The sequence below is a fragment of the Bradyrhizobium guangzhouense genome (assembly GCF_004114955.1).
Lineage (GTDB): Bacteria > Pseudomonadota > Alphaproteobacteria > Rhizobiales > Xanthobacteraceae > Bradyrhizobium > Bradyrhizobium guangzhouense.
The window spans coordinates 2999323-3055070 of the sequence record NZ_CP030053.1; the positions used below are offsets into that span (position 1 = coordinate 2999323).

General features: G+C 63.5%; 59 protein-coding genes (1 of these 59 running past the window's edge). 52 read left to right on the forward strand and 7 right to left on the reverse strand.

The features are described 5' to 3' along the window. Positions 1 to 16: 16 nt before the first annotated feature. The 9 genes from rplK (at position 17) to XH91_RS14470 (ending at position 17083) form a co-directional block, all read left to right on the forward strand. On the forward strand, positions 17 to 445 hold the full coding sequence (rplK, locus tag XH91_RS14425) for a 50S ribosomal protein L11 (RefSeq protein ID WP_011088164.1): 429 nt from the start codon (positions 17 to 19) through the stop codon (positions 443 to 445). 6 nt (positions 446 to 451) lie between these two features. Next, positions 452 to 1144 (forward strand): 50S ribosomal protein L1, encoded by a 693-nt coding sequence (rplA, locus tag XH91_RS14430; RefSeq protein ID WP_128951210.1) that lies wholly within the window; start codon positions 452 to 454, stop codon positions 1142 to 1144. Positions 1145 to 1233: 89 nt separating this feature from the next. After that, positions 1234 to 2187: a 2-hydroxyacid dehydrogenase gene (locus XH91_RS14435; protein ID WP_128951211.1), complete on the forward strand. Its 954-nt coding sequence runs from the start codon at positions 1234 to 1236 to the stop codon at positions 2185 to 2187. A 580-nt stretch (positions 2188 to 2767) separates the two neighbouring features. Further along, positions 2768 to 3286, forward strand: coding sequence for a 50S ribosomal protein L10 (gene rplJ / locus XH91_RS14445; protein WP_128951213.1), 519 nt, complete (start codon positions 2768 to 2770; stop codon positions 3284 to 3286). A gap of 54 nt (positions 3287 to 3340) precedes the next feature. Next, positions 3341 to 3718, forward strand: a complete 378-nt coding sequence (rplL, locus tag XH91_RS14450; RefSeq protein ID WP_128951214.1) for a 50S ribosomal protein L7/L12 — start codon at positions 3341 to 3343, stop codon at positions 3716 to 3718. Positions 3719 to 4205: 487 nt separating this feature from the next. Continuing rightward, complete coding sequence (gene rpoB / locus XH91_RS14455) at positions 4206 to 8330, forward strand: DNA-directed RNA polymerase subunit beta (RefSeq protein WP_128951215.1); 4125 nt, start codon at positions 4206 to 4208, stop codon at positions 8328 to 8330. A 129-nt stretch (positions 8331 to 8459) separates the two neighbouring features. Beyond that, positions 8460 to 12656 carry a DNA-directed RNA polymerase subunit beta' gene (rpoC, locus tag XH91_RS14460; protein WP_128951216.1) on the forward strand — a complete coding sequence of 1399 codons (4197 nt, stop codon included), beginning with the start codon at positions 8460 to 8462 and terminating at the stop codon, positions 12654 to 12656. A gap of 192 nt (positions 12657 to 12848) precedes the next feature. After that, complete coding sequence (locus tag XH91_RS14465; RefSeq protein WP_128951217.1) at positions 12849 to 14912, forward strand: FAD-dependent oxidoreductase; 2064 nt, start codon at positions 12849 to 12851, stop codon at positions 14910 to 14912. A gap of 134 nt (positions 14913 to 15046) precedes the next feature. Then, positions 15047 to 17083, forward strand: coding sequence for an ABC transporter ATP-binding protein (locus XH91_RS14470; RefSeq protein ID WP_128951218.1), 2037 nt, complete (start codon positions 15047 to 15049; stop codon positions 17081 to 17083). On the opposite strand, the gene XH91_RS14475 is transcribed toward XH91_RS14470, so the two are convergent. Next, positions 16996 to 18249, reverse strand: coding sequence for an FAD-dependent oxidoreductase (locus tag XH91_RS14475; RefSeq protein ID WP_128951219.1), 1254 nt, complete (start codon positions 18247 to 18249; stop codon positions 16996 to 16998). The genes XH91_RS14470 and XH91_RS14475 overlap by 88 nt on opposite strands. 673 nt (positions 18250 to 18922) lie before the next feature. On the opposite strand from XH91_RS14475, the gene rpsL reads away from it, so the two are divergent. The 35 genes from rpsL to hisC all read left to right on the forward strand — a co-directional run bounded on the left by rpsL (position 18923) and on the right by hisC (position 42490). Continuing rightward, the gene (gene rpsL, locus XH91_RS14480) at positions 18923 to 19294 is read left to right on the forward strand and encodes a 30S ribosomal protein S12 (RefSeq protein ID WP_007603006.1); all 372 of its coding nucleotides are present in this window, start codon (positions 18923 to 18925) and stop codon (positions 19292 to 19294) included. Between the two features lie 15 nt (positions 19295 to 19309). Beyond that, positions 19310 to 19780, forward strand: a complete 471-nt coding sequence (gene rpsG / locus XH91_RS14485) for a 30S ribosomal protein S7 (RefSeq protein ID WP_008136420.1) — start codon at positions 19310 to 19312, stop codon at positions 19778 to 19780. A 33-nt stretch (positions 19781 to 19813) separates the two neighbouring features. Next, positions 19814 to 21886: an elongation factor G gene (fusA, locus tag XH91_RS14490; RefSeq protein WP_128951220.1), complete on the forward strand. Its 2073-nt coding sequence runs from the start codon at positions 19814 to 19816 to the stop codon at positions 21884 to 21886. Between the two features lie 40 nt (positions 21887 to 21926). Beyond that, the gene (gene tuf / locus XH91_RS14495) at positions 21927 to 23117 is read left to right on the forward strand and encodes an elongation factor Tu (protein ID WP_057745503.1); all 1191 of its coding nucleotides are present in this window, start codon (positions 21927 to 21929) and stop codon (positions 23115 to 23117) included. 85 nt (positions 23118 to 23202) lie between these two features. Next, complete coding sequence (gene rpsJ / locus XH91_RS14500) at positions 23203 to 23511, forward strand: 30S ribosomal protein S10 (RefSeq protein ID WP_002712302.1); 309 nt, start codon at positions 23203 to 23205, stop codon at positions 23509 to 23511. Positions 23512 to 23564: 53 nt separating this feature from the next. Then, positions 23565 to 24281 (forward strand): 50S ribosomal protein L3, encoded by a 717-nt coding sequence (rplC, locus tag XH91_RS14505; protein ID WP_128951221.1) that lies wholly within the window; start codon positions 23565 to 23567, stop codon positions 24279 to 24281. Between the two features lies 1 nt (position 24282). After that, positions 24283 to 24903: a 50S ribosomal protein L4 gene (gene rplD / locus XH91_RS14510; RefSeq protein WP_011088150.1), complete on the forward strand. Its 621-nt coding sequence runs from the start codon at positions 24283 to 24285 to the stop codon at positions 24901 to 24903. After that, positions 24900 to 25202, forward strand: a complete 303-nt coding sequence (locus XH91_RS14515) for a 50S ribosomal protein L23 (protein WP_027535292.1) — start codon at positions 24900 to 24902, stop codon at positions 25200 to 25202. Before rplD ends, XH91_RS14515 begins: the two co-directional genes overlap by 4 nt. A 12-nt stretch (positions 25203 to 25214) precedes the next feature. Further along, positions 25215 to 26048 (forward strand): 50S ribosomal protein L2, encoded by an 834-nt coding sequence (rplB, locus tag XH91_RS14520; RefSeq protein WP_128951222.1) that lies wholly within the window; start codon positions 25215 to 25217, stop codon positions 26046 to 26048. Positions 26049 to 26060: 12 nt separating this feature from the next. Next, positions 26061 to 26339: a 30S ribosomal protein S19 gene (rpsS, locus tag XH91_RS14525; RefSeq protein ID WP_007603021.1), complete on the forward strand. Its 279-nt coding sequence runs from the start codon at positions 26061 to 26063 to the stop codon at positions 26337 to 26339. A gap of 10 nt (positions 26340 to 26349) precedes the next feature. Then, complete coding sequence (gene rplV, locus XH91_RS14530) at positions 26350 to 26739, forward strand: 50S ribosomal protein L22 (RefSeq protein WP_057745488.1); 390 nt, start codon at positions 26350 to 26352, stop codon at positions 26737 to 26739. A gap of 18 nt (positions 26740 to 26757) precedes the next feature. Continuing rightward, on the forward strand, positions 26758 to 27483 hold the full coding sequence (gene rpsC, locus XH91_RS14535) for a 30S ribosomal protein S3 (protein ID WP_128951223.1): 726 nt from the start codon (positions 26758 to 26760) through the stop codon (positions 27481 to 27483). Positions 27484 to 27512: 29 nt separating this feature from the next. Then, positions 27513 to 27926, forward strand: coding sequence for a 50S ribosomal protein L16 (gene rplP / locus XH91_RS14540; protein ID WP_008136349.1), 414 nt, complete (start codon positions 27513 to 27515; stop codon positions 27924 to 27926). Between the two features lie 5 nt (positions 27927 to 27931). Beyond that, entirely contained in the window at positions 27932 to 28138 is a 207-nt protein-coding gene (gene rpmC / locus XH91_RS14545; RefSeq protein WP_027535297.1) for a 50S ribosomal protein L29, read from the forward strand. 13 nt (positions 28139 to 28151) lie between these two features. Beyond that, the gene (rpsQ, locus tag XH91_RS14550) at positions 28152 to 28400 is read left to right on the forward strand and encodes a 30S ribosomal protein S17 (RefSeq protein ID WP_057745481.1); all 249 of its coding nucleotides are present in this window, start codon (positions 28152 to 28154) and stop codon (positions 28398 to 28400) included. A 96-nt stretch (positions 28401 to 28496) separates the two neighbouring features. Continuing rightward, positions 28497 to 28865 (forward strand): 50S ribosomal protein L14, encoded by a 369-nt coding sequence (gene rplN / locus XH91_RS14555; RefSeq protein WP_008549246.1) that lies wholly within the window; start codon positions 28497 to 28499, stop codon positions 28863 to 28865. Then, positions 28865 to 29179: a 50S ribosomal protein L24 gene (gene rplX / locus XH91_RS14560; protein ID WP_011088142.1), complete on the forward strand. Its 315-nt coding sequence runs from the start codon at positions 28865 to 28867 to the stop codon at positions 29177 to 29179. Before rplN ends, rplX begins: the two co-directional genes overlap by 1 nt. After that, positions 29172 to 29729 carry a 50S ribosomal protein L5 gene (gene rplE / locus XH91_RS14565; RefSeq protein ID WP_128951224.1) on the forward strand — a complete coding sequence of 186 codons (558 nt, stop codon included), beginning with the start codon at positions 29172 to 29174 and terminating at the stop codon, positions 29727 to 29729. Before rplX ends, rplE begins: the two co-directional genes overlap by 8 nt. 46 nt (positions 29730 to 29775) lie before the next feature. Beyond that, positions 29776 to 30081: a 30S ribosomal protein S14 gene (gene rpsN, locus XH91_RS14570; protein WP_057745473.1), complete on the forward strand. Its 306-nt coding sequence runs from the start codon at positions 29776 to 29778 to the stop codon at positions 30079 to 30081. Between the two features lie 14 nt (positions 30082 to 30095). Further along, positions 30096 to 30494: a 30S ribosomal protein S8 gene (rpsH, locus tag XH91_RS14575; RefSeq protein ID WP_057745471.1), complete on the forward strand. Its 399-nt coding sequence runs from the start codon at positions 30096 to 30098 to the stop codon at positions 30492 to 30494. A gap of 16 nt (positions 30495 to 30510) precedes the next feature. Further along, positions 30511 to 31044: a 50S ribosomal protein L6 gene (gene rplF / locus XH91_RS14580; RefSeq protein WP_128951225.1), complete on the forward strand. Its 534-nt coding sequence runs from the start codon at positions 30511 to 30513 to the stop codon at positions 31042 to 31044. An 11-nt stretch (positions 31045 to 31055) separates the two neighbouring features. Beyond that, positions 31056 to 31418, forward strand: a complete 363-nt coding sequence (rplR, locus tag XH91_RS14585) for a 50S ribosomal protein L18 (RefSeq protein ID WP_007603036.1) — start codon at positions 31056 to 31058, stop codon at positions 31416 to 31418. Positions 31419 to 31462: 44 nt separating this feature from the next. Further along, positions 31463 to 32056 (forward strand): 30S ribosomal protein S5, encoded by a 594-nt coding sequence (rpsE, locus tag XH91_RS14590; protein WP_057745465.1) that lies wholly within the window; start codon positions 31463 to 31465, stop codon positions 32054 to 32056. Between the two features lie 25 nt (positions 32057 to 32081). Beyond that, positions 32082 to 32288: a 50S ribosomal protein L30 gene (gene rpmD / locus XH91_RS14595; protein ID WP_092294155.1), complete on the forward strand. Its 207-nt coding sequence runs from the start codon at positions 32082 to 32084 to the stop codon at positions 32286 to 32288. 48 nt (positions 32289 to 32336) lie between these two features. Then, entirely contained in the window at positions 32337 to 32822 is a 486-nt protein-coding gene (rplO, locus tag XH91_RS14600) for a 50S ribosomal protein L15 (RefSeq protein ID WP_128951226.1), read from the forward strand. A 150-nt stretch (positions 32823 to 32972) separates the two neighbouring features. Further along, on the forward strand, positions 32973 to 34304 hold the full coding sequence (gene secY, locus XH91_RS14605) for a preprotein translocase subunit SecY (protein WP_092228451.1): 1332 nt from the start codon (positions 32973 to 32975) through the stop codon (positions 34302 to 34304). A gap of 278 nt (positions 34305 to 34582) precedes the next feature. Beyond that, positions 34583 to 35437, forward strand: a complete 855-nt coding sequence (locus XH91_RS14610) for an adenylate kinase (protein ID WP_128951227.1) — start codon at positions 34583 to 34585, stop codon at positions 35435 to 35437. 188 nt (positions 35438 to 35625) lie between these two features. Then, positions 35626 to 35994, forward strand: coding sequence for a 30S ribosomal protein S13 (gene rpsM, locus XH91_RS14615; protein ID WP_014494511.1), 369 nt, complete (start codon positions 35626 to 35628; stop codon positions 35992 to 35994). 121 nt (positions 35995 to 36115) lie between these two features. Next, complete coding sequence (gene rpsK / locus XH91_RS14620) at positions 36116 to 36505, forward strand: 30S ribosomal protein S11 (RefSeq protein ID WP_007603045.1); 390 nt, start codon at positions 36116 to 36118, stop codon at positions 36503 to 36505. A gap of 112 nt (positions 36506 to 36617) precedes the next feature. Continuing rightward, the gene (locus tag XH91_RS14625; RefSeq protein WP_128951228.1) at positions 36618 to 37649 is read left to right on the forward strand and encodes a DNA-directed RNA polymerase subunit alpha; all 1032 of its coding nucleotides are present in this window, start codon (positions 36618 to 36620) and stop codon (positions 37647 to 37649) included. A gap of 121 nt (positions 37650 to 37770) precedes the next feature. Continuing rightward, positions 37771 to 38187: a 50S ribosomal protein L17 gene (gene rplQ, locus XH91_RS14630; protein ID WP_057745449.1), complete on the forward strand. Its 417-nt coding sequence runs from the start codon at positions 37771 to 37773 to the stop codon at positions 38185 to 38187. Positions 38188 to 38303: 116 nt separating this feature from the next. Beyond that, positions 38304 to 39140 (forward strand): c-type cytochrome, encoded by an 837-nt coding sequence (locus XH91_RS14635; protein ID WP_128951229.1) that lies wholly within the window; start codon positions 38304 to 38306, stop codon positions 39138 to 39140. 81 nt (positions 39141 to 39221) lie between these two features. Next, the gene (locus tag XH91_RS14640) at positions 39222 to 40010 is read left to right on the forward strand and encodes an SDR family NAD(P)-dependent oxidoreductase (protein ID WP_128951230.1); all 789 of its coding nucleotides are present in this window, start codon (positions 39222 to 39224) and stop codon (positions 40008 to 40010) included. A 93-nt stretch (positions 40011 to 40103) separates the two neighbouring features. Continuing rightward, positions 40104 to 41420, forward strand: coding sequence for a chloride channel protein (locus XH91_RS14645; RefSeq protein ID WP_128951231.1), 1317 nt, complete (start codon positions 40104 to 40106; stop codon positions 41418 to 41420). After that, positions 41417 to 42490: a histidinol-phosphate transaminase gene (hisC, locus tag XH91_RS14650; RefSeq protein WP_128951232.1), complete on the forward strand. Its 1074-nt coding sequence runs from the start codon at positions 41417 to 41419 to the stop codon at positions 42488 to 42490. The genes XH91_RS14645 and hisC overlap by 4 nt, the downstream gene beginning before the upstream one ends. 121 nt (positions 42491 to 42611) lie before the next feature. Here the strand turns inward: hisC and XH91_RS14655 are convergent, their stop codons facing one another. Both XH91_RS14655 and XH91_RS14660 read right to left on the reverse strand, forming a co-directional pair. Further along, positions 42612 to 43625 carry a zinc-binding alcohol dehydrogenase family protein gene (locus XH91_RS14655; RefSeq protein WP_128951233.1) on the reverse strand — a complete coding sequence of 338 codons (1014 nt, stop codon included), beginning with the start codon at positions 43623 to 43625 and terminating at the stop codon, positions 42612 to 42614. A 161-nt stretch (positions 43626 to 43786) separates the two neighbouring features. Continuing rightward, positions 43787 to 45418: an OprO/OprP family phosphate-selective porin gene (locus XH91_RS14660; protein ID WP_164934077.1), complete on the reverse strand. Its 1632-nt coding sequence runs from the start codon at positions 45416 to 45418 to the stop codon at positions 43787 to 43789. A 316-nt stretch (positions 45419 to 45734) separates the two neighbouring features. On the opposite strand from XH91_RS14660, the gene XH91_RS14665 reads away from it, so the two are divergent. From XH91_RS14665 to XH91_RS14685, 5 genes are read left to right on the forward strand one after another with little or no spacing between them, the layout of a single operon-like run. Then, positions 45735 to 47141, forward strand: coding sequence for a DegQ family serine endoprotease (locus tag XH91_RS14665; RefSeq protein ID WP_164934076.1), 1407 nt, complete (start codon positions 45735 to 45737; stop codon positions 47139 to 47141). Further along, positions 47138 to 48472, forward strand: coding sequence for a replication-associated recombination protein A (locus XH91_RS14670; protein WP_128951235.1), 1335 nt, complete (start codon positions 47138 to 47140; stop codon positions 48470 to 48472). Before XH91_RS14665 ends, XH91_RS14670 begins: the two co-directional genes overlap by 4 nt. A 54-nt stretch (positions 48473 to 48526) precedes the next feature. Continuing rightward, the gene (locus XH91_RS14675) at positions 48527 to 48811 is read left to right on the forward strand and encodes a type II toxin-antitoxin system RelE/ParE family toxin (RefSeq protein WP_128951236.1); all 285 of its coding nucleotides are present in this window, start codon (positions 48527 to 48529) and stop codon (positions 48809 to 48811) included. 9 nt (positions 48812 to 48820) lie between these two features. Continuing rightward, the gene (locus tag XH91_RS14680; protein ID WP_128951237.1) at positions 48821 to 49138 is read left to right on the forward strand and encodes a HigA family addiction module antitoxin; all 318 of its coding nucleotides are present in this window, start codon (positions 48821 to 48823) and stop codon (positions 49136 to 49138) included. Continuing rightward, positions 49135 to 50349 (forward strand): RluA family pseudouridine synthase, encoded by a 1215-nt coding sequence (locus XH91_RS14685; protein WP_128951238.1) that lies wholly within the window; start codon positions 49135 to 49137, stop codon positions 50347 to 50349. The genes XH91_RS14680 and XH91_RS14685 overlap by 4 nt, the downstream gene beginning before the upstream one ends. Positions 50350 to 50474: 125 nt before the next feature. Here the strand turns inward: XH91_RS14685 and XH91_RS14690 are convergent, their stop codons facing one another. Continuing rightward, positions 50475 to 50921 carry a hypothetical protein gene (locus tag XH91_RS14690; protein WP_128951239.1) on the reverse strand — a complete coding sequence of 149 codons (447 nt, stop codon included), beginning with the start codon at positions 50919 to 50921 and terminating at the stop codon, positions 50475 to 50477. Positions 50922 to 50997: 76 nt separating this feature from the next. Between XH91_RS14690 and XH91_RS14695 the strand changes: the two genes are divergently transcribed. The 3 genes from XH91_RS14695 to XH91_RS14710 are packed head-to-tail and all read left to right on the forward strand — an operon-like array spanning position 50998 to position 53751. Next, entirely contained in the window at positions 50998 to 51792 is a 795-nt protein-coding gene (locus XH91_RS14695) for an ATP12 family chaperone protein (RefSeq protein WP_128951240.1), read from the forward strand. Positions 51793 to 51847: 55 nt separating this feature from the next. Next, positions 51848 to 53491 carry a flagellar hook-length control protein FliK gene (fliK, locus tag XH91_RS14705; protein ID WP_164934075.1) on the forward strand — a complete coding sequence of 548 codons (1644 nt, stop codon included), beginning with the start codon at positions 51848 to 51850 and terminating at the stop codon, positions 53489 to 53491. Next, complete coding sequence (locus XH91_RS14710) at positions 53488 to 53751, forward strand: EscU/YscU/HrcU family type III secretion system export apparatus switch protein (protein ID WP_074117543.1); 264 nt, start codon at positions 53488 to 53490, stop codon at positions 53749 to 53751. The genes fliK and XH91_RS14710 overlap by 4 nt, the downstream gene beginning before the upstream one ends. A 124-nt stretch (positions 53752 to 53875) precedes the next feature. Here the strand turns inward: XH91_RS14710 and XH91_RS14715 are convergent, their stop codons facing one another. The 3 genes from XH91_RS14715 to XH91_RS14725 all read right to left on the reverse strand — a co-directional run. Then, the gene (locus tag XH91_RS14715; protein ID WP_128951241.1) at positions 53876 to 54868 is read right to left on the reverse strand and encodes a dienelactone hydrolase family protein; all 993 of its coding nucleotides are present in this window, start codon (positions 54866 to 54868) and stop codon (positions 53876 to 53878) included. Between the two features lie 73 nt (positions 54869 to 54941). After that, positions 54942 to 55538 carry a hypothetical protein gene (locus XH91_RS14720; RefSeq protein ID WP_164934074.1) on the reverse strand — a complete coding sequence of 199 codons (597 nt, stop codon included), beginning with the start codon at positions 55536 to 55538 and terminating at the stop codon, positions 54942 to 54944. 155 nt (positions 55539 to 55693) lie between these two features. Beyond that, positions 55694 to 55748: the end of a DUF4260 domain-containing protein gene (locus XH91_RS14725; RefSeq protein WP_128951243.1), read on the reverse strand. The gene runs 350 nt beyond the window's last position; 55 of the gene's 405 nt are visible here — the last part of the coding sequence; the start codon falls outside the window, past its right edge; its stop codon occupies positions 55694 to 55696.

Consider the following 55748-nt stretch of genomic DNA (forward strand, 5'->3'; position numbering starts at 1 on the left):
ACAACAGGAGTGATACATGGCAAAGAAAGTGACCGGATACCTGAAGCTTCAGGTCCCGGCCGGTGCGGCGAATCCCTCGCCCCCGATCGGTCCCGCGCTTGGTCAGCGCGGTCTCAACATCATGGAGTTCTGCAAGGCGTTCAACGCCCAGACCCAGAAGGAAGAGAAGAACACCCCGATCCCGGTGATCATCACCATTTACGCGGACCGTTCCTTCACCTTCGAGATGAAGACGCCGCCGATGTCCTACTTCCTCAAGCAGGCCGCCAAGATCCAGTCCGGCTCGAAGGCGCCGGGCCGTGACAAGGCCGGCAAGGTGACCAAAGCGCAGGTGCGCGAGATCGCCGAGAAGAAGATGAAGGATCTCAATTGCGACACCATCGAATCGGCCATGAAAATGGTCGAGGGCTCTGCCCGTTCGATGGGTCTGGAAGTTGCGGGGTAAGCGGTCATGGCAATCGGAAAGCGTTTGAACAAAGCCCGCGAAGGTGTTGACCGCGAAAAGCTTTACCCGCTCGCGGACGCCATCAAGATGGTCAAGGAACGCGCCAAGGCGAAGTTCGACGAGACCATCGAGGTCGCGATCAATCTCGGCGTCGATCCGCGTCACGCCGACCAGATGGTTCGTGGTGTCGTGACCCTCCCGAACGGCACCGGCCGTACGCTCCGCGTCGGCGTGTTCGCCCGCGGCGCCAAGGCTGACGAAGCCAAGGCCGCCGGTGCCGACGTCGTCGGCGCCGAAGACCTGGTCGAGAAGGTGCAGAATGGCGCGATCGATTTCGATCGTTGTATTGCGACCCCCGACATGATGCCGCTGGTCGGCCGTCTCGGTAAGGTGCTCGGCCCGCGCGGCCTGATGCCGAACCCGAAGATCGGCACCGTGACCATGGACGTCACCGGTGCGGTGAAGGGTGCCAAAGGCGGCTCGGTCGAGTTCCGCGTCGAGAAGGCCGGCATCCTGCAGGCCGGCGTCGGCAAAGCCTCGTTCTCCGAGGAGAAGCTGGTCGAGAACATCAAGGCTCTCGCTGACGCGGTTGCGAAAGCGAAGCCGGCTGGCTCCAAGGGCACCTATATCCAGCGCGTTGCGGTGTCCTCGACGATGGGCCCGGGCGTGAAGGTCGAGCCGGGCACCATTCTCGGCTAAGTCTGGAAATTGCATGAGGCAAGGGGCGGAATCGGGCAACCGATTCCGCCCCTTGTCGTTTGTGGGCGCATTCACCGGAAACAAGAACGATGGCTGACAAGGTCCTGATCTTTTCGCGCTTTCCCAAGTCGATGATGGCGCGCTTCGCCGAACGGTTCGAGCTGCTCGACACCGGTGGCAAGCCCGCACGCGAGGTGTTTTCGGCCGGTGAACTCGGCGGCATCCGGGCGCTGCTGACCGCCGGCGGCTCACCGCTGGGCGCGGAGGCGATGGACCTGTTCCCAAAGCTCGGCGCGATCGTCTGCTACGGCACCGGCTATGATGGCGTCGACCTGAAGGCCGCCGCCGCGCGCAATATCGCGGTCGGCCACAGCCCCGGCGCCAACGCCGCCCCGGTCGCCGATATCGCGATGACCCTGATGCTGGCGACGACGCGGCGGATTTTGGTGGCCGACCAATACGTCCGTAGCGGTGACTGGGCGACGTCAAAGCCGTCGCCCATGATGCGCCCGCAGGCCGGCATGCCGGGGCGCCGCATCGGCGTCTATGGCATGGGCGAGATCGGCCGCAAGATCGCCTTGCGCTGTGCCGCCTTCGAGAGCGAGGTCGGCTATTTCAGCCGCACCAAATACGATCTGCCCTATCAATATTTTCCATCACTGGAGGCGCTGGCCGACTGGTGCAGCGTGCTGATGATCGCGGTTCGGGCCGGGGCCGAGACCCAGCACGTCGTCAACGCGGACATCCTGGGGCGCCTCGGCACGGATGGCTATGTCGTCAATATCTCCCGCGGCTCGGTCATCGACGAGCCGGCACTGGTCGCGGCGCTGACCGACAAGACCATCGCCGGCGCGGGCCTCGATGTCTTCGAGAAGGAGCCGCACGCCCCTGACGCGCTGACGGCGCTGCCGAACGTGGTGTTCGCCCCGCATATCGGCGGCCACACCCTCGAATCGCACGTCGCCATGCAGAGCTGCGTGCTGGCGAACCTCACCGCGTATTTCGAGGGCAAGCCGCTGCCTTATCGGGTCAAATCGGCCTGAATCGGCCCTTGCCGGCCCGGATCAAGCCGGGCCAGCAACGGATTGGAACTGGTGTGAATTTTGCTCTTGGCAATCGGGCAGAGAGCGGTTAAAGAACCGCCTCCGGACGTGCCGGCCTTGGCTGGCGCGTTCGTGCACGCATTCCGAAAACCCGACACGCAGGAGATCATTCCTTTTCAGGACGTCCGCAAGGATTTGCCCGAAAAGGAAGGAAAATCCATCGGCCGGTGGGAATGCGGGCAGAGGTCAGGCGGTTCGCCGGCTGGCCTTGTCCTGTCCAAGACTGCAGGCGCCAGCGAGAAATTTCGATTTTTCAACGGCTTAATCGTATGGCCTGCATAGACGGGTGAAGACCGGATTTCACTTCGCATCTTACCTTAGGGTGGCTGCGGAAGGAGTTTGGTTCGGACCTCGACACCCCGCGGACCTCACAAGGGTTCCGGGAGGGCAGGCTTTAATCGTTGTCTCGCCCCGGCGTGTCCAAAGGGTTTTTGGCCCAGAGGTTCAGGTTTGAGCGGGACAATGGGTGCAACCCGGCGGTCCCGCTTTCGCGATGACCGCCAACCGGAAAGAGCTTGCTGTGGAACGAGCGGCAAAAAAGGAAGCGGTCGAACAGCTCAATGGGGTCTTCAAGACCACGAGCGTCGCGGTCGTTGCCCAATATTCCGGCCTGACCGTCGCCCAGATGCAGAAGCTGCGCATGCAGATGAAGCAGGCTGGCGCCTCGGTGAAGGTCTCGAAGAACCGTCTCGCCAAAATTGCTCTTGAAGGCACTGACGTCGTTGCCATCGGCCCCATGCTGAAGGGACCGACCGTGATCGCCACTTCGAACGATCCGGTAGCGGCGCCAAAGGTCGCCATCGAATTCGCCAAGGCGAACGAAAAGTTCGTCATCGTCGGCGGCTCGATGGGAAAGACCGTCCTGAATGTCGACGGCGTGAAGGCGCTTGCCTCGCTGCCGTCGCTTGACGAACTGCGCGGCAAGATCGTCGGCCTGCTTGTGGCCCCGGCGACCAAGCTCGCTCAGCTCGCCAACGCGCCCGCGGGCAAGCTCGCGCGCGTCATCCAGGCTCATGCCTCAAAGGGCGAAGCGGCCTGACGCCCTTCGCAAAACTCAAACCCGAACCAGACTTACATCTAAGGAAACTGAACAATGGCTGACTTGCAGAAGATCGTTGACGACCTCTCGAGCCTCACCGTGCTCGAGGCCGCTGAACTGGCGAAGCTCCTCGAAGAGAAGTGGGGCGTTTCGGCTGCCGCGGCTGTCGCCGTGGCCGGCCCGGCTGCTGGCGGCGCTGCTGCCGCTCCGGCGGAAGAGAAGACCGAGTTCACGGTCGTTCTCGCCTCTGCCGGCGAGAAGAAGATCGAGGTCATCAAGGAAGTCCGCGCCATCACCGGTCTCGGCCTGAAGGAAGCAAAGGACCTCGTCGAGGGTGCTCCGAAGCCGCTGAAGGAAGGCGTGAACAAGGAAGAAGCCGAGAAGATCAAGGCCCAGATCGAGAAGGCTGGCGCCAAGGTCGAGCTCAAGTAAGCATCGCTTACGGACGGGGTCCCGGGCTGAGCCTGGGACTCCGGTCTGCCCTTCAAGAGGGTGGGCTCAAAAGAGCGGTCAGATGCAAAAGGCGTGCGACGGATCGTCCCGACGCAGGCCAGACACGAAAATGTGTGGGGATTTGAGGGTTTACCCCTCGAATCTGCACTATTGTCGCCCCATATCGGGTCGGCAGCACGAAAGCGCGGTGGGCAGGGATGCCGGATTTCCCTGTAAGCCGTTGGGAGAGCAGGCTATTTCGGGCTTTTGCAGTCCGTGAAGACGATCGTTGTGACGGGCGGGCGTGCCTATGCGCCCCGCGCGTCGTTTTGCGTTTTGAAGGTCTGAAGAACAGATTCAGGACATGACGGCCTGAAACTGGATTTTCGGTCCCCAAAAACGGGTTCGAAAAATTCAACCCGGGGAGCGGCGGCAGCTGCGTTCCGGACGGTTCGCCCAGAGCGGGCGACGAAAATGAGAGGCCACGATGGCGCAGCAGACATTCACCGGTCGCAAACGCGTTCGCAAGTTTTTCGGACACATCAAGGAAGTCGCCGAGATGCCGAACCTCATCGAGGTTCAGAAGGCGTCCTATGACCAGTTCCTGATGGTCGATGAACCCGCGGGCGGGCGCCTCGACGAGGGCCTGCAGGCTGTGTTCCGTTCCGTGTTCCCGATTTCCGACTTCTCGGGCACCTCGATGCTGGAGTTCGTCCGCTACGAGTTCGAGCAGCCCAAATATGACGTCGACGAGTGCCGCCAGCGCGGCATGACCTTCGCGGCCCCCCTCAAGGTGACGCTGCGCCTCATCGTGTTCGATATCGACGAGGAAACCGGTGCGAAGTCGGTCAAGGACATCAAGGAGCAGGACGTCTACATGGGCGACATTCCGCTCATGACGATGAACGGCACCTTCATCGTGAACGGCACCGAGCGCGTCATCGTCTCCCAGATGCACCGTTCGCCGGGCGTGTTCTTCGACCACGACAAAGGCAAGACCCACTCGTCGGGTAAGCTCCTGTTCGCTGCCCGCGTGATCCCGTATCGCGGCTCCTGGCTCGACATCGAGTTCGACGCCAAGGACATCGTCTATGCGCGTATCGACCGTCGCCGCAAGATTCCGGTGACGTCGCTGATGTTCGCCCTCGGCCTCGACGGCGAGGCGATCCTGTCCACGTTCTACAAGAAGATCCTCTACAAGCGGACCAAGGAAGGCTGGCGCGTTCCGTTCGACGCCAACCGTTTCCGCGGTTACTCGACCATCAACGACCTGATCGATGCCGACACCGGCAAGGTCGTGCTCGAGGCCGGCAAGAAGCTCACGGTCCGTGCCGCCCGCCAGCTCCAGGAGAAGGGGCTCAAGGCGCTGCGTCTGTCGGATGAGGAGCTCGTCGGTAACTACCTCGCCGAGGACCTCGTCAACCCCAAGACCGGCGAGATTCACGCCGAAGCCGGTGAGGAAATCACCGACAAGTCGATGAAGGCGCTCAACGAGCACGGCTACAAGGAACTGCCGCTGCTCGACATCGACCATGTCAATGTCGGCGCCTACATCCGCAATACGCTCTCGGCCGACAAGAACATGACGCGTGAAGACGCGCTGTTCGACATCTACCGCGTGATGCGTCCGGGCGAGCCGCCGACGCTGGATTCGGCGCAGGCGATGTTCCAGTCGCTGTTCTTCGACGCCGAGCGCTACGACCTTTCCGCGGTCGGCCGCGTCAAGATGAACATGCGCCTCGACCTCGATGCGCCCGACACCCAGCGCACGCTGCGCAAGGAAGACATCCTCTGCGTCATCAAGACGCTGGTGGACCTGCGCGACGGCAAGGGCGAGATCGACGACATCGACCATCTCGGCAACCGCCGTGTGCGTTCGGTCGGCGAGCTCATGGAGAACCAGTACCGCATCGGCCTCCTGCGCATGGAGCGCGCGATCAAGGAGCGCATGTCCTCGGTCGATATCGACACGGTCATGCCGCAGGACCTGATCAACGCCAAGCCGGCGGCTGCCGCCGTGCGCGAGTTCTTCGGCTCCTCGCAGCTCTCGCAGTTCATGGACCAGACCAACCCGCTCAGCGAGATCACCCACAAGCGCCGTCTCTCGGCGCTTGGACCGGGCGGTCTGACCCGCGAGCGCGCCGGCTTCGAAGTGCGCGACGTGCATCCGACGCATTACGGCCGTATCTGCCCGATCGAGACGCCGGAAGGTCCGAACATCGGTCTGATCAACTCGCTCGCCACCTTCGCGCGCGTCAACAAGTACGGCTTCGTCGAGACCCCGTATCGCAAGGTCAAGGACGGTCGCGTCACCGACGAGGTCGTGTACCTCTCGGCGATGGAGGAAGGCCGTTATTCGGTCGCGCAGGCCAACGTGCCTGTCGACGCCAAGGGCCGTTTCACCGAGGACCTCGTGGTCTGCCGCGCCAGCGGCACCCGCGACGTCGTGCCGATGACGCCCGACAAGGTCGACTACATGGACGTGTCACCGAAGCAGCTCGTTTCGGTCGCGGCGGCGCTGATCCCGTTCCTCGAGAACGACGACGCCAACCGCGCGCTCATGGGCTCGAACATGCAGCGCCAGGCGGTGCCGCTGGTTCGCGCCGAGGCGCCGTTCGTCGGCACCGGCATGGAAGGCGTGGTTGCGCGTGACTCGGGTGCTGCGATCGCGGCGCGCCGTTCGGGCGTGATCGACCAGATCGACGCCACCCGCGTCGTTATCCGCGCCACCGAAGATCTCGATCCGACCAAGTCGGGCGTCGATATCTACCGGCTGATGAAGTACCAGCGCTCCAACCAGTCGACCTGCATCAACCAGCGTCCGCTGGTGAAGGTCGGCGACATCGTCAAGAAGGGCGACATCATCGCCGACGGTCCCTCGACCGATCTCGGGGAGCTCGCGCTCGGCCGGAACGTGCTCGTCGCGTTCATGCCGTGGAACGGCTACAACTTCGAAGACTCGATCCTGCTTTCCGAGCGGATCGTGAAGGAAGACGTCTTCACCTCGATCCACATCGAGGAGTTCGAGGTGATGGCCCGCGACACCAAGCTCGGGCCCGAGGAAATCACCCGCGACATTCCGAACGTCTCGGAAGAAGCGCTGAAGAACCTCGACGAAGCCGGTATTGTCTACATCGGCGCCGAAGTGCGCGCCGGCGACATCCTGGTCGGCAAGATCACGCCGAAGGGCGAAAGCCCGATGACGCCGGAAGAAAAGCTCCTGCGCGCCATCTTCGGCGAAAAGGCCTCCGACGTTCGCGACACCTCGCTGCGCGTTCCCCCGGGCGTGCAGGGCACGATCGTGGAAGTCCGCGTGTTCAACCGCCACGGCGTCGACAAGGACGAGCGTGCGCTGGCGATCGAGCGGGAAGAGATCGAGCGTCTGGCCAAGGACCGCGACGACGAGCAGGCGATCCTGGACCGCAACGTCTACAACCGTCTTGCCGAGCTCCTCGAGGGGCGGCAGGGCATTGCCGGTCCCAAGGGCTTCAAGAAGGACACCAAGATCACCCGCGCGGTGCTCGAGGAGTATCCGAAGTCGCAGTGGTGGCTGTTCGCTTCGCCGAACGACAAGCTGATGGCCGAGATCGAGGCCATGCGGAAGCAGTACGACGAGTCGAAGAAGGGGCTCGAGCAGCGCTTCCTCGACAAGGTCGAGAAGCTTCAGCGCGGCGACGAATTGCCGCCCGGCGTGATGAAGATGGTCAAGGTCTTCGTCGCGGTGAAGCGTAAGATCCAGCCCGGCGACAAGATGGCCGGCCGCCACGGCAACAAGGGCGTGGTGTCGAAGATCGTGCCGATCGAGGACATGCCGTTCCTCGAAGACGGTACGCACGCCGACATCGTGCTCAATCCGCTTGGCGTGCCCTCGCGCATGAACGTCGGACAGATCCTCGAGACGCATCTCGGCTGGGCTTGCGCCGGCCTCGGCAAGCGTATCGGCCAGACGGTCGATGCCTATTTGTCGAAGCAGGACATCAAGCCGCTGAAGGAAACCTTGAAGAAGGTCTACGGCGAGGACGAGACGATCAAGACGCTCAACGACAACGAGCTGCTTGAACTCGGCCACAATTTGAGCCGCGGCGTGCCGATTGCGACGCCGGTGTTCGATGGTGCCAAGGAGACCGACATCGAGGAGATGCTGAAGCTCGCGGGTCTGGATGCCTCGGGCCAGTCGACCGTCTATGACGGCCGCACCGGCGACGCGTTCGATCGCAAGGTGACGGTGGGCTACATCTACATGCTCAAGCTGCACCACCTCGTGGACGACAAGATCCACGCGCGTTCGATCGGCCCGTACTCGCTCGTCACCCAGCAGCCGCTGGGCGGCAAGGCGCAGTTCGGCGGCCAGCGTTTCGGCGAAATGGAGGTGTGGGCGCTCGAAGCTTACGGCGCGGCCTACACGCTCCAGGAAATGCTGACCGTGAAGTCGGACGACGTCGCCGGCCGTACCAAGGTGTACGAGGCGATCGTGCGTGGCGACGACACCTTCGAGGCCGGTATCCCGGAATCGTTCAACGTGCTGGTCAAGGAAATGCGCTCGCTCGGCCTCAACGTCGACCTGCACAATTCCAAGATGGGTCCGGCGCCGACGTCGGAAGCGGCCGAGTAACACGACCTTTCATGCCCGGCCTTTGCGGCCGGGCATTGGCGCCCCTCCCGATGCCTTGAGGGCAGGGCGCCCCGCTCGAGTGATTTTCGAATTTGCGGCCGGAGGCGACCGGTACGCGAGGAGAAGACGATGAACCAAGAAATTATGAATCTCTTTAACCCGACGACGCCGGCTCAGGTCTTCGACCAGATCCGGATCTCGATCGCGTCCCCGGAGAAGATTCTGTCCTGGTCCTACGGCGAGATCAAGAAGCCGGAGACCATCAACTACCGTACCTTCAAGCCCGAGCGCGACGGCCTGTTCTGCGCCCGCATCTTCGGGCCGATCAAGGACTACGAATGCTTGTGCGGCAAGTACAAGCGCATGAAGTACAAGGGCATCATCTGCGAGAAGTGCTCGGTCGAAGTCACGCTGTCGCGCGTCCGGCGCGAGCGCATGGGCCATATCGAGCTCGCGGCGCCCGTCGCCCACATCTGGTTCCTGAAGTCGCTGCCCTCGCGCATCGGCCTTCTGCTCGACATGACGCTGAAGGATCTCGAGCGGATCCTCTACTTCGAATATTACGTCGTGCTGGAGCCGGGCCTCACCGCGCTGAAGGACCGCCAGCTGCTGTCGGAAGACGAGTATCTGAAGGCGCAGGACGAGTACGGCCAGGATTCCTTCACCGCCATGATCGGCGCCGAGGCGATCCGTGAACTGCTCAAGGGCATGGACCTCGAGAAGCTCGAGCTCAGCTTGCGTGCCGAGATGCAGGAGACCGACTCCGACATCAAGCACAAGAAGCTCGCCAAGCGCCTGAAGATCGTCGAGGCCTTCCGCCACTCCGGCAACAAGCCGGAATGGATGATCCTGACTGTCGTTCCCGTGATCCCGCCGGACCTGCGTCCGCTGGTGCCGCTGGACGGCGGCCGCTTCGCGACCTCGGACCTCAACGACCTCTATCGCCGCGTCATCAACCGCAACAACCGCTTGAAGCGGCTCATGGAGCTGCGCGCGCCCGACATCATCATCCGCAACGAGAAGCGCATGCTTCAGGAAGCGGTCGATGCGCTGTTCGACAACGGCCGCCGCGGCCGCGTCATCACGGGTGCCAACAAGCGCCCGCTGAAGTCGCTCGCCGACATGCTGAAGGGCAAGCAGGGTCGCTTCCGTCAGAACCTGCTCGGCAAGCGCGTCGACTATTCGGGCCGTTCGGTGATCGTGGTCGGTCCCGAGCTGCGCCTGCATCAGTGCGGCCTGCCGAAGAAGATGGCGCTCGAGCTGTTCAAGCCGTTCATCTATTCGCGGCTTGACGCCAAGGGCCTGTCCACCACCGTGAAGCAGGCGAAGAAGCTGGTCGAGAAGGAGCGGCCCGAGGTCTGGGACATCCTGGATGAGGTGATCCGCGAGCATCCGGTGCTGCTCAACCGCGCGCCGACGCTGCATCGTCTGGGCATCCAGGCGTTCGAGCCGGTGCTGATCGAAGGCAAGGCGATTCAGCTTCACCCGCTGGTCTGCTCGGCGTTCAACGCCGACTTCGACGGCGACCAGATGGCCGTGCACGTTCCGCTGTCGCTCGAAGCGCAGCTGGAAGCGCGCGTCTTGATGATGTCGACCAACAACATCCTGCATCCCGCGAACGGCCAGCCGATCATCGTGCCGTCGCAGGACATCGTGCTCGGTCTCTACTACGTCTCGATCATGCGCGAAGGTCTGCCCGGCGAGGGCAAGCTGTTCGGCGACATGGCCGAGCTCGAGCATGCCTTGCATGCGAAGGTCATCCACCTCCACACCAAGATCAAGTATCGGTGGGAAGGCATGGACGAGACCGGCAAGGTCTCCAAGCGTTGGATCGAAACCACCGCTGGCCGCGTCATGCTCGGCAATTTGCTGCCGAAGAACCCGCGCATCTCGTACGAGATCATCAACAAGCTGATGACCAAGCGCGAGATCTCGGGCGTCATCGACCAGGTCTACCGTCACTGCGGCCAGAAGGAGACTGTGATCTTCTGCGACCGCATCATGGCGCTCGGCTTCTACAATGCGTTCAAGGCCGGCATTTCGTTCGGCAAGGACGACATGGTCGTGCCGCACTCCAAGTGGAAGATCGTCGACACCACCCGCACGCTGGCGAAGGATTTCGAGCAGCAGTACAACGACGGCCTGATCACGCACGGCGAGAAGTACAACAAGGTCGTCGACGCCTGGTCGAAGGCCACGGAAGAAATCGCCAAGGCGATGATGAAGGAGATCTCCTCCACCAAGAAGACGGCGAGTGGAGCCGATGCCGACATCAACTCGATCTACATGATGGCTCACTCCGGTGCCCGTGGTTCGCCGGCGCAGATGCGCCAGCTCGCCGGCATGCGCGGCCTGATGGCCAAGCCGTCGGGCGAGATCATCGAGACGCCGATCATCTCGAACTTCAAGGAGGGCCTCTCGGTTCTCGAATACTTCAACTCGACCCACGGTGCCCGTAAGGGCCTCGCGGACACCGCGTTGAAGACCGCGAACTCCGGCTACCTGACCCGTCGTCTGGTCGACGTCGCGCAGGACTGCATCATCACGCAGTCCGATTGCGGTACCAAGCTCGGCATCAAGATGCGCGCCATCGTCGATGCCGGCACCGTGGTCGCTTCGCTCGGTTCGCGCATCCTCGGACGCACGGCCTGCGAAGACATCCGTGACAACACCGGCAAGGTGATCATCAAGCGCGACACGCTGATGGAAGAGAGCCATCTGGACGCCATCCAGCAGGGTGGTGTGCAGGAGGTGAAGATCCGCTCGGCGCTGACCTGCGAACTCGTCAACGGCATCTGCGGCAAGTGCTACGGCCGCGACCTCGCCCGAGGCACGCCGGTCAACCACGGTGAAGCCGTCGGCGTCATCGCGGCGCAGTCGATCGGTGAGCCGGGCACCCAGCTCACCATGCGCACCTTCCACATCGGTGGTGCGGCGCAGCTCAACGAGCAGTCCTTCGTCGAAGCCAATTTCGACGGCAAGATCGTGATCCGGAACAAGGCCATCGCCCGCAACAGCGAAGGTCACCTGGTTGCGATGGTGCGTAACATGGTGGTGGCGATCGTCGATGCCGACGGCACCGAGCGTGCGACGCACCGTGTCCAGTACGGCGCGCGCCTGCACGTCGACGAGGGCGATATGGTCAAGCGTGGCCAGCGTATCGTCGAGTGGGATCCCTACACCCGTCCGCTGCTCACCGAAGTGGAAGGCACGATCGGCTTCGAGGATCTGGTCGAAGGGCAGTCGATCTCGGAAACGCTGGACGAGGCCACCGGTATCGCCAAGCGCGTGGTCATCGACTGGCGCTCGACTCGCGGCGGCTCGGACCTGCGTCCGGCCATCGTGGTCAAGGGCAAGGACGGCAAGGTGCTCAAGCTCGCCCGTGGCGGCGATGCCCGCTACATGCTGTCGGTCGACGGCATTCTGTCGGTCGACGTCGGTGCCAAGGTCAACCCGGGCGACATCCTCGCCCGTGTCTCGACCGAAAGCGCCAAGACGCGTGACATCACCGGCGGTCTGCCGCGGGTGGCGGAACTGTTCGAGGCACGGCGTCCGAAGGATGCGGCGATCATCGCCGAAATCGCGGGCACCATCCGGTTTGGGCGCGACTACAAGAACAAGCGTCGCATCTCGATCGAGCCGATGGACAAGACCGACGAGCCGCGCGAGTACCTGATCCCGAAGGGCAAGCACATCCACCTTCAGGACGGCGACGTCGTCGAAAAGGGCGACTTCATCGTGGAAGGCAACCCGGCGCCGCACGACATCCTTGCGGTCAAGGGCATCGAGGAGCTTGCGGCCTATCTGGTCAACGAGATCCAGGAGGTCTACCGGCTCCAGGGCGTGCTCATCAACGACAAGCACATCGAGGTGATTGTCCGTCAGATGCTCCAGAAGGTGGAGATCACCGACCAGGGCGACACCGACATGATCTCGGGCGAGCAGGTCGACAAGATCGAGTTCGACGCGCTCAACGAGAAGGCCAAGGAAGAGGGCAAGAAGATCGCCACGGGGACGCCGGTTCTGCTCGGCATCACCAAGGCGAGCCTGCAGACCCGCTCCTTCTTCTCGGCGGCCTCGTTCCAGGAGACCACCCGCGTCCTCACGGAAGCGGCGGTCAACGGCAAGGTCGATCCGCTCGAAGGCCTCAAGGAGAACGTCATCGTCGGCCGGCTGATCCCGGCAGGCACCGGCGCCTCCATGGCCAAGATCCGCGAAGTCGCCATGAAGCGCGACAAGCTGATTCTCGACGAGCGCGAGAAGCAGGCGGCCGTGGTGTCGCCCGCGCCGGAAGCGGAGCTTCCTGCGCTGCCGCCTGCGGAATGATCGTTCATCCGTAGGATTACTGAGGACAATGAAAAGGCCGGCGAAAGCCGGCCTTTTTGCTGCTTTGTTTGCCTGTTGCGATGCGGGATCAACCTTTGTTCATCTTTCCTTCAGGCGCAAAAGCGCTTCTGCTAAGGGAACTTAGACCGGTGGTCCCGTGACGGGGGCAGGGCCGGAGACCACGGAACTAACATGCTTGACCTCGCAATCGTAGGCGGCGGCCCCGGCGGGCTGATGAGCGCCTGGTACCTGAAGCGTAAGCTCGGCGATCTCTGCCGCATCACCATTTTCGAGTCCTCCGACCGGCTTGGCGGCAAGATCGTCACGCGCAAATTCGACTCCGCGCCGGCGATGTACGAGGCCGGCGTTGCCGAGATCTACGACTACTCGATGACGGGCCCGGATCCGCTGCGCGAGCTGATTCAGCATTTCGGCCTGCAGACCATTCCAATGGACGCCGAACAGGTGCAGTTCGGCGGTGAGCTGCTTGATGATGTCGCCGGCATGCGCCGCCGATATGGCGCCAAGACCGCGGCGGCGATCGAGGCGTTCCGCAAGCGCTGCGCCGACGAGATGTCGCCGATCGAGTATTACGAAGGCGTCGGTGCGCACGACAACGAGAACCCGTGGGCCTACAAGACCGCCGAGCAGGTGCTCGACGAGGAAGTCAAGGACGAGGTCGCAAAGCGCTTCTTCAAGGTGATGGCGCGCTCGGATATCGCGACCGAAAGCCACAACACCAACGGCCTCAACGCGCTCAAGAACTATCTGATGGATGTCGACGGTTATATCGGCCTCTACTCCATCCAGAACGGCAACGAGCAGCTGATCGAATGCCTCCAGTCCGAGGTCAACGCCGACATCCAGCTCAATCATCGCGTGCTCACCGTCGGCAAGGCGCCGACCGGCCGCTATCAGCTCAAGATGATGAACGGCAAGGGGCCGGAGACGCGCGACTTCGATCTCGTGCTGGTCTGCCTGCCGCACTCCTGGCTCGCCACGATGGGGTGGGAAGGCGAGCAGCTGCGCAAGTCGATGGTCAAGCACGTCGCCTATTTCGACCGTCCCGCGCACTACCTGCGCGTCTCGATCCTGTTCGACACCCCGTTCTGGGGTGACAAGATTCCCGGCGCCTGGTTCATGTCGGACGCCTTCGGCGGCTGCTGCGTCTACAACGAGGGCGCGCGCCACGACGTCGGCAAGCACGGTGTCTTGAATTGGCTCATTCCCGGCTCCGATGCGCTGGCCTTCGCCAATCTGTCGGACCAGGAGCTGATCGATGCCGCGCTGAAATCGCTGCCGGCCTCGCTCGGAGACGCGCGTGCCCATTTCATGGAAGGCAAGATCCACCGCTGGCTGTCGTCGGTGAATGCGATTCCGGGCGGTTTGCCCGTGCGCGACGTCATGACCAATCACCGGCCCGAGCCGAAGGAGCATCCCGGCATCGTCGTGGTCGGCGATTATCTGTTCGACTCCACGTTGAACGGCCTGCTCGATTCCTCGGACGCAGCGACCGACATCATCCTGACCGAGATGATGCGGCTGCGCCGTGAGCGCGCGCAGGAAGACGGCGAGCCGATCTCCGACAAAATCGACCGCGACTATTTCGAAAACTATCGCGGCCTCGGCCCCTATGGCGAGGTGTGGAAGCAGTTCACCGATCCGGATTATCTGTCCAGACTGATCAGCATCGTCTGGGGCAAGACCAAGGGCGCAAAACTCCTGGTGGCAGGCTCCGCCAGCGGCGAGCTGGTTGGCGCGCTGCGCGATCGTGGCATCGATGCCTGGGGCATCGAGAACAACCGCGCGATCCACGCCAGGACGCCGAAGGCGCTGAAGAAGTACAACAAGCTCGGCTCGATCACCGACATGCCGTTCAAGGACGGTAGCTTCGACTACGTGTTCGAGACCAGCCTCTGCCACGTTGCCCCGAAGCAGGTGGTCCGCGCGATCCGCGAGTTGAACCGCGTGGTCAAGACCGGCGTCGTGTTCGGCTCGGTCACCTCGGACATGGCATCGGCCGTAATCGATCGCTACGATCTCTTGCGCGGGGTCAGGAAGCTCGGCACCTGGTGGGAATGGTCCGAACTGTTCTTCGGCAACGGCTTCGATCTGTCGATGCATCGCAAGGATTGCACCGACGCGCTCTGGGCCGCGACGCTCGCCGCCAACAAGGGCCCGGGGCAGTGGTATGCCGACGCCGACTCCTTGCGCTATTCCTTCTTCGACAAGGTCGAGGAAGAAGACGACGACTAGCATCACGGGGAGGATGAATTCGCCAATTGTTTTGCCGAATTCATCCTGATCGCATAGAATCGGTGCAAATAGCGGCTTCCGCTATTTCCCTGCTTTCTCTGCGGTCATGCCGGCCGTCAGCATCGGTTGGTTTCATGGCGTCCAGGCCTCTCTCTCCCGACAAACAGAAGCTCGCCGCGCAAGAGGCGGCCGAGCTCGAGGACAAGCTCGCCTCCAGCGCCAAGCCGGACCTCGATGACGACGAGGACGACGAAGACGAGGATGATGACGAGCTTGAACTCGATGACGACGACGATGATGAGGACCTCGTCGTCTTTACCGCTCGCGAAGCCGCCGGCGCGCTCGCGACCATCCTGGGTTTCGTCAAGCCCTTCCTGCCCAACTACAAGCGCATCCTGGGCTATGTGGCATTCGGCGTTCTGGTCGAGACGCTGTTCAATGTCATCATGCCGCTCAGCCTGAAGTTCCTGATCGACGACGCGCTCGGCGAAGAGGATTTCCAGGCGCTGTACAAGATCCTCGGCGTGCTCGCGGTCGCCGGCATCTTCACCTCGATCGTCGCGGTCTGGTACGAGCGCTGGGATGCGCGGCTGGCAGCCTGCGTCATCTCCGATGTCCGCAAGCGCCTGTTCGAACACGTTCAGGACCTCCCGGCCGCCTATTTCGGCCGCACCAAGCGCGGCGAGATCCTGTCGCGCTTCTCGGTCGACCTCTCGGCCTTCGAAGGTTCGGTCAAGTCCTTCGCCAACAGCGCCGCGCTACCGTTCCTGGAATTGATCGCCGGCATCATCCTGATGCTGTTCCTGAACTGGCAACTCGCCGTCGTTGCGCTGCTGGTATTCCCGATCACGCTGATCGGCCCGCGTATCCTGACGCCGAAGGCGGTGCAGGCCAATTACGAGCAGAAGCTCAACGAAAGCGCGCTGCTGGGGATGGTGCAGGAGAACGTGGCGGCGCAGGCCGTGATCAAGGCGTTCAGCCTGCAACGTAAGATGTTCGGCTTCTTCGCCTTCCGCAATGACGCGACCCGGAACAGGATCGCTGCCGCCGGATTCCTGTCGACGATGGTGGAGCGCACCGTCACCATCTCGGTGCTGCTGTTGCACCTCGTCGTGCTCGCCATCGGCGCCTATCTGGCAACCAAGGGCCAGATCACCATCGGCACCTTCGTCACTTTCGAGAGCGCGTTCTGGGAGGTCTCCTACAACATCGCCCATGTGATGCACTTCATTCCGGTGTCGATCTCCTCGGCCGCCGCGATCCGCCACATGCAGGAGTTGCTGGACGAGCCCACCCGCGGCGCCGACCGTCCCGGCGCGCCCGATCTGCCGCGCATCACCCACGACATCACCTTCGACCACGTGACGTTCCAGTACGAGGGCGCGCAGACGCCGGTGCTGGACAATCTCAGCCTCAAGCTCAATGCCGGCAAGCGCATCGCCATCGTCGGCCCATCAGGCTCCGGCAAGAGCACGTTGTTGAACCTGATCTTGCGGCTCTACGTCCCGGACGAAGGCCGTGTCACCATCGACGGCGTCGACGTCCGCAAGGTGACGCTGGATTCGCTGCGCCGGAGCATGGCGGTGGTGTTTCAGGAGAACATGTTGTTCAACATGTCGATCCGCGAGAACATCCGGCTCGGCAAGGAGGGCGCGAGCGACGAGGAGGTGGAGGAGGCGGCCAGGAAGGCCGAGATCCACCGCTACATCATGAGCTTGCCGCAGCGCTATGACACGCCGGTCGGCGAGCGCGGCGATACGCTATCGGGCGGCCAGCGCCAGCGCATTGCGATCGCGCGGGCGGTCATCCGCAATCCCTCCGTATTGTTGCTGGATGAGGCGACCTCGGCGCTCGACCAGACCACCGAGGCCGCGATCAACCGCACGTTGCTGAAGGTCGCCAAGGGCCGCACCATGATCTGGTCGACCCATCGCCTGACTTCTGTAGTCGAGATGGACGAGATCATCGTGATTTCAGGGGGCAGGGCGATCGAGCGCGGTTCGCATGCCGAGCTGCTCGCGAAGAACGGCACCTATCGCAAGCTGTGGAACGATCAGATCCATCAGCCGCACGGTGTGGCCGCTCAAGCCGACGACGACAGCGATGATGACGAGGACGATGAGGACCTCGACGAGGATGACGAGGAGGATGACGAAGACGAGGAGGAGTGACCGAGGAAGTTCGGCTCCAGATGGAATGCCCCTCCAAGCCGTCGCAATAATCCCTGGATGGACCACGCCGTGAAGCGCGCCCAGCGCTGCGCGGTCCAGTAGGGGCTCGTCGCAATCGATACCGAGCGGAAGCCGAACGCTTTTGCCGTCGACCATTCATCGCAGGCCCGCTTGACGGGATCGGCGTAGAAGGCCGCGATCTTGTTCGCATCCATCCCGTCGGACGCCAGCCATTGCGGGATGTGGACATTGCAGAGCCGCTCGACGTCCGTGAACACTTTGTCGCTGCCCGTGCCGGCGGCCGGGCAGGAGGTCGCGAAGGCGTCGCCGGCCAGCACTAGTCCCGGCTGATGGCTGGCATCGTTCACGTAGAGGTCGACCGGGCGAATCTTGACTTCGCTCACGATGTCGAAGGCGCCGGTGATGCGCTTGAGGCGCGGCAGGGCGGCATTCAAAGTCTCCGCCGGCGCGCGGCGGAGCTCGCGCAGCCAGGGATCGTCGAAGCTGCGATACACGAACAGATTGGCGCGCATGTGCGTGCCGATCGGAAACAGCGAGATGTAGGCAATACGGTCGCTCGGCCGCTCGGAGAAATAGGTCAGCGCCGGGAAGTCGAACGCTTTCCGCCCTGCCGGCGCTACATCGAATCCGATCGAGATCGAATGACAGGCGCTGATGATGTTTCTGATGATGCCAAGCTGGTGCCGCAGACCGACGTTCAGGCCGTTGGCGAGCACGACCAGGCGGGCCGACACCGTCTCGTCATTGGCGAGTGCGATTCGCTGCCGCTCCGGGCTGGTCTCTACCGATACCGCCTTGGTCCAGATCCGCTCGACTGTCTCGGGAATCTCGTCGCGGATCGCGTTAACCAGGCAATCATAGCGGATGTTGAACTGCCGGCTCGGCGCCTTGTCGAGGAGATGGCCGAACCGTGCGATCCAGTTCTCGCCGGAGAAGGTCGCCCGACGCAGCACCTGGTCTGCGATTCCCGTGCGCTGGAATCGCTCGACCTGCCCGTGACCGCTAAGCTTCTCGACGCGAAAATCGGCCGGATAGGTCTCATGCGGGTCGATCATGACGGCCGAAATGCCGGCGCGCCCAAGCATTGCGGCGGCGGTCGAGCCGGCAAGTCCCCCGCCAATGATGGCTATATCGGTGTACCGCATGGCGCTTGCCTCTGCCGAAGGTGGCAGATTGACGCATCAACAGGAAAAAAAGCCTTAGCGCGGGTTATAAAAGTATATTTCTTCCGGGTAAAAATGTGCCTGGGACTGGCGGAGCCGGGCCTTCGGTCCCATATCCGGCGGGCGCCGCGAGAGCGCCAAGCAGGCAATTTCTGAAGGCGCGAGAAGCGCTTTGTGACTGTCGTTTCGCCTTGACTTGAGCGATTCTCACTTATAGAAAGCGCCTCACTTAACGACAGGCGGTGAGCATCGCCAACGTCGGAACGGGCCACCCGTCTGATCCCTAAGGGGTCGCAAAGATGGGCACCAACCTCGACGAATGCCGCTCAAACGCTGTCGATAATAGCTAGGCAATGCCAGTGCGATTTTAGGTCTTCCGAGCCTGTTCTCGTGAGGCCGAATTCGGATGCATGACCTCAGTGCGCGGGCCGCGGCTTTACGCTGATCGGCCTGAAGACTGCGGTCCTCTGTGGCGTCGAAGCGCTTTCCGCTCAGTGATGGAGCGGTTGGCGCGATTTCGCTTTGTGCGGATTGTTCCCGTGCGAAGCGGGCCCCGTCGGGCGGGTAGCGCGACAAGAATTTGCGGTCCCGGCAACGGGCTCGCGGCAAGACAGCGGACCCGCAAGGGGCTGCGATAACAAAGGGTAAGGCCAGGATGCCGACGATCAACCAGCTGATCGCTCAACCGCGTGAAGTGCAGAAGTCGCGCAAGAAGGTGCCAGCGCTGCAGCAGTCGCCGCAGAAGCGTGGCGTTTGCACGCGCGTCTACACCACGACCCCGAAGAAGCCGAACTCGGCGCTTCGTAAGGTCGCCAAGGTGCGTCTGACCAACGGTTTCGAGGTGATCGGCTACATCCCGGGTGAGGGCCATAACCTTCAGGAGCACTCGGTGGTCATGATCCGCGGCGGCCGCGTCAAGGACTTGCCCGGCGTGCGCTACCACATCCTCCGCGGCGTTCTGGATACCCAGGGCGTCAAGAACCGTAAGCAGCGTCGTTCGAAGTACGGCGCGAAGCGTCCGAAGTAAGCGGGAACCAGCTCAATGTCTCGTCGCCACTCAGCGGAAAAGCGCGAAGTTCTTCCCGATCCGAAGTTCGGGAACATCATCGTCACGAAGTTCATGAACTCGGTGATGTATGCCGGCAAGAAGTCGGTCGCGGAAGGCATCGTCTACGGTGCGTTCGGCATCATCGAATCCAAGACCAAGCAGAACCCGCTCGGCGTGTTCGAGCAGGCGCTCGAAAACGTCATGCCGACGATCGAAGTGCGCTCCCGCCGCGTCGGCGGCGCGACCTATCAGGTTCCGGTCGAAGTTCGTTCGACCCGCCGCCAGGCCCTGGGCATTCGCTGGCTGATCTCGGCTGCGCGCGAGCGCAACGAGAAGACCATGACCGAGCGTCTCTCGGCCGAGCTCCTGGACGCATCGAACAACCGCGGGAACGCCGTCAAGAAGCGTGAAGACGTGCACCGGATGGCGGAAGCCAACCGCGCCTTCTCGCACTATCGCTGGTAACGGCGAAACAAACGGACTCGCAAGGAACACCCCATGCCCCGCCAACATGCCATCGAGGACTACCGTAACTTCGGTATCATGGCGCATATCGACGCCGGTAAGACGACGACGACCGAGCGCATCCTCTATTACACCGGCAAGAGCCACAAGATCGGCGAAGTGCACGAAGGTGCCGCGACGATGGACTGGATGGAGCAGGAGCAGGAGCGTGGCATCACGATCACCTCGGCTGCGACCACCGCCTTCTGGGCCGGCAAGCGGCTGAACATCATCGACACCCCAGGTCACGTCGACTTCACCATCGAAGTCGAGCGTTCGCTGCGCGTGCTCGACGGCGCCGTCTGCGTGCTCGACTCGAACCAGGGCGTGGAGCCCCAGACCGAAACCGTCTGGCGCCAGGGCGACAAGTACAAGGTTCCGCGCATCGTCTTCGCCAACAAGATGGACAAGACCGGCGCCGACTTCTTCAAGTGCCTGGCCGACATCGTTGATCGCCTCGGTGCCAAGCCGATCGCGATTCAGCTCCCGATCGGTGCCGAGAACAACTTCAAGGGTCTCGTTGACCTCGTGAAGATGAAGGGCATCGTCTGGAACGACGAGTCGCTCGGCGCGAAGTTCGACTATGTCGACATTCCGGAAGACATGGTCGATCAGGCCAAGGAATACCGCGAGAAGATGGTGGAGGCCGCCGTCGAGCTCGACGACGACGCCATGGCTGCCTATCTCGACGGCAAGGAGCCGGATGAGGCGACCCTGAAGCGCCTGCTGCGCAAGGCGGTGCTGACCGGTGCGTTCTATCCCGTGCTGTGCGGTTCGGCCTTCAAGAACAAGGGCGTGCAGCCGCTGCTCGACGCCGTCGTCGACTACCTGCCGTCGCCGATCGACGTGCCCGCAATCAAAGGCACGGACGACAGCGGCAACGAAGTCGTGCGCAAGGCGGACGACAAGGAGCCGCTCGCGCTGCTCGCGTTCAAGATCATGGACGACCCGTTCGTCGGCACCATCACCTTCTGCCGCATCTACTCCGGCGTTCTGCAGAGCGGCACCGGCGTCGTGAACTCGACCCGCGAGAAGAAGGAGCGCATCGGGCGCATGCTGCTGATGCATGCGAACAACCGCGAAGACATCAAGGAAGCCTATGCCGGCGACATCGTCGCGCTGGCCGGCCTGAAGGAAGCGCGCACCGGTGACACGCTGTGCGATCCCGACAAGCAGGTGATCCTAGAAAAGATGGAATTCCCCGAGCCGGTCATCGAGATCGCGATCGAGCCGAAGTCCAAGGCCGACCAGGAGAAGCTGGGCGTGGCGCTGGCCAAGCTCGCCGCGGAGGATCCGTCCTTCCGCGTGTCGACCGACCAGGAGTCCGGCCAGACCATCCTCAAGGGCATGGGCGAGCTCCATCTCGACATCAAGGTCGACATCCTCCGCCGTACCTACAAGGTCGACGCCAATATCGGCGCGCCCCAGGTTGCGTTCCGTGAGCGCGTCACCAAGAAGGCCGAAGTCAAGTACACCCACAAGAAGCAGACCGGTGGTACCGGTCAGTTCGCTGAGGTCTCGATCGTGGTCGAGCCGAACGAGCCCGGCAAGGGCTACGAGTTCGAGTCCAAGATCGTCGGTGGTGCGGTTCCGAAGGAATACATTCCCGGCGTCGAAAAGGGCCTCAACAGCGTGATGAGCTCTGGCGTGGTCGCGGGCTTCCCCGTGGTCGACGTCAAGGTCCAGCTCGTCGACGGCAAGTATCACGACGTCGACTCGTCGGCGCTCGCCTTCGAAATCGCATCGCGCGCGGCTTTCCGCGAAGCGCTGCAGAAGGGCAAGTCCGTCCTGCTCGAGCCGATCATGAAGGTCGAAGTGGTGACCCCGGAAGACTACACCGGCTCGGTCATCGGCGACCTGAATTCCCGGCGCGGTCAGATCCAGGGCCAGGACATGCGCGGCAACGCCAACGTCATCAACGCGATGGTGCCGCTCATGAACATGTTCGGTTACGTGAATAACCTGCGCTCGATGAGCCAGGGTCGCGCGACCTTCACCATGCAGTTCGATCACTACGCAGAAGCGCCGGCTAACGTGTCGGCGGAAGTCCAAAAGAAGTTTGCCTGATTGTCGTCGGTCTAAAGCTGACGATTGAACGGAGAGTCAAATGGCCAAAGCAAAGTTTGAACGTACCAAGCCGCACTGCAACATCGGCACCATCGGTCACGTCGACCATGGCAAGACGTCGCTGACCGCGGCGATCACCAAGGTTCTCGCCGAAGCCGGCGGTGCGACGTTCACCGCGTACGACCAGATCGACAAGGCGCCGGAAGAGAAGGCGCGCGGCATCACCATCTCGACCGCGCACGTCGAATACGAGACGCCGAACCGCCATTACGCGCACGTCGATTGCCCCGGCCACGCCGACTACGTGAAGAACATGATCACCGGCGCCGCCCAGATGGACGGTGCGATCCTGGTCGTGTCGGCTGCTGACGGCCCGATGCCGCAGACCCGCGAGCACATCCTGCTCGCCCGCCAGGTCGGCGTTCCCGCGCTCGTCGTGTTCCTCAACAAGTGCGACATGGTCGACGATCCGGAATTGCTCGAGCTCGTCGAGCTCGAGGTTCGCGAACTGCTCTCGAAGTACGACTTCCCCGGCGACAAGATCCCGATCATCAAGGGTTCGGCTCTCGCCGCCCTCGAAGACTCGGACAAGAAGCTCGGCCACGACGCCATCCTCGAGCTGATGAAGAACGTCGACAGCTACATCCCGCAGCCGGAGCGTCCGATCGACCAGCCGTTCCTGATGCCGGTTGAAGACGTGTTCTCGATCTCGGGCCGCGGCACCGTCGTGACCGGCCGTGTCGAGCGCGGCGTCGTCAAGGTCGGCGAGGAAATCGAGATCGTCGGTCTGCGCGCCACCCAGAAGACCACCGTCACCGGCGTCGAAATGTTCCGCAAGCTGCTCGATCAGGGCCAGGCCGGCGACAACATCGGTGCGCTGCTCCGCGGTACCAAGCGTGAAGACGTCGAGCGCGGCCAGGTGCTGTGCAAGCCGGGTTCGGTCAAGCCGCACACCAAGTTCAAGGCTGAGGCTTACATCCTCACCAAGGAAGAGGGCGGTCGCCACACCCCGTTCTTCACCAACTATCGTCCGCAGTTCTACTTCCGCACCACCGACGTGACCGGTGTCGTGCATCTGCCGGAAGGTACCGAGATGGTGATGCCGGGCGACAACATCGCGATGGAAGTGCACCTGATCGTGCCGATCGCGATGGAAGAGAAGCTCCGCTTCGCCATCCGCGAAGGTGGCCGCACCGTCGGCGCCGGCGTCGTCGCCTCGATCATCGAGTAATTACGCGAATAGGGATTGGCGAGTAGCGAATGGTGACATTCGCTATTCGCTATTCGCCACCCCCCTCTAAAGAGAGACCACGGCAATGAACGGCCAAAACATTCGTATCCGTCTCAAGGCGTTCGACCATCGTATCCTCGATACGTCGACCCGGGAGATCGTGAACACGGCGAAGCGCACCGGTGCGCAGGTTCGCGGACCCATTCCGCTGCCCACCCGCATCGAGAAGTTCACCGTCAACCGTTCGCCGCACGTCGACAAGAAGAGCCGCGAACAGTTCGAGATGCGCACTCACAAGCGTCTGCTCGACATCGTCGATCCGACCCCGCAGACCGTCGATGCTTTGATGAAGCTCGACCTGGCCGCCGGTGTCGACGTCGAGATCAAGCTCTAAGATTTTTGGATCACGTTCGCACCTTGCGGACAGAAAGAACAGGAAGCACGCCGATGCGCTCCGGAGTGATCGCACAAAAGGTCGGGATGACGCGGGTCTTTACAGAGGCCGGCGAACATATCCCCGTGACCGTGCTGAAGCTCGGCAATTGCCAGGTCGTAGGCCACCGCACTGAAGAGAAGAACGGTTATGTCGCGCTCCAGCTTGGTTCTGGCAGCCGCAAGACCGTGTACATGCCCAAGGCTGAGCGCGGCCAGTTCGCGGTCGCCAAGGTCGAGCCGAAGCGGCAGGTCGAGGAATTCCGCGTCTCCGCGGATGCCATGATCCCCGTCGGCGCCGAGATCCTCGCCGATCACTTCGTCGTCGGCCAGTTCGTCGACGTCACCGGCACCTCGGTCGGTAAGGGCTTCGCTGGCGGCATGAAGCGCTGGAACTTCGGCGGTCTGCGCGCCACGCACGGTGTGTCGGTCTCGCATCGTTCGATCGGTTCGACCGGTGGTCGTCAGGACCCCGGCAAGACCTGGAAGAACAAGAAGATGCCCGGCCACATGGGTGTCGATCGCATCACCACGCTCAACCTGCGCGTCGTCCAGCTCGACGTCGAGCGCGGTCTGATCCTCGTCGAAGGCGCCGTTCCCGGCTCCAAGGGCGGTTGGATCCGTGTGCGCGACGCCGTCAAGAAGCCGCTTCCGAAGGAAGCTCCGAAGCCCGGCAAGTTCAAGGTTGCGGGCGGCGAAGCCGAGGCTGCGGCCCAGCAAGAGGGTGCGTGAGATGGAATTGAAAGTCACCACCCTCGAGGGCAAGGAAGCCGGCTCGGTCCAGCTTTCAGACGCCATTTTCGGCCTTGAGCCGCGCCAGGACATCATTGCGCGCTGCGTGCAGTGGCAGCTGAACAAGCGTCAGGCCGGCACCCACAAGGCCAAGGGTCGCGCCGAGATCTGGCGCACCGGCAAGAAGATGTACAAGCAGAAGGGTACCGGCGGTGCTCGTCACGGCTCGGCCCGCGTGCCGCAGTTCCGCGGCGGCGGTCGTGCCTTCGGTCCGGTCGTGCGTTCGCACGCCACCGACCTGCCGAAGAAGGTCCGTGCACTCGCTCTCAAGCATGCGCTGTCGGCCAAGGCCAAGGACGGCGATCTGCTCGTGATCGACAAGGCCGCGCTGGAAGCCGCCAAGACCAAGGCGCTGCTCGGTCACTTCTCGGGCCTCGGCTTGACCAACGCGCTGATCATCGACGGCGCCGAGCTCAACAACGGCTTCGCCGCTGCGGCCCGCAACATCCCGAACATGGACGTGCTGCCGATCCAGGGCATCAACGTCTACGACATCCTGCGCCGTCAGAAGCTCGTTCTGACCAAGGCCGCCATCGATGCGCTGGAGGCGCGCTTCAAATGACGAAGAACATCGAGGCTCGCCATTACGACGTGATCGTCGCCCCGGTCGTCACCGAAAAGGCGACGCTGGCGTCCGAGCACAACAAGGTTCTGTTCAAGGTGGCCGCGAAGGCGACCAAGCCGCAGATCAAGGAAGCGATCGAGAAGCTGTTTGACGTCAAGGTCAAGAGCGTCAACACGCTGGTCCGCAAGGGCAAGACTAAGGTCTTCCGCGGCAATCTCGGCTCGCAGTCGAACACCAAGCGCGCGATCGTGACCCTCGAAGAGGGTCATCGGATCGACGTGACCACCGGTCTGTAAGGTCGCACGACGATGGCACTGAAGAAGTTCAATCCCACGACACCGGGCCAGCGCCAGCTGGTCATGGTCGATCGTTCGGCGCTCTACAAGGGCAAGCCGGTCAAGGCGCTCACCGAGGGCAAGCATTCCTCGGGCGGCCGCAACAACACCGGTCGCATCACCGTGCGCTTCCGCGGCGGCGGTCACAAGCAGACCCTGCGCATCGTCGACTTCAAGCGCGACAAGGTCGATGCGCCCGCGACCGTCGAACGGCTGGAATATGATCCGAACCGCACCGCGTTCATCGCGCTGGTCAAGTACGAAGACGGCACCCAGGCCTATATCCTGGCGCCGCAGCGTCTGGCGGTCGGCGATTCCGTGGTCGCCGGCAACTATGTCGACGTGAAGCCGGGCAACGTCATGCCGCTCGGCAACATGCCGGTCGGTACGATCATCCACAACATCGAGGTCAAGATCGGCAAGGGCGGCCAGCTCGCTCGTTCCGCCGGCACCTATGCTCAGCTGGTCGGCCGCGACCAGGACTACGTGATCATCCGCCTGAACTCGGGTGAGCAGCGTCTCGTGCACGGCCGTTGCCGCGGCACCATCGGCGCGGTGTCGAACCCGGATCACATGAACACCTCGATCGGCAAGGCCGGCCGCAATCGCTGGCTGGGCCGCAAGCCGCATAACCGCGGTGTTTCGATGAACCCGATCGACCATCCGCACGGCGGTGGTGAAGGTCGTACCTCGGGCGGTCGTCACCCGGTCACTCCGTGGGGCAAGCCGACCAAGGGCAAGAAGACCCGCAGCAACAAGTCGACCAATAAATTCATTCTCCTAAGCCGCCACAAGCGGAAGAAGTAAGGAACGACGGACATGGTTCGTTCAGTCTGGAAAGGCCCGTTCGTCGAGGGTTCTCTGCTCAAGAAGGCGGATGCCGCTCGCTCGTCCGGCCGTCACGACGTCATCAAGATCTGGAGCCGTCGTTCGACGATCCTGCCGCAATTCGTCGGTCTGACCTTCGGCGTCTACAACGGTCAGAAGCACGTGCCGGTGGCCGTCAACGAGGAAATGGTCGGTCACAAGTTCGGCGAGTTCTCGCCGACCCGGACCTTCCATGGCCACTCCGGCGACAAGAAAGCCAAGAAGGCTTGAGGATTAAACGATGAGCAAACCTAAGCGCGAACGGAGCCTCGCCGAGAACGAGGCCAAGGCGGTCGCCCGGATGCTGCGGGTGAGCCCGCAGAAGCTCAACCTGGTCGCCCAGCTCATTCGCGGCCGGAAGGCTTCCGCTGCGCTCGCCGATCTGCAGTTCTCGCGCAAGCGGATCGCGGTCGACGTGAAGAAGTGCCTGGAATCGGCCATCGCCAATGCCGAGAACAACCACGACCTCGACGTCGACGATCTCGTCGTGGCGCAGGCGTTCGTCGGCAACGGCCTCGTGATGAAGCGCTTTGCCGCCCGCGGGCGTGGCCGTTCGGGCCGTGTCTACAAACCATTTTCGCAGCTGACGATCATTGTTCGTCAGGTCGAAGCCGAAGCAGCAGCGGCTTAAGGGTCGCAGGAGAAAACGATGGGTCAAAAGATCAATCCGATCGGTCTGCGTCTCGGCATCAACCGGACCTGGGATTCCCGCTGGTTCGCCGGCAAGCAGGAATACGGCAAGCTGCTGCACGAGGACGTCAAGATCCGCGAGATCCTGCACAAGGAGCTCAAGCAGGCGGCCGTCGCCCGCATCGTGATCGAGCGTCCGCACAAGAAGTGCCGCGTCACCATCCACTCGGCTCGTCCGGGCGTGGTGATCGGCAAGAAGGGCGCCGACATCGACAAGCTGCGCAAGAAGGTCGCGGACATCACCTCGTCCGACGTCGTCATCAACATCGTCGAAATCCGCAAGCCGGAGCTCGATGCGACGCTGGTGGCCGAGTCGATCGCGCAGCAGCTGGAGCGCCGCGTGGCGTTCCGCCGCGCCATGAAGCGCGCCGTTCAGTCGGCGATGCGTCTCGGCGCGGAAGGCATCCGCATCAACTGCTCGGGTCGTCTGGGCGGAGCGGAAATCGCGCGCATGGAGTGGTATCGCGAAGGCCGCGTGCCGCTGCACACGCTGCGCGCCGACATCGACTACGGCGTTGCGACCGCGTTCACGACCTTCGGCACCTGCGGCGTCAAGGTCTGGATCTTCAAGGGTGAGATCCTCGAGCACGATCCGATGGCCCAGGACAAGAGAATGGCCGAAGGCGAGACGGGTGGCAGTGGCGATCGTGGTGGCCGTGGGCGCCGCGACAATGCTGCGGCTTGATCGACCAGAGAATTTGAGGGCTTAAAGCCATGATGCAACCTAAGAAAACGAAGTTCCGGAAGGCGCATAAGGGCCGCATCCACGGCGTTGCGTCTTCGGGCGCGACGTTGGCATTCGGCCAGTTCGGCCTGAAGGCGACCGAGCCTGAGCGCGTCACCGCGCGCCAGATCGAAGCCGCCCGCCGCGCGCTGACCCGCCACATGAAGCGCGCCGGCCGCGTCTGGATCCGCGTGTTTCCCGACGTTCCGGTGTCGAAGAAGCCGGCCGAAGTCCGCATGGGCTCCGGCAAGGGTTCGCCGGAACTGTGGGTCGCCCGCGTCAAGCCGGGCCGGGTGCTGTTCGAGATCGACGGCGTCAACACCCAGACGGCGCGCGAAGCGCTGACGCTCGCGGCCGCCAAGCTGCCGATCAAGACGCGCTTCGTCGAGCGCATTGCGGAGTAATGGCCATGGCCCAGATGAAGATCGAAGACATCCGCGCGATGAGCCCCGACCAGCAGGACGATGCCGTCCTGAACCTGAAGAAGGAGCGCTTCAACCTGCGCTTCCAGCGTGCCACCGGGCAGCTCGAGAACACCTCGCGTCTGCGCGAGGCTCGCCGCGACATCGCCCGGATCAAGACCGTCGCCGCGCAAGCGCGCGCGAAGAAGAAGTAAGGGGCTAACGGATATGCCGAAACGTACTTTGCAAGGCGTGGTCGTCAGCGACAAGACTGCCAAGACCGTCGTGGTGCGCGTCGATCGCCGCTTCACGCATCCGATCTACAAGAAGACGATCCGCCGTTCGAAGAACTACCACGCGCACGACGAGAACAACGAGTTCAAGCCGGGCGACATGGTCTGGATCGAAGAGACCAAGCCGATTTCGAAGTTGAAGTGCTGGATCGTGATCCGGGGCGAACACAAGAAAAGCGCCTGATCTGTTGGCCTCGGCCATTCATTTGGCCGACTGACTTCAGGGAAATGTTGAGCGCCGGCTAGGCTGGCGCAAAGAGAAAGAGGACGAGGTGCATCAATGATTCAGATGCAGACCAACCTCGACGTGGCCGATAATTCTGGCGCACGCCGTGTCATGTGTATCAAGGTGCTCGGAGGCTCCAAGCGCCGCTACGCCACGATCGGCGACATCATCGTCGTCTCGATCAAGGAAGCCATTCCGCGTGGCAAGGTGAAGAAGGGCGACGTGATGAAGGCCGTCGTGGTGCGTGTCCGCAAGGACATCCGCCGCGCTGACGGTTCGGTCATCCGCTTCGACCGCAACGCCGCCGTCCTGATCAACAACCAGGCCGAGCCGGTCGGCACCCGTATCTTCGGGCCCGTGCCGCGCGAGCTGCGTGCGAAGAACCACATGAAGATCATTTCGCTCGCGCCGGAGGTGCTGTGATGGCTGCGAAGATCCGCAAGGGCGACAAGGTCGTCGTGCTGACCGGCCGCGACAAGGGTCGCACCGGCGAAGTGTTCGAAGTTCGCCCCGACGCCGGCACGGCGCTCGTGCGCGGCATCAACATGGTCAAGCGTCACCAGAAGCAGACGCAGGCCCAGGAGGGCGGCATCATCTCGAAAGAGGCGCCGATCCAACTGTCCAACATCGCGTATGTCGGCAAGGACGGAAAGCCGACCCGCGTCGGATTCAAGATTCTGGCGGACGGCAAGAAGGTTCGCATCGCCAAGAGCTCGGGAGCTGAGATCGATGGCTGAGACCGCTTACACCCCGCGCCTGCGCGCGGAATACGACTCGAAGATCCGCACGGCGATGACCGAGAAGTTCGGTTATGAGAACGTCATGCAGGTTCCGCGTCTGGACAAGGTCGTGCTGAACATGGGCGTCGGCGATTCCGTCAACGACCGCAAGAAGGCCGAGACTGCCGCTGCCGAGCTGACCCAGATCGCCGGCCAGAAGGCGATCGTGACCTACTCGCGTATCGCGATCGCGACCTTCAAGCTGCGTGAGAACCAGCCGATCGGCTGCAAGGTCACGCTGCGCAAGGCCCGCATGTACGAGTTCATCGATCGCCTGGTGACGGTCGCGCTGCCGCGCGTCCGCGACTTCCGCGGTTTGAACCCGAAGAGCTTTGACGGCCGCGGCAACTATTCGCTCGGTATCAAGGAGCACATCATTTTCCCCGAGATCGACTTCGACAAGGTCACGGAAGCCCGCGGTATGGACATCACCGTCTGCACCACGGCCAAGACCGACGAAGAGGCGAGGGCCTTGTTGACCGCTTTCAATTTCCCGTTCCGGCAGTGAGACGCTGACCTAAAGCCTCTCAAACGCGGATACCCAGGAGCCAAGCATGGCAAAGAAGAGTTCAGTCGAGAAGAACAACCGGCGCAAGCGGATGGTGAAGAACGCCGCCCCGAAGCGCGAGCGGTTGAAGGCGATCATCGCCGACAAGACGCTGCCGATGGAGGAGCGGTTCGCCGCCACCCTGAAGCTTGCGGAAATGCCGCGCAATTCGTCGGCCACCCGCATCCGTCTGCGTTGCGAGCTGTCGGGCCGCCCGCGCTCGAACTATCGCAAGAACAAGCTGTCCCGTATCGCGCTCCGCGACCTTGGCTCCAAGGGCATGGTCCCGGGCCTCGTGAAGTCGAGCTGGTAAGGAGGGTCGTTTAGATGTCTACGCACGATCCAATCAGCGATCTGATCACCCGCATCCGCAACGCGCAGATGCGTTCCAAGAGCAAGGTCTCCACGCCCGGCTCGAAGATGCGCGAGAACGTCCTCGAAGTGCTCAAGAGCGAGGGCTACATCCGCGGTTACGCAACCCTCGAGCACGCCTCGGGCCGTAGCGAGATCGAGATCGAGCTGAAGTATTTCGACGGCGAGCCCGTCATCCGTGAGATCGAACGTGTCTCCAAGCCAGGGCGCCGCGTTTACGCCTCGGTGAAGAACCTGCCGCGGGTCAATAACGGGCTCGGTATTTCGGTGTTGTCGACGCCGAAGGGGATCATGGCCGACCACAGTGCGCGTGAAGCGAACGTGGGCGGTGAAGTCCTCTTCACGGTGTTCTGAGAAGGATTTTTGATCCATGTCACGTGTTGGCAAAAGGCCTGTGGCGGTGCCGTCCGGTGTGACCGCGACCGTCGATGGGCAGACCGTCAAGATGAAGGGGCCGAAGGGCCAGCTTCAGTTCGTCGTTCATGACGACGTCGAAGTGAAGCTCGAGAACGGCCAGGTCAAGGTCAAGCCGCGGGCCGAGACCAATCGCGCGCGGGCGCTGTATGGCACCGCTCGCGCCCAGGTCGCGAATCTGGTCGAAGGCGTCACCAAGGGCTTCGAGAAGAAGCTCGAGATCACCGGCGTCGGTTACCGCGCCGCGATGCAGGGCAAGAACCTGCAGCTCGCGCTCGGTTACAGCCACGACGTGGTCTACCCGATCCCGGAAGGGATCACGATCGCCGTGCCGAAGCCCACCGAAATCACGGTGTCGGGCAGCGACATCCAGCGCGTCGGCCAGGTTGCCGCCGAGATCCGCTCCTATCGTCCGCCGGAGCCCTACAAGGGCAAGGGCGTGAAGTATGTGGGCGAATTCATCTTCCGCAAGGAAGGCAAGAAGAAGTAACGGAGCCGGTCATGTCCAAAGCCAAGGTTACCAATGCCCGGCGCAAGCGGAGTGTGCGGCTGAAGCTGCGCCGCTCCGGCGGTGGTCGTCCGCGTCTGTCGGTGTTCCGCTCGTCCAAGCACATCTACGCCCAGGTCATCGACGACCTGAAGGGCGAGACGCTGGCCTCTGCCTCCTCGCTCGAGAAGTCGATGCGGGACGGCGGCAAGACCGGCGCCGACATCGATGCAGCGAAGGCGGTCGGCAAGCTGCTGGCCGAGCGCGCCGCCGAGAAGGGCGTCAAGGAAGTCGTGTTCGATCGCGGCAGCTACCTCTACCACGGGCGCGTCAAGGCTCTCGCCGACGCTGCGCGTGAGAGCGGGCTGAGCTTCTAACAGAATTTGAGGATTGAGGCGTAAGCCTCTGAAGGATTGGAAAAATGGCAGAACGCGAACAACGTGGTGGACGCGATCAACGCGGCGGCGGACGTGAACGCAAGGAGCGCGAGGAGCGCGACAGCGAGTTCGTCGACAAGCTCGTCCACATCAATCGCGTGGCCAAGGTCGTCAAGGGCGGCAAGCGCTTCGGTTTCGCTGCGCTCGTCGTGATCGGCGATCAGAAGGGCCGCGCCGGCTTCGGTCACGGCAAGGCGCGCGAAGTGCCTGAGGCGATCCGCAAGGCCACCGAGTCCGCCAAGCGCAACCTGACCCGCGTGTCGCTGCGCGAGGGCCGTACGCTGCATCACGACATCGCCGGCCGTCATGGCGCTGGCCGCGTCTATCTGCGTGCCGCTCCGGCCGGTACCGGCATCATCGCCGGCGGTCCGATGCGCGCCGTGTTCGAGACGCTCGGCGTCCAGGACGTGGTGGCGAAGTCGATCGGCTCGTCGAACCCGTACAACATGGTTCGCGCGACCTTCGATGCGCTGAAGCACCAGGACTCACCGCGTTCGGTCGCGGCGCGCCGCAACATCAAGGTGTCCACCCTGCAGGGTCGTCGCATCGGCGGCGATGCCGAGGCGGCGGCGGACTAACCAACGCTTTTCGGAGTAGACCACGATGGCCAAGGACGCCGCAAAGTCCGCAAAGACGATCAAGCTCGAGCAGACCGGCAGCGCGATCCGCCGCCATCACTCGCAGCGTTCAACGCTGATCGGGCTCAAGCTCAACAAGATCGGCCGCACCAGCGAACTGCCGGACACTCCGGCCGTCCGCGGCATGATCGAAAAGGTTCACCATCTCGTCCGCATCGTCGACGAGAAGTAAAATTGCGCGCATGATCCAGATCATGCGCAAAACACAAGGAGCAGGGCGATGAAGCTCAGCGATATCGCCGACAACGCCGGCTCGCGCAAGAAGCGCATGCGCGTCGGCCGTGGCATCGGTTCGGGCAAGGGCAAGCAGTCCGGCCGCGGCGGCAAGGGCCAGACCGCGCGTTCGGGCGTGCGCATCAAGGGTTTCGAAGGCGGCCAGATGCCGATGCATCGCCGTCTGCCCAAGCGTGGCTTCAACAACATCTTCCGCGTCGAGTATGCCGAGATCAATCTCGACCGTCTCCAGGATGCGGTCGATGCCAAGAAGCTCGACACCGGCAGCGTCGTCAACGTCGAGGCGCTGGTGAAGGCCGGCGTGCTGCGCCGCGCCAAGGCGGGCCTGCGGCTGCTCGGCCGCGGCGAGCTCAAGGCCAAGCTGAACATCGAGGTCCACGGCGCCACCAAGTCCGCGATCGAAGCGGTCGAGAAGGCCGGTGGTTCGGTGAAGATCCTCGCCCCTGCCAAGGAAGAAGGCGAGGCGGCGTAACATCTGCGTCATTGGCCCGCGCCTCGCGGGCCTTTACGCATGCGGGACGATGGACTTATCGAAGCCGAAGCCCCAGATAATGTCCGGCGTCCGCTAAAATAGCCCGGCCGCGGGTATGACGGCGCAAAAGGCGGCGGGAGAAAGTCCAATATGGCCTCTGCAGCGGAACAACTGGCAGCCAATCTCAATTTCGGCGCGTTCGCCAAGGCCGACGAACTGAAGAAGCGCATCTGGTTCACGCTGGGTGCGCTGCTCGTTTATCGGCTCGGAACCTACATCCCGCTGCCCGGCATCGATCCCAACATCTGGGAGCAGGTGTTCAAGTCGCAGGCAGGCGGCATTCTCGGCATGTTCAACATGTTCGCCGGCGGCGGCATCCACCGCATGGCGATCTTCGCGCTGAACATCATGCCGTACATCTCGGCCTCGATCATCATCCAGCTGCTCACCACCGTCTCGCCGCAGCTCGAGGCGCTGAAGAAGGAAGGTGAGGCGGGCCGCAAGACGCTGAACCAGTACACCCGCTACCTCACGGTGATCCTGGCCGCGTTCCAGTCCTACGGCATCGCGGTCGGCCTCGAAGGCGCCGGCAACGTCGTCAGCGACCCCGGCATGTTCTTCCGTCTCTCCACCGCGATCACGCTGACCGGCGGCACCATGTTCCTGATGTGGCTGGGCGAGCAGATCACCTCGCGCGGCATCGGCAACGGCATCTCGCTGATCATTCTCTCCGGCATCGTCGCCGAGCTGCCCGCAGCGCTCGCCAACATGCTCGAGCTCGGCCGTCAGGGTGCGATGTCGACCGGTCTGATCCTGGTCGTGATCGTGATGGCGGTCGCCGTGATCGCGTTCATCGTGTTCATGGAGCGCGCCCAGCGCCGGCTGCTGATCCAGTATCCGAAGCGCCAGGTCGGCAACAAGATGTTCGAGGGCCAGTCCTCGCATCTGCCGCTCAAGCTCAATACCTCGGGCGTGATCCCGCCGATCTTCGCGTCCTCGCTGCTGCTGCTGCCGACCACGGTTGCGAACTTCAACGCGGGCAAGGGACCGGAATGGTTCCAGTGGATTACCACCCAGCTCGGCCACGGCCGTCCGCTGTTCCTGGTGCTCTATCTCGCGCTGATCGTGTTCTTCGCCTTCTTCTACACCGCGATCGTGTTCAACCCGACCGAGACCGCGGACAATCTGAAGAAGCACGGCGGCTTCATCCCGGGCATCCGCCCCGGCGAGCGTACCGCTGAGTACATCGATTACGTGCTGTCGCGCATTACCGTTCTCGGTGCGATCTATCTGGCGATCGTCTGCTTGATCCCGGAAATCCTGATCTCCTACGCCTCGGTGCCGTTCTACTTCGGCGGCACGTCGCTGCTGATCGTCGTCAGCGTCACCATGGATACGGTGGCGCAGGTGCAGGGCTATCTCTTGGCGCACCAGTACGAAGGCCTGATCCGCAAGTCGAAGCTGCGGGGCCGTCGCCGCTAAGCGGCGCATTCACTGAAGGCGGCGCATCCGCGCCGCCGATTCGCTCGCGCAGGCGATGCGCGGCACCTACCGAAGCGATCAGTCGGTCATTCGGTCGCATCGCAAGAGCTGCTCTCACTGCAGCACAATCCCTGATTTCAAAGGCCTTCTTGGCGTCCGGGCATTTGCTCCCTTATGATATGGGTAGCGGTGCGGCGCCGATTGTGGTTTGCACTGTTGTCAAACTTTCAAACACGGGTGCGCGAGCTATCGCTCACCAATCCGGGGGGCGTACGCCGATGAGAATTATACTTCTTGGACCGCCAGGGTCGGGCAAGGGGACCCAGGCGCAGCTGCTGGTGCAGCGCTATGGCATCGTCCAGCTCTCGACCGGCGAGATGTTGCGTGCAGCAGTCGCGGCCGGCACGCCGGTCGGCCTCAAGGCCAAGGAGATCATGGCTGGCGGCGGGCTCGTGCCTGACGACGTCGTGGTCGGCATCATCTCCGATCGCATCGACCAGCCGGACGCCAAGCACGGCTTCATCCTCGACGGTTTCCCGCGCACCGTGCCGCAGGCCGAGGCGCTGGACAATCTGCTCCGGCACAAGCACCTCAAGCTCGACGCCGTGATCGAGCTCCGCGTTAATGAGAGCGCGCTGCTGAGTCGGGTCGAGACCCGCGTCGCCCAGATGCGGGAGCGCGGGGAGGAGGTTCGCCTCGACGACACCCCGGAGGTCCTGACCAAGCGGCTCGCCAGCTACCGTAGCCAGACGGAACCCCTGATTCACTACTATTCCGAGCGTCGCAAGCTCTCGACCATCGACGGCATGATGGCCATCGACGAGGTCACGCGCGCCATCCACCGCCAGCTGCTGGCGCTGGGCGCCGTCGAGCCCAAGACCCATGCCCGTAGTGCGGCCAAGGCGGCGCCCGCCAAAAAGGCCAAGGCAGCCAAGAAGGTGGCCAAAAAGCCGGCGAAATCGGTAAAAAAGGCCGCGAAATCGGCTAAATCCGCCAAAAAGGCCGTGAAGGGCACTAAAAAGGCAGCCAAGAAAGCAGCCAAGAAAACGGTCAAAAAGGCGGCCAAGACGGCAGTCAAAAAGGGTGCCAAAAAGGCCGCAAAAAAGGTCACGAAAAAGCGAGCCAAGCGCTAGCGGCGGTTGACGAAAGCCCCCTGAATCCCTTAATAAGCCCCGCATCCAAGTCGGATAGTTTCAAACGATGCCGGGCCCCAGGAAGACCAGGGGTGGGCGTCGTGTTCGCGTTTGTGAACACCTGCCCGAGAAACATAAGCACTTAAAGCCCGATTCCTGACGAGGGATCGGCAACAGGAGAGAAGGCCGTGGCCCGTATTGCCGGCGTGAACATTCCGACCAACAAGCGCGTGCTGATCGCGCTCCAGTACATCCATGGCATCGGCCAGAAGATCGCTGGTGAGATCCTCGAAAAGGTGAAGATCCCCGAGGATCGTCGCGTCAATCAGCTCAGCGACGCCGAAGTGCTCCAGATCCGCGAAGTGATCGATCGCGACTATCTGGTCGAGGGCGATTTGCGTCGTGAAGTCGGTATCAACATCAAGCGTCTGATGGACCTCGGCTGCTATCGCGGCCTGCGTCATCGTCGCGGTCTGCCGGTGCGCGGTCAGCGCACCCATACCAATGCGCGTACGCGCAAGGGTCCGGCCAAGGCCATCGCCGGCAAGAAGAAGTAAGTTTTCGAAACCAATCGCGGCGTGTGGCGATAGGGGAAACCCTTTCGCCACGCGCTTCTCGTTCCACAGGTGTAGCCGCTGGCATTACGGCGGCGTTTGAGATCTCCAGGAAAGGTACTCTATGGGCAAGGAAGCCACCCGCGTTCGTCGTCGTGAGCGCAAGAACATCGCCTCCGGCGTCGCGCACGTGAACTCGTCCTTCAATAACACGACCATCACCATCACCGACGCGCAGGGCAACACGATTGCCTGGTCCTCCGCCGGCACGATGGGTTTCAAGGGCTCGCGCAAGTCGACCCCGTATGCCGCTCAGGTCGCCGCTGAAGACGTGTCCAAGAAGGCGCAGGAACACGGCATGCGCACGCTGGAAGTCGAAGTCGCCGGTCCCGGTTCGGGTCGTGAGTCGGCGCTCCGCGCGCTGCAGGCTGCGGGCTTTACCGTCACCTCGATCCGCGACGTGACCACGATCCCACACAACGGTTGCCGTCCCCGCAAGCGTCGGCGCGTTTGATACGAAGTTGCGGGCGCATCGGTCGCCCGCAATGACTTTTTGCAAAGCCGCGCGAATGATCCGCGGCCTTTCTCCAACGCCAGTGCCTGCAACTGCAGTTTGACTGGCCTGTATGGGTGAAACAGTGACGATCCAGAAAAATTGGCAAGAACTGATTCGGCCGAACAAGCTCCAGATTCAGCCCGGCAGCGATCCCTCGCGTTTCGCGACCATCGTCGCCGAGCCGCTCGAGCGCGGTTTCGGCCAGACGCTCGGCAACGCGTTGCGCCGCATCCTGCTCTCCTCGCTCCAGGGCGCGGCGGTGCAGTCGGTGCACATCGACGGCGTGCTGCACGAGTTCTCCTCGATCGCTGGCGTCCGTGAGGACGTCACCGACATCGTGCTCAACATCAAGGACATCTCGATCAAGATGCAGGGCGAAGGCCCCAAGCGCATGGTTGTGAAGAAGTCTGGCCCGGGCGTTGTCACCGCCGGTGACATCCAGACCGTCGGCGACGTTGTCGTGCTGAACCCGGACCTGCAGATCTGCACCCTCGACGAGGGCGCCGAGATCCGAATGGAGTTCACGGTCTCGACCGGCAAGGGCTACGTGCCCGCCGAGCGCAACCGTCCCGAGGATGCACCGATCGGCCTGATCCCGGTCGATAGCCTGTATTCGCCGGTCCGCAAGGTCTCCTACAAGGTCGAGAACACCCGCGAGGGCCAGATCCTCGACTACGACAAGCTGACCATGACGATCGAGACCAACGGTGCGCTGACGCCGGATGATTCGGTGGCTTACGCCGCCCGCATCCTGCAGGATCAGCTCAACGTGTTCGTCAACTTCGAAGAGCCGCGCAAGGAAGTCGCCCAGGAGATCATCCCGGACCTCGCCTTCAACCCGGCCTTCCTCAAGAAGGTGGACGAGCTCGAGCTGTCGGTGCGTTCGGCCAACTGCCTGAAGAACGACAATATCGTCTACATCGGCGACCTCGTGCAGAAGAGCGAAGCGGAAATGCTCCGCACCCCGAACTTCGGCCGCAAGTCGCTGAACGAGATCAAGGAAGTGCTGGCCCAGATGGGTCTGCATCTCGGCATGGAAGTGCCGGGCTGGCCGCCGGAGAACATCGACGAGCTCGCCAAGCGCTTCGAAGATCATTATTGATCCGACTTCACCGTGACGGCCGGCGTCCCCGGCCGTCATTTTTATGGGCGAACGCAGGAAGCCCACCTGAGCAACTGGTCCGACGAACCGTCGCGGCAGTTCTAGAACAAGGAATAGTTACATGCGTCACGGCAAGGTTCATCGGAAGCTCAACCGCACGGCCGAGCACCGCCGCGCGATGTTCGCCAACATGGCGGCCGCGCTGATCAAGCACGAGCAGATCGTCACCACGCTGCCCAAGGCCAAGGAGCTTCGTCCGATCGTCGAGAAGCTCGTCACCCTCGGCAAGAAGGGCGGCCTGTCCATGCGCCGCCAGGCCATCTCGGAGATGCGCGACAAGGACCAGGTCAAGAAGCTGTTCGACGTGCTGGCGCCCCGTTACAAGGATCGCCAGGGCGGCTACACGCGCATCATCAAGGCCGGCTTCCGCTACGGCGACAACGCCGCGATGGCCGTGATCGAGTTCGTCGATCGCGACGTCGATGCCAAGGGCCAGGACTCAGGTCCCGTGCAGGCAAAGGAAGCCGAGGCGGCGTAAGCCAAATCGCATAGCGTTTCAAAAGCGGCGCCCTTCGGTGCCGCTTTTTTGTATCTCGCAGCCATTTCTCACGCTGCGCACGATGATTTCTAGCAAAGCATTTGATGGGGGCTTCGATGAGGATGGCCTTTGCGATCGCGCTGGCACTGCTGACGTCGCCGATATCAGCCGAAACGTTGGTCGAGCGCGGCGCTTATCTCGTTGGCAGCGTGATGGTCTGCAACAACTGCCATACGCCGCGCGGGCCGCAAGGCCTCGACATGACGCGCATGCTCTCGGGCGGCCAGACCTTTGACGAGCCCGCCTTCAAGGTCACCGCATCCAACATCACGCCCGACAAGGAGACCGGCATCGGCAGCTGGAGCGATGCCGAGCTGAAGCACTTCCTCGTCAGCGGCATCAGGCCGAACGGATCGGCGGTTGCGCCCATCATGCCGACCATCTTCTACACTGTGCTCACGGCGCGCGATCTCGACGCGCTCACGGCTTACTTGCGCTCGGTGCCATCTGTGCATCGCGAGACGCCAGCGCCGGAATACAGGGTCGCGCTGAAGCCGGAGATGCCGAGTTACGCCGGCAAGCAGGCGACCGAGGGGGAACTGTCCGACAAGCTCGCCCGCGGCCGCTATCTCATCACCATCGCCCATTGTCTCGAATGCCACACGCCGGAGGGCCCGTCCGTGGTGCACGATTTCGCCGGCGCGAGCGGGAAGGGTGGCCGAACGTTCAAAGGCCCATGGGGCTCGTCCGTCTCGCCCAACATCACCTCGGATCCTGTGGCCGGCCTCGGGCAGTGGAGCGACGACGAAATCAAGCGTGCGATTACGCAAGGCATCGCGCGCGACGGTCGCAAGCTCAAGCCGCCGATGGCTTATGCTGGCTATGCCACCATGACGGCTCAGGATCTCGATGCAATCGTCGCGTTCGTCCGGACACTACCGCCGAAAAGCTGAAACCTCACGCGTCGGTGAGGGACGATTGAAGCTGCGTGTGCAGCGCACGATATCTCCGTCAACAGCAACGGAGATTGACGGATGAAGATCGACCTTTCCGGAAAGACTGCCCTCGTCACCGGCTCGACCGCCGGCATCGGCCACGCCATCGCCAAGGGCCTCGCGGGCTCGGGTGCAAGCGTCGTCATCAACGGGCGCGGTCAGGACAAGGTCGATGCCGCGGTGCGCAAGTTGGAGGGAAGCGGCGCCAAGGTGCGGGGCATCGCCGCCGACGTCTCGACCGCGGCGGGCTGCAAGGCGCTGGTCGCGGCGCTCCCCGAGGTCGATATCCTCATCAACAATGCCGGCATCTTCGAGCCGAAGGGCTTTTTCGAGATTCCGGACGAGGACTGGAGCCGCTTCTTCGAGGTCAACGTGATGAGCGGCGTGCGGCTCTCGCGCGCCTACATGCAGGGCATGCTGAAGCGCAACTGGGGCCGCATCGTCTTCATCTCCTCCGAGTCCGGGCTCAACATTCCCGCCGAGATGATCCACTACGGCATGAGCAAGACGGCCCAGCTCGCGGTCGCGCGTGGTCTCGCGCAGCTCACCCAGGGCACCGCCGTCACCGTGAACTCGGTGCTCCCCGGCCCGACCATGTCCGAGGGCGTCGAGACCTTCGTGAAGGATCTCGCCAAGCAGAACGGGCAATCGGTGGATGAAGCCGCCGCCAATTTCGTCAAGCAGCACCGCCCGAGCTCGCTGATCCAGCGCTTTGCCAGTGTCGAGGAGATCGCCAACATGGTGGTCTATGTCGCCTCGAAGGAGGCCTCTGCGACCAACGGCGCGGCGCTGCGGGCGGAGGGCGGTATCGTCAACACCATCGCTTGAGCCGTGATCGGGCGTGGGGAGCGGGGTTCCTGCCTAGCTGCCCTGCCGACACGCCCCTTTCATTCGTGGCGAGACTGGCTAAAAAGGGCCTCCATGCTCTGGCCCCTCTCGACCCGCCACAAGCGCCTGTTCAGGCTGACATCCGCGCGCTGGCAGCGGCGTGCAATCTTTCTGCTCGGCGGGATCGGGGTCGGTGCTGCCGCGGTGGCGCTGGCGCAGCTCGCTGATCTCGCACAGCACGCCTTTGCACTTCTGCTGGCTAAGTCACGCTATGCCGTGCTCGCAGTGACGCCGCTCGGCTTCATGCTGTCGGCCTATCTGACCATTCGCGTGTTCCCGAACGCGCAGGGCAGCGGCATCCCGCAGGCGATCGCCGCGCGGCATCTGACCGATCAGGCGGCGCGCGAGAGCCTGGTCTCGATCCGGATCGCGGTCGGCAAGATGATCCTCACGCTGTTCGGGCTGCTGTGCGGCGGCTCCGTCGGGCGGGAAGGGCCGACCGTTCAGGTCGGCGCCTCCATCATGTTCGCGCTCGGCCGTGTCTCGCCGCGCCGCCAACCTGGATTGATCCTGGCCGGTGCGGCCGCCGGCGTCGCGGCGGCCTTCAATACGCCGCTGGCTGGCATCGTCTTCGGCATCGAGGAGATGAGCCGCGCGTTCGAGACCCGCACATCCAGCCTGATCATTGCCGCCGTCATCGCAGCAGGCCTGACGTCGCTCGCGCTGGCCGGCAACTATGCCTATTTCGGCAGCAGCGCGATGTCGCTGGCGCGTGGTGCCGACTGGCTGGCCGTTCCGGCCTGCGGCGTCGTCGGCGGCCTCGCCGGCGGCCTGTTCAGTCGCATCGTCATTGCCATGGCGCGCGGCTTCAAGAGCCCGCTCGGGCGTGCGATCAAGGGCCATCCCCTGTGGTTCGCATTTGCCTGCGGCCTCGCGGTCGCGATTTGCGGCCTGGTGTCCGGCGACACCATCTACGGTACGGGATACGTTCAGGTGAAAGAGGCGCTGGATCACGGCACCCCGCTGCCGCAGGATTTTGGCGTGCTCAAGCTGCTGGCGACCAGCTTCGCCGCGATCAGCGGCATACCGGGCGGCATCTTTTCGCCCTCGCTCGCCGTCGGCGCCGGCATCGGCAGCAACATCGCGGCGTTGTTCCACGAGGCGCCGCTCGGCGCGATCATGCTGCTCGGCATGGTCTCGTATTTCGCCGGCGTCGTGCAGGCGCCGATCACCGCTTTTGTGATCGTGACCGAGATGACCGACAATCACGGGATGGTCGTGCCGCTGATGACGGCCGCGTTGATCGCGCATTTCGTCTCGCGCATGATCTGCGAGGAGGGTATCTATCACGCGCTCGCAAAGGGCTTTGTCGAGCGGGCGAGCCGTCCGCGCGAGGGGGAGGGAAGATGAGCCGTTTCTGGAGCAGCTTGACGCATGAGCTGAAGCCCTACGTGCCGGGCGAACAGCCGCGCATGGCGGATCTGGTCAAGCTCAACACCAACGAGAATCCGCTCGGTCCGTCGCCGCGTGCGTTGGAGGCGATCCGTGATGCGGCGGCCGATACGCTGCGTCTTTATCCGGATCCTCAGGCGAGCGCGCTGCGGGCGTCTCTTGCTACCTATCACGGCGTGAGACCAGAGCAGGTGTTCGTCGGCAACGGCTCGGACGAGGTGCTGGCGCATGCCTTCGTGGCGCTGCTGAAGCACGATGCGCCGCTGCTGTTTCCCGATATCACCTACAGCTTCTATCCGGTCTATTGCCGCCTGTTCGGCATCGCCCATGAGACCGTGGCTCTCGATCAGGCCATGCAGATTCGCATCGCCGACTATCGCCGGCCGGCGGGCGCGATCATCATCCCGAATCCGAACGCGCCGACAGGCATCGCGCTGTCGCGCGCTGAGATCGAGACATTGCTGAACGAGCATCCGCATGCGCCTGTCGTCATTGACGAAGCCTATGTCGATTTCGGCGCCGAGAGTGCGATTCCGCTGGTCGCGTCCCATCGCAATCTCCTGGTCGTGCAGACCATGTCCAAATCGCGCGCGCTCGCGGGGCTTCGGGTCGGCTATGCGATCGGCGATGCCGATCTGATCGATGCGCTGACGCGTGTGAAGGACAGCTTCAATTCATATCCGCTCGGCCGCCCCGCCCAGGCCGGTGCGATCGCATCCGTCGAGGACGAAGACTATTTCCAGCAGAGCCGCGGTCGCGTGATCGAGGGCAGGGAGCGGCTGACCCGCGGATTGAAGAGTGCTGGTTTCGAAGTGTTGCCTTCGCTGGCCAACTTCGTCTTCGCGCGCCATCCGGCGCGTGAGGGAGCGACGCTTGCAGCGGCGCTGCGGGAGCAGGCCGTGATCGTCCGCCATTTTTCGGCGCCTCGTATCTCGGATTTCTTGCGGATTACCGTCGGCACGGATGAGCAGATCGATCGGCTGCTGTCGGCGTTGTCCGGGATCGTGGGACAGCGCGAGAAATCGTAGGGTGGGTTAGACCAGCGGCTGCGCGAAGCGCAGTTGCTGGGCGTAACCCGCCATCTTCGTTCAGCACGCGCGGATACGTAGTGTGTTACGCCTTCGGGTAACCCACCCTGCGCGGCCGTTGCTACCACCCCTCCAGCACGATCTTGCCGCGCGACTTGCCGCTCTCGAGCAGTGCATGCGCGCGCTTGAGGTTGGCCGCGTTGATCGTGCCGAAGGTCTGGTCGAGCGTGGTGCGCAGCACGCCCTTGTCGATGAGGTCGGCGACATCGTTCAGCAGGTGATGCTGCGCAATCATGTCAGGCGTCTGGAAGGACGAGCGCGTGAACATCGATTCCCAGTGCACGGAGATCGCCTTGCCCTTGAAGGTGCTCATGGTGAATTCCGGGGGATCGTCGATCAGGCCGAACCTGCCTTGCGGGGCCATCAACTCGGCAATCGACTTGTAGTGTTGATCGGTGAAGGTGAGGCTCGCGACCAGCGCGACCGGCGGCAGCTTGAGCTTCTCGATCTGCTCCTTCATCGGCTTGCCATGATCGATCACAGCATGCGCGCCGAGATCGAGGCACCATTTGCGCGATTCCGGCCGCGTCGCGGTGGCGACCACGGTGAGACCGGTGAGGCGTCGGGCGAGCTGGATCAGGATCGAGCCGACACCGCCGGCGCCGCCGGTGATCAGAAGCGTGCGCGGATCGATGCTTTTTCCCGGGACGGCGCCCAGGCGATCGAACAGCAATTCCCAGGCGGTGATGGAGGTGAGGGGCAGGGCGGCCGCCTGCGCGAAGGAGAGCGATTTCGGCCTGTTGCCGACGATGCGTTCGTCGACCAGATGGAATTCGGCATTGGTGCCCTGGCGCAGGATCGAGCCCGCGTAGAATACCTCGTCGCCCGGCTTGAACAGCGTGACGTCGGGACCCACCGCGTCGACCACACCGGCGGCATCATAACCCAGGATCTTCGTCTCGCCATCGGGCGGAGCTGCGCGTTTGCGCACTTTGTAGTCGACCGGATTGGCCGAGATCGCCTTCACGGCGACGCGGATGTCGCGTCCCTTCGGCTCTGGCTTGGCGGTCTCGAAATCGAACAGCGCGTCCTGATCCTCGATCGGAAGCGACTTCCTGTAGCCGACTGCCTTCATGGCTTGTCTCCATCAGATGGCGTATTCGCTGGCGCCTTAACTGTCGCGTTGGCTCCCATTTGGCAAGTACTACAAATTGGGGGACATGGTACCCGTTTGACTAGCGCGCCGGGAGCGGCCCGTACTGCTCCCGGCGCTTTTCGCTAGAACGCGACGTCAGGTCAGAACGCGACCTGCGTGCGCATAGCGACCGCGTTGAACGTCGAGCCCGTGTTCACCGAGGAGGTGGCGCTCGCCTGCTTGGAGATGTCGCCATGCAGATAGTCGAGCATGAAGCGGACGTTGTTGTTGACGTACCAGTTCAACGCGGCGGTGTAGATGGTCTGGTGTCCGCCAGCGATGCCGGCTGCGGTCGCAAGTTGATCGTTCAAATTCATCGTGCTGACGCGTCCGGCGACTTCCCAGGCACCCCAGCCGCCACCGGCGAGTGAGACGGGATTGGCTGGCTTGATGCCACCGTAGGCGGCATTCGCCGCGTTGTAGGAGCGGGTCTCGCCCGTCAGGACATAACCGACCTGCGCATAGCCGCCGTCGAACTTCAGGCTCGACGCGCCGAACGGCGGCAAGCCGGTATTGGCCGTGCGGTCGACATTGAACCAGTAATATTCGCCCTGCGCGATGAACGATCCGTAGGTCGCGGCCGCTTCGACGCCGTAGACCTGCGCCCCGGATACGTTGGCGATCGCACCGGTCGAGATCAGCGTCGTCGGATCGATACGCAGTTCGGGCCGGTCGCTGAGCGTGAGCGTCTGCGCCTGCGTCACCAGATTGCGCGGCGGCTGGATCAGCCACTCCGCGTCAGCGCCGATGTGCACCGAATAGCCATTGCCGCTGATCGGGTTGCCGGCGATACGAGCGACCGCGCCATATTGCTCGCTGCTGCCGGGCGGGGAGACGCTGGAAGCGGAATGGATCGCACCCGTGGTCGGTCCGGTAACATAGGCGCCCATCCAGAGCTGGTCATTCCACCAGCGGGTGCCGACCGCCGAGCGGAAGTCGCCGGCTGCGATGTTCTGCGCGATCAGGCCGGATGAAGCGCGCTCCATGAACATGATGTCGTTGGAGCTGGTGGATTCGTCCATCGTCCAGGCGATGTCCATGACGCCGGCTTCGACCGCCATCTTGCCGCCGAACGGCTTCAGGCCGGTATAGCTGAGATAGGCATTTTCGACGCCCGATGTGCCGCCGCCCGGGAGGAAGCCGACAGCCGTGGCGCCGGCCGCACCGGTGCCGCCGAACCCGTCAGACGAGCCGCCGAAATCGTAGATCAGGGCGTAATTCCAGTCGCCGAAGAACTTGCCGACGATGCCGATGCGCGCGCGGCGGAGATTTTCGCCACTATCCAGCTTTTGCGGCGTCGTCGCTGCCGTATCGGGACGGTAATTGTATCCGCCGACATCCCAGTGCACGCGGCTCGTGATGGCAACGCAGTTCTGCTCGTCCGCCGTGCAGATGGTCGGGCGGTTGTTCGGCATCGACACCACGACGCCTGAAGGGGCCACGGGGCCCTTGACCGGGATGGCTGCGTTGGCGTTGGCGAGGGCAGCTTTCGCCTCCGAGCGCGCTTCAGCCTTGGCCTCGGCCTTCGCTTCCTGCCTGGCTTTCGCCGTGGCCGCCGTGTTCGCGGCGGTCTGGTTCTGGAGCTTGTCGAGCTTCTGCTCCAGCATCTTCAGTTGCTGCTTCAGGAGTGCGATCTCCTGCTCGCTATTGCTGGCTGATTGGGCCTGGGCCTGTGAGGCCGCCAGCACACCGGCGAGACCAATCGCCGTGGCTGCCATTCTTGTCCTGCTCATGTCGTGACTCCATCCTTTGACGAACTTTCCCCAAGTCGCAACGGGAGAGCCTAAGAGTGATCGATGACTGCCCCGCGACGGCGCGCGCCCGGCTCTGCGGTTCCCACTGATGCCAATTCGCCGCAACCGAATCCGCCTCGCACGAGCATGCAGGATGATGCGCATCATGCCAATCCACCGCCCAAGGCGGATTGTGATTTCGCACGCTGGGCTTGCAGGCCGGACACACCGGAAGGGGACCGAATATTGACGTCCGGCGCCCTTCTATTGCGCAGCGAACGCGCCTATATTCCGGCGTCTTTTCCAAGAGGTAGGAATGTTTCGATCGACCTGGAGCGCCGTCGTCACGGCATTGTGCATAGGCTTTTCGGCCCAATTCAATCCGGCTGCGGCGCAGGACCGTCGCGTGCCCTCGTCGCAGGCCGAGCTGCGGCTGTCCTATGCGCCGATCGTGCAGCGGGTGCAGCCGGCGGTCGTCAACGTCTATGCCGCCAAGGTGGTACAGAATCGCAACCCGTTGCTGGACGACCCGATCTTTCGCCGTTTCTTCGGCGTGCCGGGCCAGCAGCAGGAACAAGTGCAGCGATCGCTGGGTTCGGGCGTGATCGTCGATTCGTCCGGGCTCGTCGTCACCAACGTTCACGTGATCGAAGGCGCAGACCAAGTGAAAGTGTCGCTGTCGGACAAGCGCGAGTTCGAGGCCGAGATCGTCTTGAAGGACTCCCGCAGCGATCTCGCGGTGCTGCGCCTGAAGGACGCCAAGGAGAAGTTTCCGGCGCTCGAATTCACCAATTCGGACGAACTGATGGTCGGCGACGTCGTGCTGGCGATCGGTAACCCCTTCGGCGTCGGCCAGACCGTGACCCACGGCATCATCTCGGCGCTGGCGCGCACGCAGGTCGGCATCACCGATTACCAGTTCTTCATCCAGACGGACGCTGCGATCAATCCCGGCAATTCCGGCGGCGCGCTGGTCGACATGAATGGCCGGCTCGCCGGCATCAACACCGCGATCTACTCGCGCTCCGGCGGCTCGCAGGGCATCGGCTTTGCGATCCCCGCCAACATGGTTCGCGTCGTCGTCGCGTCCGCCAAGAGCGGTGGCAAGGCGGTCAAGCGGCCATGGCTTGGTGCAAAGTTGCAGGCGGTGACGTCGGAGATCGCCGAGAGCCTCGGCCTGCGCTCGCCGACCGGGGCGCTGGTCGCGAGTGTGGTTCCCAATGGCCCTGCGGCGAAGGCCGGCTTGAAATCCTCCGACCTCATTACCGGGATCGACGGCCAGGCGGTGGACGATCCCAACGCGTTCGACTATCGCTTCGCCACCCGGCCGATCGGCGGAACGGCGCAGATCGACGTGCAGCGCGGCGGCAGGCCGCTCAAGCTGACGATCGCGCTCGAGACCGCACCCGATATCGGCCGCAACGAGCTCGTGGTGACGGCGCGCTCGCCCTTCCAGGGCGCCAAGGTCTCGACCATCACGCCTGCGGTTGCCGACGAGCTGCATCTGGACGCCGACACCGAGGGCGTCGTCATCACCGAACTCGGTGATGACTCGCCGGCCGCCCAGGTCGGCTTCCAGAAGGGCGACATCATTCTGGCCGTCAACAACCAGAAGATCGGCAAGACCGGTGACCTCGAGAAGGTGGCAGCCGTCAGCCAGCGGCTGTGGCGCATCACGCTGGTGCGCGGCGGTCAGCAGATCAACGTCACGCTGGGCGGATGAGTCCAAAGCGACCACAGGAGACGCCAACTCTCTTTGCCGCGGCGGGGCTCGATCACGATGCCCCGCATCCGCTGCCTGACAGGCTGCGGCCGCGGGCGCTGTCGGAGGTCGTCGGGCAGGACCACATCCTGGGCCCCGACGGCGCGCTGACACGCATGCTGGAGACCCGCACGCTGGGGTCGCTGGTGTTCTGGGGCCCGCCCGGCACCGGCAAGACCACGGTGGCGCGGCTGCTCGCGGATGCGACCGACCTGCATTTCGAGCAGATCTCGGCCGTGTTCTCCGGCGTTGCAGATCTCAAGAAGGCCTTCGATGCCGCGCGTGCGCGCCGTGAGATGGGCAAGGGCACGCTGCTGTTCGTCGACGAAGTGCACAGGTTCAATCGCGCTCAGCAGGATTCGTTTCTGCCCGTCATGGAAGACGGCACCGTCGTCATGGTCGGTGCCACCACGGAGAACCCGTCCTTCGAGCTCAACGCGGCGCTTTTGTCTCGTGCGCGCGTGCTGGTGTTTCGCTCGCTCGATGCCGCCGCGATCGAAAAGCTGTTCGCTCATGCCGAGGAGGTCGAGGGCCGCAAGCTGCCGCTCGATGCGGAGGCGAGGGCCGTGCTGGTGCGCATGGCCGACGGCGATGGCAGGGCCTCGCTGACGCTCGCCGAAGAGGTCTGGCGTTCGGCGCGCGCCGACGAGATTTTCAATGCCGCGCAACTGCAGGACATCCTGCAACGCCGCGCGCCGATCTACGACAAGTCGGCCGACGGCCATTACAACCTGATCTCGGCGCTGCATAAATCGGTGCGCGGCTCCGATCCGGATGCCGCGCTGTATTATCTCGCGCGCATGCTTGATGCCGGCGAGGACCCGCTGTTCCTGGCGCGTCGCGTCGTACGCATGGCGGTCGAGGACATCGGCCTTGCCGATCCGCAGGCGCTCGTCATCGCCAATGCGGCCAAAGACGCCTTTGATTTCCTCGGCCATCCCGAAGGCGAGCTCGCGATCGCGCAAGCCGTCGTCTATCTCGCCACCGCGCCGAAATCGAATGCGGTCTACACGGCGTTCGGCACGGCGATGCAGGTGGCAAAACAGGCCGGCTCGCTGCTGCCGCCAAAGCACATCCTGAATTCGCCGACCAAGCTGATGAAGTCCGAGGGCTACGGCACCGGCTACGAATACGACCACGACGCCCCCGAAGCCTTCTCCGGCCAGGACTACTTCCCCGAAGCCCTGGGCCGACAGACCTTCTATGACCCGCCCGAGCGTGGTTTCGAGCGCGAGATCCGCAAGCGGCTGGATTACTGGGCCAAGCTGCGCAAGGAGCGGGGCGGAAAGTAGACACCCTGCTCAATTTACTATTTACGTAACTCGTAAATCTGATAGTGTCGCCGCATGATCGTCAGCTACGGCGACAAGCGCACCGAGCGATTTGCCGCTGGCCAGCACGTCAAGGAATTCTCGGGATTTGCTCGGCAGGCAGAGACGCGCCTCGATAGATTGGACGCGGCAACCGGTCCGGCCGATTTGGCGGCACTGCCTGGTAATCGATTTGAAGCCTTGAAGGGCGATCGCGCTGGACGGTTCTCGATTGGGACCAGCGATCAATGGCGGATCTGCTTCGGATGGCCGGAGGGATCGCCCGGTCCAATTGATGTAGAGATCGTCGACTATCACTGAAGGAAGCTTATGCCCCGCACGCCCATTCATCCCGGCGAACAGCTTGCCGAAGAGCTGCGCGAACTCGGCATCACGGCCGCGGAGTTGTCGCGTCAGCTCGACGTACCCGTGAATCGCATCACGGGCATCATCAACGGTCAGCGGGGCATTACGGCCGATACGGCACTTCGTCTTGGTCACTGGTTCGGCACGAGCCCACAGTTCTGGATGAACCTTCAACAACAATATGAGCTGCGGCTGGCGGAAAAGGAGGTTGGCGCGCAGGTTGCGTCGCTGCCCCGCCGTGCCAACGCGCAGTCGACACGAAAGCTTGGAAAAACAGCATGAGCCGCCGCATCAAGAGAATGAACCCGAAACCCCGGGAGCAAGACGAGCGCAAGGAAGCGCGTCAGTATCAAGTGCGCGGCGCGAAGAAGGCCGGACCGCGTCCGGGCGGTAAGCCCGGCGGCAAGCCGCTGCGCTTTGCGGGCGAGCGCAGTGAGCGACGCCCGCCCAAGGTTGAAGCAGAAAGGGCCGCGCCGGCAAAGCCGGTTGAGGCGCTGCTGCCGACCAAGGTGCAGACGGTCACGGTGACGGCCGACGAGAACAACATGCGCGTCGATCGCTTCCTGGAGGCGCGCTTTCCCGGCTTGTCGTTCTCCCATATTCAGCGCGTCGTCCGCAAAGGCGAGCTGCGCGTCGACGGCAAGCGTGTCGACAGCAAGGACCGGTTGGAGGAGGGGCAGAGCGTCCGCATACCGCCGTTGAAGCTCGACGCACCGAAAGTCGTCGGCGAGCTCTCGGAGGCTGCACAGAAGACACTCAAGGCGCTCAAGGAGATGACGATTTACGAGGACGACGACGTTCTCGTGCTGAACAAGCCCGCCGGCCTTGCCGTCCAGGGCGGCTCGGGCATGACGCGGCACATCGACCAGATGCTGGAGGTGATGCGCGATGCCAAGGGTCAGAAGCCGCGTCTCGTGCATCGCATCGATCGCGAGACCTCGGGCTGTCTGTTGATCGCCAAGACGCGCTTTGCCGCCTCGCATCTGACCGGCGCCTTCCGCTCGCGCTCGGCGCGCAAGGTCTATTGGGCACTGGTGCCGGGCCTGCCGAAGCCGAAGCAGGGCCGCATCTCGACCTTCCTTGCCAAGGAGGAGAGCGAGGACGACACCATCATGCGCATCGCGCAACATGGCGACGAGGGCGCGAGCCATGCGGTAACGTACTACGCAGTGGTCGAGACCGCCGGCAACAAGCTGACCTGGGTGTCGCTGAAGCCGGTGACGGGCCGCACCCACCAGCTTCGCGCCCACATGGCCCATATCGGTCATCCCATCGTCGGCGATCCCAAATATTTCAACATCGAGAACTGGCAATTGCCGGGCGGCCTGCAAAACCGGCTGCATCTGCTGGCGCGCCGCATCGTCATCCCGCATCCGCGCGGCGGCGTCATCGACGCCACCGCGCCGCTGCCGCCGCACATGCAGCAGTCGTGGAATTTGCTCGGGCTCGATGCCAGCCGGTTCGATCCGATCGAAAACGCGCCGGAGGAGTAGGGTTATTCTCCGCTGTCGTCGCACGGCTTGACCGGGCGACCCAGTATTCCAGAGACAGTCGTGATAGAGCCGAGAAGCCGCGGCGCACTGGCTGCCCTGGTCAAGCCGGGGCATGACAGCAGTGCCTAATTCCGAAACTGCTCCAGAAACATCCGTAGGCTGTCATGCGGGCTTTCGACATCCGTGATCAGCCAGCCTTCCGGTCCGTTGACCAGGATGAAGTTCAGCACGACTTTCCGGCCGTGATTGTCGAAATTCGCAGCGACGTAGGTCTTGTCGTATTGCTTGCGGATGATCGCAATCGTCACGGGGCCGAGCTTCCAGCTCGGGCTCTGCACCAGGAAATCATAGGGCTCGCTGCGCGGCGCCGACCATGCTTTGCGCAAGGAGGGGTCGAAGAATTGCCGGGTCGTCGCATCATCCCGCGGCAGGCCCTTCGACAGCTCCGGCGCGCCGTTGCCGTAATAGGCATAGACGTTGCGGATCAGCGATTCCGGGGTGCGAAAGCCGGCCTCGGCCGCGACCAGCCAAAGCCCGGCGAACAGGGCCACAATGCCCGCAAGTTCCCTCATGCCCGCCGCTCGCTTTATCGGCCACAGGTCCTTATTTTAAAAGCCTAGCACTCAGCGACCGGGACCGAAAACTCAGATGCGCGAATTGTTCGACGAAGCAGCCGGCCAGCCCCCTCCGGACCCCAGGGAATCGGCGCGCGCCTCGGCGCGGACGCCGCTGCGCAAGCGCTTCTACAAGGAGGCCGGCGTCACCGAGGCCGAGGGCGGCTATGCAATCACGCTCGATGGCAGGCCGATCCGCACGCCATCCGGCCGCCAGGTGGTGATCCCGGCGCGGGCGCTGGCCGATGCCGTGGCCGCGGAATGGGCCGCCCAGAGCGAGGCGATCGACCCCGTGACCATGCCGCTGACCCGGATCGCCAACAGCGTGGTCGAGGGTGTGGTGGACCGTGTCGAGCTCGTCACCGACGACCTCGCCAAATATTTCGAGACCGACCTGCTGTTCTATCGCGCCGGCCACCCCGAGGGGCTGGTCGCCCGCGAGGCCGCGCATTGGGACCCGGTGCTGTTCTGGGCCGCCGAGGCGCTTGGGGCGCATTTCATCCTGTCCGAGGGCATCATGCATGTGAGGCAGCCGGACGAGGCGCTCCGGGCCGCCCGTGCGGCGCTTCCCGGGGATCCATGGTCCGTGGCTGCCCTCCACGTGGTGACGACCCTGACCGGGTCGGCGCTGCTGGCGCTGGCGCTGGCCCATGGCATGCGCGACGCCGACCAGGTCTGGGCCGCAGCTCATGTCGACGAGGACTGGAACATCGACCAATGGGGCGTGGACGAGGAGGCGGCCGCCCGCCGGGCGACGCGCCAGCGCGATTTCGATGCCGCCGTGGCGGTTTTGACCGCCGTGAGCCCGCTCGGGACCGAAGGTCCTTAACGAGAGGTTTACGCCAGGGCCCTAGGGTTGGAGTCGCATTCCCCGGGCCCTTCAGATGCCGACGCCGATCAGCTCGATCCTTCCGGTCAGTCCCGCCAGCCCCGTGGCTGATGCGGCAACACCCGATCTCGTGCTTCAGGCCGGCAGTGTCGTCGATGCCAGGGTCGTCAGCGTGCTCGCCGACAATCTGGTGCGGATCGCGATCGCCAACCTCTCGATGGACGTGATGTCCGAGGTGTCGCTGACTGCAGGGCAAAACCTCCAGCTGGCGGTATCGCAGAGCGACGGCACCATCAGGCTTGCCGTCGTCAACGGGGCAGGCGAGGCGAACGCCGATCAGGTCACGCTGACGCCGACCGCGGCCTCGCTGGTCGACAGTCCGTCGCTGGCGCCGTCAGTCAATGCGGCACGCAACGCGCTCACACCTTTGGAGCAGGTCGCCGTCACCGCAGCCTCGTCCGAGGCCGTGACGAAACAGGGCAGCCAGGCGCCGCTGTTCGCCAATCTTGCTTCCGTCGTGACCGGCAGCGATCTGCCGGCCGGGCTGAAACAGGCCGTGCTGGACGTGCTGGCGCAACAGACGCCGCTCAACACGGCGCTGGATGGCGGCGATATCGAATCCGCGTTCCAGAAGTCAGGCCTGTTTCTCGAAGCTTGGCTGGCGGCGGGCGCAACGCCGCAGCCAGGCGCGGTGCCGGACTTGAAGGCCGCGCTACTCGTGCTGCGCCAGACCTTGGCGGCAACGTCAGGCCCGCCCGCGACGGCCGCGCCGCAAGTCGCAGTACAGAATGCTGCACCGGCGCCCGGCACTCAGGTCGTTCTGCAGACTGCAGTCTCGAGGTCGCAGCCGGCGGGCGAAGCAGCGCAGGCGGTGCTTCCGTCGCCCGGTGCGGCGATTGCTCAACCTGCACAATTGCCGCGCGACGCTGCGCCGGCCGCTGCCGTCCTGGCCAACATCGCCGGCGAGACGGCCCAGGCGGCTCTGCCCCGCGCCACCATGTCGGCGGGCCTTGCCGCGACCCTATTGCAAGAGGTCACCCAAAACCTGCCGCACCTGACCGGCAATGCGCCGGGTGCCACCAAAACCGTTCCTGACGGCCATGTCTTCGACACGGCCGCGCGCACGACGACGCCACCGCCGTTCCGCGGTGCTCTGCCGGCGCCGCAATCCGTTGCTTCGCCAACGCTCGCGCCCGATACGCCACTCGCTACAACCGTGCATCGCCTGCTCGACGATACCGATGCTGCGATCGCGCGGCAGACGCTGCTGCAGGTCGCCTCGCTGCCCGACCGCGTCGATGCCAGCGGTCATCGCAGCGACCCGACCGCGCCGCAATGGAATTTCGAGATTCCATTCGCGACCCCGCAAGGCACCGCGATGGCGCAGTTCGAGATCTCGCGCGACGGCGGCAACGAAACGCCCGATCCCGCCAAGCGCGCCTGGCGCGCGCGCTTCACGATCAATGTCGAGCCTTCGGGACCCGTGCACGCGTTGATCACACTCAACGGCGACAAGACCTTTGTTCGGATGTGGGCCGAGCGGCCGGCGACCGCGCAGCAACTCCGCGCCGGCATCGGCGAGCTCAATCAGGCGCTGACCAAGGCCGAGCTCAAGCCGGGCGACATCATCGTGCGCGACGGCACCCCGCCGCAACCGGCTCCGGCGCGTGCCGGGCATTTTCTGGATCGCGCGACATGAGCGACGAATCCAAGCTCGCCATCGCGCTGCACTACGAGAAGGGCAGCGGTGCGCCCGTCGTCGTTGCCAAGGGCAAGGGCACCATCGGCGCCAAGATCGTCGAGATCGCCAGGGCCAACGACATTCCGATCGAGGAGAACGAGATTCTGGCCGGCGCGCTGTCCAAGGTCGAGCTCGGCGAGGAGATTCCGCCCGATCTCTACAAGGCCGTCGCCGAGGTTCTCGTGTTCGTGCTGCGGCTGTCGGGCCGGGCGCGCTAGTGGACGACACTGGCACGCATATCTCTCCACGCGTCATTGCGAGCGCAGCGAAGCAATCCAGAATCTTTCCGCGGAGGGAGTCTGGATTGCTTCGCTGCGCTCGCAATGACGGAGCGTGTGGTCGCTATCCCAGCTTGAACAACGCTTGCAAAAACTCCACCACCGCCTTCTTCGACTCCGCGGCCGTTGTGGGATTGCCACCGACATGCGGGTTGAGCTCGACACACGGATCCTTGTAGGTGAAGGGCGCATTGGTATCGCCGTTCATCAGCACGCCGCCGTCGCCTTCCCTGATATGGCAGTTGCGCACGGTCTGCGCGTTGGCTGACACCACGACCTTGTTGACGCCGAGCAGCCCGCTGTCAAAGCCATGCGCGCTGTCGGGGTATTCGGTCAGCACCACGTCGCGGCCCGCAGCCTTGAGCCGCTCGACAAAGGCCTTGCAGCTCCGCACCGGGTTATAATCGTCAGGCGTGCCGTGGAAGATGCGGATCGGGCGCGCAGCAACCTCGGTGTCGGTCTGATAGGTCGTCGAGCAATCCGGATAGAACGGGATATAGGCCGCGAACTGCAGGCCAGACTTGTTCCAGAGCTTGTTGAAGCGGTCGAGGCTCGCATACAGAGTCGCTTGTCCTCCGCGTGAAAAGCCCATCAGCACGATGCGGTCGGGGTCGACACGGGGGTGCTTGGCCAGAATTTCCAGCGAGCGGTAGATGTCGATGATCAGGTTGAGGCGGCCGAGCAGGGCCTGGTTCGGTCCGGTCACCGTCAAACCGCGGCCGGTGAAGCCGTCGATCACGAAGGTGGAGATGCCCATGGCGTTGAACTCGTGCACCCAGGCTTCCGTGGTGGCGCCGACGCCGCTCGAGCCGTGCATCAGCACCACGACCGGCATCTTGCCTGACCCCTGCGCCACACGGAATTCGCCGGCGACGGTCACCGGCTTGCCGGCCGCTCGATCGCCGCTGAGGAATTGCTGGTCGGACAGGGTGAGCGACGGGATCGGGAAGATCTCGGTCCGGGCAGGGGCTTCCTTGGGAAGCGACTGAGCGCCGGCGAGCCCCGATGAAACGCAGAGCGCGATGAGCGCCACAGCGGCGCGGAATGCCGTCGGCATTGGATCCTCCCCCTTGTGATTTTCAGGAAGTAGATCAACGCCCGTTCGCGCTGTCAATTTGCGGGCAGCCGTCTCACGCCTTGTCGGCCGGCTTCTTCGCCGTCAGTGCCTGATCGATGGCAAAGCCCCCGATCTCGCTCATGGCCTGCGAGATCACGTCGCCCTTGCGCGCAAAGCCGCTGGAGAGATACTCGAACTGGGTGCGCGCCAGCCGCAGCACCTCGATCGGCACGGAGACCGCGGTCTCGTTGAAAGCATCGACCGAGGCGCGCAACGTCTCGAGCTCGGTGGTGAGCTTGCCGATGTGGCTTTCCGCATCATGCATCAGGTTGAGCAGCTTGTCGCGCTCGGTGTCGAAACCGGCACGCTCGGCAGCCGCGGCTGCGGTCACCTCCGCAAGCTGCGCCCGCAGCGCGGCGATCTGGCTGACCATGGCGTCGGAGGCAAGCTCTGCGGCCTCGTGGCGTTCGGCGTTACGCGTGCTCTCTTCCTGCGCCTGGTGATAGAACCGTTCGGCCGACATCGCCCGCTGTGCCAGCGACTCGATCAGGCTCGCCGCGCGCAGCAACATCTCGCCGTTCCGTCCCGACACCATGCTGGCCATGCGCCGCAGGAAGTCGGTGGTCTCGGACGCGCTGTTCGGGGGCAGAGGAACGACCGTGGCGGACATGAGGGGATACTTGCAGCCGGACGTGATGACCGCCGCCGTACCGACTGAGCTCACGCAACATTCGGCGCCTGATCGTAAGCATGGAGCAAGCCTGAATCGCCCGGCCGGGTCAACCGACCTGCGCGGGCAAATCGTCGGCATCCCGTCCTTGGGCGTCAGGCGTCCTTCTGCCGTCCGATCCGCCCCAGATGGGTGAAGCCGAAGCCCGCT

Coding starts and splice junctions, on each gene's coding strand:
- tuf (WP_057745503.1), top strand. CDS start 21,927: ATGGCCAAAGCAAAGTTTGAACGTACCAAGCCGCACTGCAACATCGGC.
- rpsQ (WP_057745481.1), top strand. CDS start 28,152: ATGCCGAAACGTACTTTGCAAGGCGTGGTCGTCAGCGACAAGACTGCC.
- XH91_RS14625 (WP_128951228.1), top strand. CDS start 36,618: ATGGGTGAAACAGTGACGATCCAGAAAAATTGGCAAGAACTGATTCGG.
- XH91_RS14515 (WP_027535292.1), top strand. CDS start 24,900: ATGACGAAGAACATCGAGGCTCGCCATTACGACGTGATCGTCGCCCCG.
- XH91_RS14710 (WP_074117543.1), top strand. CDS start 53,488: ATGAGCGACGAATCCAAGCTCGCCATCGCGCTGCACTACGAGAAGGGC.
- rplO (WP_128951226.1), top strand. CDS start 32,337: ATGAAGCTCAGCGATATCGCCGACAACGCCGGCTCGCGCAAGAAGCGC.
- rplN (WP_008549246.1), top strand. CDS start 28,497: ATGATTCAGATGCAGACCAACCTCGACGTGGCCGATAATTCTGGCGCA.
- XH91_RS14680 (WP_128951237.1), top strand. CDS start 48,821: ATGCCCCGCACGCCCATTCATCCCGGCGAACAGCTTGCCGAAGAGCTG.
- rplQ (WP_057745449.1), top strand. CDS start 37,771: ATGCGTCACGGCAAGGTTCATCGGAAGCTCAACCGCACGGCCGAGCAC.
- rpsN (WP_057745473.1), top strand. CDS start 29,776: ATGGCAAAGAAGAGTTCAGTCGAGAAGAACAACCGGCGCAAGCGGATG.
- rplP (WP_008136349.1), top strand. CDS start 27,513: ATGATGCAACCTAAGAAAACGAAGTTCCGGAAGGCGCATAAGGGCCGC.
- rpsH (WP_057745471.1), top strand. CDS start 30,096: ATGTCTACGCACGATCCAATCAGCGATCTGATCACCCGCATCCGCAAC.
- XH91_RS14715 (WP_128951241.1), bottom strand. CDS start 54,868: ATGCCGACGGCATTCCGCGCCGCTGTGGCGCTCATCGCGCTCTGCGTT.
- XH91_RS14640 (WP_128951230.1), top strand. CDS start 39,222: ATGAAGATCGACCTTTCCGGAAAGACTGCCCTCGTCACCGGCTCGACC.
- rpsJ (WP_002712302.1), top strand. CDS start 23,203: ATGAACGGCCAAAACATTCGTATCCGTCTCAAGGCGTTCGACCATCGT.
- fusA (WP_128951220.1), top strand. CDS start 19,814: ATGCCCCGCCAACATGCCATCGAGGACTACCGTAACTTCGGTATCATG.
- rplV (WP_057745488.1), top strand. CDS start 26,350: ATGAGCAAACCTAAGCGCGAACGGAGCCTCGCCGAGAACGAGGCCAAG.
- rplA (WP_128951210.1), top strand. CDS start 452: ATGGCAATCGGAAAGCGTTTGAACAAAGCCCGCGAAGGTGTTGACCGC.
- rpmC (WP_027535297.1), top strand. CDS start 27,932: ATGGCCCAGATGAAGATCGAAGACATCCGCGCGATGAGCCCCGACCAG.
- secY (WP_092228451.1), top strand. CDS start 32,973: ATGGCCTCTGCAGCGGAACAACTGGCAGCCAATCTCAATTTCGGCGCG.
- XH91_RS14635 (WP_128951229.1), top strand. CDS start 38,304: ATGAGGATGGCCTTTGCGATCGCGCTGGCACTGCTGACGTCGCCGATA.
- XH91_RS14675 (WP_128951236.1), top strand. CDS start 48,527: ATGATCGTCAGCTACGGCGACAAGCGCACCGAGCGATTTGCCGCTGGC.
- XH91_RS14610 (WP_128951227.1), top strand. CDS start 34,583: ATGAGAATTATACTTCTTGGACCGCCAGGGTCGGGCAAGGGGACCCAG.
- rpmD (WP_092294155.1), top strand. CDS start 32,082: ATGGCCAAGGACGCCGCAAAGTCCGCAAAGACGATCAAGCTCGAGCAG.
- XH91_RS14670 (WP_128951235.1), top strand. CDS start 47,138: ATGAGTCCAAAGCGACCACAGGAGACGCCAACTCTCTTTGCCGCGGCG.
- rplR (WP_007603036.1), top strand. CDS start 31,056: ATGTCCAAAGCCAAGGTTACCAATGCCCGGCGCAAGCGGAGTGTGCGG.
- rpsK (WP_007603045.1), top strand. CDS start 36,116: ATGGGCAAGGAAGCCACCCGCGTTCGTCGTCGTGAGCGCAAGAACATC.
- fliK (WP_164934075.1), top strand. CDS start 51,848: ATGCCGACGCCGATCAGCTCGATCCTTCCGGTCAGTCCCGCCAGCCCC.
- rpsL (WP_007603006.1), top strand. CDS start 18,923: ATGCCGACGATCAACCAGCTGATCGCTCAACCGCGTGAAGTGCAGAAG.
- rpsE (WP_057745465.1), top strand. CDS start 31,463: ATGGCAGAACGCGAACAACGTGGTGGACGCGATCAACGCGGCGGCGGA.
- rplX (WP_011088142.1), top strand. CDS start 28,865: ATGGCTGCGAAGATCCGCAAGGGCGACAAGGTCGTCGTGCTGACCGGC.
- XH91_RS14645 (WP_128951231.1), top strand. CDS start 40,104: ATGCTCTGGCCCCTCTCGACCCGCCACAAGCGCCTGTTCAGGCTGACA.
- XH91_RS14655 (WP_128951233.1), bottom strand. CDS start 43,625: ATGAAGGCAGTCGGCTACAGGAAGTCGCTTCCGATCGAGGATCAGGAC.
- XH91_RS14660 (WP_164934077.1), bottom strand. CDS start 45,418: ATGAGCAGGACAAGAATGGCAGCCACGGCGATTGGTCTCGCCGGTGTG.
- XH91_RS14685 (WP_128951238.1), top strand. CDS start 49,135: ATGAGCCGCCGCATCAAGAGAATGAACCCGAAACCCCGGGAGCAAGAC.
- XH91_RS14435 (WP_128951211.1), top strand. CDS start 1,234: ATGGCTGACAAGGTCCTGATCTTTTCGCGCTTTCCCAAGTCGATGATG.
- rplF (WP_128951225.1), top strand. CDS start 30,511: ATGTCACGTGTTGGCAAAAGGCCTGTGGCGGTGCCGTCCGGTGTGACC.
- rplL (WP_128951214.1), top strand. CDS start 3,341: ATGGCTGACTTGCAGAAGATCGTTGACGACCTCTCGAGCCTCACCGTG.
- rplC (WP_128951221.1), top strand. CDS start 23,565: ATGCGCTCCGGAGTGATCGCACAAAAGGTCGGGATGACGCGGGTCTTT.
- rplE (WP_128951224.1), top strand. CDS start 29,172: ATGGCTGAGACCGCTTACACCCCGCGCCTGCGCGCGGAATACGACTCG.
- rplK (WP_011088164.1), top strand. CDS start 17: ATGGCAAAGAAAGTGACCGGATACCTGAAGCTTCAGGTCCCGGCCGGT.
- XH91_RS14475 (WP_128951219.1), bottom strand. CDS start 18,249: ATGCGGTACACCGATATAGCCATCATTGGCGGGGGACTTGCCGGCTCG.
- rplD (WP_011088150.1), top strand. CDS start 24,283: ATGGAATTGAAAGTCACCACCCTCGAGGGCAAGGAAGCCGGCTCGGTC.
- rpsC (WP_128951223.1), top strand. CDS start 26,758: ATGGGTCAAAAGATCAATCCGATCGGTCTGCGTCTCGGCATCAACCGG.
- rplB (WP_128951222.1), top strand. CDS start 25,215: ATGGCACTGAAGAAGTTCAATCCCACGACACCGGGCCAGCGCCAGCTG.
- hisC (WP_128951232.1), top strand. CDS start 41,417: ATGAGCCGTTTCTGGAGCAGCTTGACGCATGAGCTGAAGCCCTACGTG.
- XH91_RS14690 (WP_128951239.1), bottom strand. CDS start 50,921: ATGAGGGAACTTGCGGGCATTGTGGCCCTGTTCGCCGGGCTTTGGCTG.
- XH91_RS14695 (WP_128951240.1), top strand. CDS start 50,998: ATGCGCGAATTGTTCGACGAAGCAGCCGGCCAGCCCCCTCCGGACCCC.
- XH91_RS14665 (WP_164934076.1), top strand. CDS start 45,735: ATGTTTCGATCGACCTGGAGCGCCGTCGTCACGGCATTGTGCATAGGC.
- rpsS (WP_007603021.1), top strand. CDS start 26,061: ATGGTTCGTTCAGTCTGGAAAGGCCCGTTCGTCGAGGGTTCTCTGCTC.
- rpoC (WP_128951216.1), top strand. CDS start 8,460: ATGAACCAAGAAATTATGAATCTCTTTAACCCGACGACGCCGGCTCAG.
- rpoB (WP_128951215.1), top strand. CDS start 4,206: ATGGCGCAGCAGACATTCACCGGTCGCAAACGCGTTCGCAAGTTTTTC.
- rpsG (WP_008136420.1), top strand. CDS start 19,310: ATGTCTCGTCGCCACTCAGCGGAAAAGCGCGAAGTTCTTCCCGATCCG.
- XH91_RS14470 (WP_128951218.1), top strand. CDS start 15,047: ATGGCGTCCAGGCCTCTCTCTCCCGACAAACAGAAGCTCGCCGCGCAA.
- XH91_RS14465 (WP_128951217.1), top strand. CDS start 12,849: ATGCTTGACCTCGCAATCGTAGGCGGCGGCCCCGGCGGGCTGATGAGC.
- XH91_RS14720 (WP_164934074.1), bottom strand. CDS start 55,538: ATGTCCGCCACGGTCGTTCCTCTGCCCCCGAACAGCGCGTCCGAGACC.